Genomic DNA, 57,671 nt, shown 5'->3' on the forward strand with positions numbered 1-57,671 from the left:
ACACCGCTTACGACTACATTACTTTGCTCTGCAGTATTAATAACAGCGTCATCACCTGTTGCAACATCAATGCTGGTTACGGCTGTTTTATCGTGAATGGCGGTGTCTGTAGCGGTTGCTGTATTACCTGCTACATCACTTACTGTGGCTGTGGCGGTTAATGTGCCATCGTTAAGCTCTGATACGTCTGCGCCTGTGATTGTGTACGCTTCATCAGTAACGAGTGCGGTGAAAGTTTCACTATTTGTGCCATCACTAACTACTACGGTAACCGTTTGGCCATTTTCAACACCAACGGCGGTGCCGTTTATGGTTACGTTTGTGTTTTCGCCATTGCCGTTAATAACGTTATCGGCTGTATCTTGTATTTCAACGGTTACATTGGCGTTGGTGTCTTTAATTAGTGTTTCGGTATTTACCGCTTCATTGCCGGCGTTATCAAATACGCTAACACTTACTGTTACGTCGCCATCTGCAAGTGAGCTTATATCTTCGTCACTTACTTCCCATGTGCCATCGGCATTTATGGTTACATTATCAACGGTTACTTTTTTATCGTCTTTATCTGTAAAGGTTACGGTAATGCTGTTTGTTGATTCTACGTCATCAACTTTACCGCTTACACTTACCGCTTCGTCTTCTGCTGCGTTTATTACTGAGTCTTCAAGCACTAGCGTTGTACTGGCTTGGGTGTCTTTTGTAAAGTTGAGGGTGCTTGTTGCTGGATTACCCGCTATATCTTGCGTGCTTACATCTACTGTGTAATCGCCATCTGATAAAACCCGTAAAATAGAGCTATTAAGCTCCCAGTTACCCTGCGCATCTACGGTGGTTGTAGCGGTAAACAACTCATCACCGTTATTGTCTTTTAGTACAATATCAACTTCTTGTCCTGACTCTACATCACTAATTGTGCCACCAATTTTTGCTGTTGCTTGCTCTTGTTCATTAATAAATGCGTCATCACCTACATTTACGTTAATTGTGGCTTGGGTATCTTTAACTAATGTTGTGCTATTTACTGCTTCGTTACCTGCGTTATCAAACACGCTTACACTTGCTGTAATGTCGCCATCGGCTAATTCGCTAATATTTGCAGCGGTAACAGACCAATTACCATCACTGTCTAAAACAATGTTTTTAATTGTTTCTGTTTTACCGTTTTGATCGGTAAAGGTAACCGTTATATTGTTGGTTGACTCTACGTCATCTACTTTTCCGCTGAGTGCTACGGCTTCATCTTCGGCTGCATTAATAAGCGTATCTGCAAGCTCTATGGTGGTAGTTGCTTGGGTGTCTTTTATAAATTCTGCACTATTAACCGCTTCGTTACCTGCGTTATCAAATACGCTGACACTTGCGATTACTTCACCATCGGCTAGTTCGCTAATATTTGCAGCGGTAACAGACCAATTACCATCACTGTCTAAAACAATGTTTTCAATTGTCTCTGTTTTACCGTTTTGATCGGTAAAGGTAACCGTTACATTGTTGGTTGACTCTACGTCATCTACTTTTCCGCTAAGTGCTACGGCTTCGTCTTCTGCTGCATTAATTACGTTATCGGCAAGTTCTAACGATGTAGTTGCTTGTGTATCTTTATTAAATGTAGTGTTGTTTACAGCTTCGTTGCCTGCGTTATCAAATACGCTTACGCTTACTGCAATTTCGCCATCGGTAAGTGTACTTATGTCACTTGGGTTTATTTGCCAGTTGCCATCGCTATCTACATCAACTTTTGCAGTAACTGAGTTGGTGCCGTCACTAAATGTAACGGTTACTTCTCGTGTAGCTTCAACATCGGTAACTGTACCGCTTATAATTACATTGCTTTGCTCGACTGCATTCACTACATCATCGTTTTCAGCGACTTCTATTGTGGTACTGGCTAGCTTATCGTGCTCGGCAGTGTCGTTACTTGTAGCGGTATTACCTGCTACATCGGTTACAGTAGCTGTTGCGGTTAATGTACCATCATTTAAAGCTGATACATCAGCATCTGTAATTGTATAAGCGCCGTTAATTACTTCAGCAGTAAATGTTTCAGTATTTGTGCCATCACTCACAACTACTGAGACTGTTTGACCGTTTTCAATGTTAGTTACATCACCTGTAATGCTAACAACTGTATTTTCTGAGTTGCCATTAATTACATTATCGCCTGTATCGTTTATATCTACAGTTACACTGGCTAGCTGATCTAATAAAACAGTGTCGTTTGCTGTGGCTGTATTACCCGCTAAGTCTAAAACAACGGCAGTGGCTGTAATTGTGCCGTTATTTAAGCCCGATATATCTACATTTTCAAAACTGTATTGACCGTTAGTAACAGTGCCTATTAATTCAATGTCTGGGTTTTCACCGTCAGATACGGTTACTGTAATTGATTGACCATTTTCTATGTTTTCAACTGCGCCGGTTATGGTTATTTGCGAGTTTTCGTTACTGCCGTTAATAATACCGTCGTCTGTTTGTGCAATATTTAAAGTTACGCTGCTTAGCGTGTCTTTTGTAAAAGTAAGCTCTGAATTTGCAGGGTTCCCAGCTGAATCTGTGACTGCTACAACTGCGTTAATTTGACCTTCGGCTAAGTCAGCAATTTGATCAGTAGTAACTTCCCATGTGCCATTATCGCTAACGATAGCAGTTATTACTTTAGACACACTATTGCTGTCGGTAAGCGTTAATGTAACTTCTCGCCCTTGCTCTACATCTACAGTATTACCCGTTAACACAGCACTCGCTTGCTCTAAGCTATTAATTACTTGATCGTCATCAGACAGTGCAATATCAATTTCTGCTAGCTTGTCTAATTCAACTGAATCTTGCGCTGTTACAGGGTTGCCTGCTTTATCAGATACGCTAGTTGTAGCGGTTAATGTGCCATCGTTAAGATTGCTTGCATCAATCGGATCGGTCACGTATTCGCCGTTGGTCACTGTTGCAGTTGTAGTTACAGCTGGGTTAACGCCATCGCTAATGCTTACCGTAACCGTTTGGCCATCTTCAACGTCGGTAACCATACCGCGTACAATAATTGCCGCGCTTTCGCCGTTACCGTTAATTACTGAATCGGCTGTTTTATCAATACTGGTGGTGATGGCAGCCGTGTTATCAAGCTCGACTGAATCTTGTGCTGTTACCGGGTTGCCTGCTTTATCAGATGCAGTCGCAGTAGCGGTTAATGTGCCATCATTAAGGTTGCTTGCATCAATCGGATCGGTCACGTATTCACCGTTTTGAACGGTTGCTTGTACTTCAACTGGTGGGTTAACGCCATCGCTAATGCTTACCGTAACCGTTTGGCCATCTTCAATATCGGTAACTGTACCGCGCACAACGATTGCTTCACTTTCGCCGTTGCCGTTAATAACACCGTCGGCTGTTTTATCAATGTTTGTGGTTATTGCAGCGGTGTTATCAAGCTCGACGGTATCTTGTGCTGTTACAGGGTTACCTGCCTCATCCGATACGCTAGCTGTAGCGGTTAATGTGCCATCGTTTAGTGCACTAGCATCAATTGGATCTGTTACATATTCACCGTTTTGAACGGTTGCTTGTACTTCAACTGGTGGGTTAACGCCATCGCTAATGCTTACCGTAACCGTTTGACCATCTTCAACGTCGGTAACCGTACCGCGTACAACGATAGCTTCACTTTCGCCGTTACCGTTAATAACTGAGTCGGCTGTTTTATCAATACTGGTGGTGATGGCTGCCGTGTTATCAAGCTCGACCGTATCTAGCGCTGTTACCGGGTTGCCTGCTTTATCAGATACGCTAGCTGTAGCGGTTAATGTGCCGTCGTTTAGATTGCTAGCATCAATTGGATCTGTGACATATTCGCCGTTATTAACAATTGCTTGTACTTCAACTGGCGGGTTAACACCATCGCTAATAGTAACCGTAACTGTTTGGCCATCTTCAACATCGCTAACTGTTCCGCGCACAACAATGGCTGCACTTTCGCCGTTACCGTTAATAACGCCATCGGCTGTTTTATCAATGCTTGTGGTAATGGCGGCAGTGTTATCGAGCTCAACGCTATCTTGCGCACTAATAGGGTTACCAGCTAAATCAGACGCTGTAGCAGTGGCGGTTAATGTGCCGTCGTTTAAGCTGCTTGCATCAATAGGAGTTGTTACATATTCGCCATTTTCTACAATGGCTTGCACTTCAACCGGTGGGTTAACACCATCGCTAATAGTAACCGTAACTGTTTGACCATCTTCAACATCGCTAACTGTTCCGCGCACAACAATGGCTGCACTTTCGCCGTTACCGTTAATAACGCCATCGGCTGTTTTATCAATGCTTGTGGTAATGGCGGCAGTGTTATCAAGCTCAACGCTATCTTGTGCGCTTACAGGGTTGCCCGCGATATCAGATACACTTGCAGTGGCGGTTAATGTGCCGTCGTTTAAGCTACTTGCATCAATAGGAGTTGTTACATATTCACCATTGATCACGGTTGCAGTTGTAGTCACCGCAGGGTTAACGCCATCGCTTATTGTTACAGTAACTATTTGGCCATCTTCTACATCTTCTACAGTACCGCGTACAACAATGGCTGCACTTTCGCCGCTGCCGTTAATAACACCGTCGGCTGTTTTATCAATGTTGGTTGTAATGTCTGCTAATTTGTCTATTTCAACGGTGTCTCTTGCTGTGGCTTCATTGCCAGCTAAATCAGAGACGTCGGCTCTTGCCACAATATCGCCATCGTTTAAAGAGCTTGCATCTATAGGAGCTGTGACATATTCACCATTTTGTACAATTGCTTGCACAGCTATATCTGGGTTTACACCATCCCTTAGGGTGATAGTTACAACTTGGCCATCTTCAATGCCACTCACGGTGCCACGCACTACAATTTCTTGATTTTCGTTACTGCCATTAATAACCGAATCAGCTGTTTTATCAATGCTAGTTGTGATTGCTGCAGTTGTGTCTATTTCAACATTATCTTGGGCACTAATAGGGTTACCGGCTGCATCAGCAACCTCTGCTGTGGCGATCATAGTGCCATCATTTAAGCCTGTTGCGTCCATTGGCTCTGTAACATATTGACCATTTTGAACTACAGCCTGAGTAATTACCGGAGGGTTAATACCGTCGCTCAACGTTACAGTAACTATTTGGCCATCTTCAACATCTTCTACAGTACCGCGTACAACCACACCTGCATTTTCTGCTGTATTAACATTATCGCGAAGATCGTCGTCTTGCCCGTTAATCACTCCATCATCTGTTTTATCTATTGATGCAGTTATTAATGCGCTGTTATCTATTTCAAAAGAATCTTCTGCAACTGCGGTATTTCCAGCCGTATCAAGCACACTTGCTGATACCGAAATATCGCCATCATTAAGTGCAGAAATATCCACACCTGAAAGCGCGTAATTACCATTTTCAACAATTGCGGTAACAACCACTTCATTGCCTAATGAGTCTGTAAATATAATGGTAACTTCTTGGCCATCTTCAACACCATTTACTATGCCGCTAAGCGAAATATCGGTGTTTTCAGCGCTGCCATTTATAACGCCATCTTCAGTTTTATCAATATTAAGTGTTAGCGTGCTTTGTGTGTCTTTTGAAAAAGTAACCTCTTGAGTGGCCTCATTCCCAGCTGCATCAAAAATACTTATTTGCGCTGAGATTTCGCCATCAGCTAAAGATTCAATATCACCGCTAATTTGCCAATTCCCATCAGCATCAACTTCAGCTGTTACTACTACTTGCTGATTATTACTATCCGTAAAAGTAACGGTAACTAATTGGCCTGGCTCAATATCTGTAACCGAGCCACTAAGTTGTACATTATTTTGCTCGGCGCTATTAATAACCCCATCAATATCTTGTGCCACTATGCTTGTTGCAACAGAGCTGTCATATTGCGCTTCATCGCTCGCGCTTGCTGGGTTTCCTGAAATATCTTGAGCAGTTGCATTTGCACTAATAGTGCCATCATTTAACGATGAAATATCAACACCGGCTATTTCATAACTGCCATTAACTACGATTGCCGTTAATGTAATTGGAGGGTTAACGCCGTCACTCAATACAACAGTCACTGTTTGGCCGTCTTCAATACCAGTTACTACACCTCGTACAGTTACGTTACTCTCTTCTTCGCTATTGATAACGCCATCTTGTGTTGAGTCTATTTCGACGGTGAGCTGTGCTGTTTTATCATGTGAAATAACCTGAGACGCGGTGCTTTCGTTACCTAATAAATCTTGTGCTTGCGCGGTTGCTGTGATCTCTCCATCACTTAACGAAGAAATATCGACTTCTAATTGGTACTGGCCATTTTCAACAACAGCCTCAACACTCACTTCATTGCCATCTATGTCTGTTAGGGTTACTAAGACTGTTTGACCATCTTCAATACCTTCAACTGTTCCGCTTACTTGTACTACGTTTTCTGAGTTATTTATTACGCCATCTTCGGTTTCATTAACGTCTATTGTTATAATGGCCGTAGTATCTTTTGAGAATGATTTTTGAGTTTGCGTGTCATTACCCGCTTCATCAATGGTACTAACTTGTATGGTGTAATTTCCATCAGGTAAATCGGCAAAAGGTTCAGGGCCAACACTCCATTGACCATTAATGACTGTTGCCTCATACGTTGCTATAGGGTTACCTTGCGCATCAAAAATGGTCACTGTTACCAGCTGTCCATCTTGCACATCTTGCACTTCACCTTCAAAATCAATTGGTTGATTAGTGTTTAAGCCATCCTCAAAATCAATAAAAATATCTGCTTGAGTATCTTTTACTTTAGTTTCACTCGCTGCATCATCTTCGTTGCCCCCTACAAGAGAAACCGTTGCAGTCACTTCACCATCATTTAGAGCAGTAATATCAATATTTGTTACAGACCAAACACCATCTTGCACTTCGGTTGTAACAATTATTTCGTTGCCGTCGCTATCACTTAAAACTATTTGTACTAACGAGCCATCGGGTACATTTTCAACAGTACCGGAAAATTCCAAAGCCACAGCATCGTATTTATTAATAAACACACCATCGCCACCGAGCTGACCTACAGTAAAAATAGGGTCGGGTCTGAACTCAATAAAATTAGGATCTTCTTCTTCTGTTGTATCGGTAGGTGTTGTTTCATAGCCTGATTCAGGAACAAGCTCTTGCCCTTGGCGAGCAATAAGTTGATAAGCCACTTGAGCTTCATTAGCATCACTTGAGGATAAAGATGTAACGCTACTGGTATTGCTGCGGGCGTCAAAGGTACTATTTTGGCTTAAATCCGATACAAGCTGTGAAATAATATCTTGAGGTACAACAAGCTGTTCACTGGTTTCAGAAAAAACCAGCTCGTTCCCCTCTAATGCAATGTCGCTGCTATTTAACACAGGTAGGTCGGCAAGTTGCTCTGGTATAGAGTCTACCTTGACCCAATCTCCATTATCCATAACAACCCAGACATCACTTAGTAGTTCGACAATAACAACAGCTTTACTTATATTTTCCAAAGTGAATTTCCTAAATAGTTAATGAGAGTAAATAGCGGCTTAGCCAAAAGGTAGCTCTAATCGTTACAAAATCCAGTTAATGATACAAAAAAATAACATCTTACAGTACCTTTTTATTGGATTTTATAATGGTTAATTTTGAAATATAGTTATTATTTATAAGGTAATATCAAAATTGCAATACAAAACAATTAGAAAATGTAACTGCTATATGTATACAACGTATGAAGGGGTGATTTGGATTCAATAAACTTAGTTATTTGTAAATTTATATGTTAGCAATTTTATTGGGAATAAATTAACATCCCTAAAGGTAGTTTCATTTCCAAATTAGTCAAACAAATGCAAAGTGCACGTTTTATTCCCTTTAGAAAACAAGATATTGTTGATATGTGCAGCGCTGAGCTCACAAACAACTCAGAGCAAACATCGTTTAAACAATTTTGCGATTTATTAGCAAGCCTTATCCATTACGATTACCATTCAACACTTGAGTCGCTCAAAAATAACTACGCGCCCTTTGATCCTAATAGCGATACGCGATCTTTAGCGCCAGTATCAGCTGAGCAAAAAGCACAATGCCAACGTGAGTTTGCAAAAGATTTTGCTAAGGTTTTAAATGCCGCTAATTTTGAAGTGATCACCAATGAAGACTTACAAGATGCATTAAATGAAGAGTCACTATTTAAGGTGCGCCTTGAAGTTGAATTTGACGACTTTGAAGAAGTGGTATTTTATCGCCGTGGCGAGTCGCAACTCACTGAAACTATTACCAGCTTTTGGGGCCTTCGTAAAAAGCCGCTGCACTTTACTAATTACGACCGTGTTGCTGTGTTTATTCGCTTTAAAGATAGCGCTTATTTTAAAGCTAAAAATAAAACGCCAATGGGATTTGAGCCAAGTTCAACCATAGTAAAGCTGTTTCAAAATGTGCCAAAGGCCGATCTCGAAATGCTATTTCCTAATAGCGAGGTACGCATGCGCCCTATTGATAAAGCAATTATTGGCTCATCGGCTTTAATTGGCGGTGCGGTGGTACTTATCACTAAGCTTGGTGCATCAATTTTATTATTGCTTGCTCTGTTTGCTTTTTGGGGTGGCTTTAGAAGTGAAGCTGTAGAAATGACCCAACAACACTTTATTACCTTTGCTATTGGCATGGGAGTATTTGGCAGCTTTATTTTTAAAGAGTGGAGTAAGTTTAAAAACCGTAAAATTAAATTTATGAAAGCGCTTAGCGATAACCTCTACTTTAAAAACCTTGATAATAACGCCGGTGTTTTTCACACCCTTATAGACGCCGCCGAAGAAGAAGATATAAAAGAAGCGCTGCTTGCGTATACGTTTTTACTAAAATCAGAAAACGGCTTAACCGCACAAACACTTGATGAACAAATAGAGCATTGGTTTAAAAGCAAATACCAGTGCAATCTTGATTTTGAAATTAGCGACGCACTTGAAAAGCTGGTACGTATGCGTTTAGTAACGTGTAGTAACGAAATAGAAGGTAATGAAGTGTATAGCGCGCTAAGTTTAGACCATGCAAAAGCTATTCTTGATGAGCGTTGGGATAATCTGTTTCAATATAATTAATGTAGTATTTTTGCTAAATAATTACCCAAATAAAAAAGCAGCTGTAAGTACAGCTGCTTTTTTGATTACATTATTAATAGCTAATACTTAAGCTAATTCAGCTTCTGCTTTTTTAGTAAATTTAGAATGCACTAATTTATAAAGTGCAGGCAATATTAATAGCGTAAGTAGAGTTGATGAAATAATACCGCCAACTACAACCGTAGCCAGTGGTCTTTGTAGCTCAGCGCCTGTACCAGTATTTAGCGCCATAGGAATAAACCCTAAGCTTGCCACTAAAGCGGTCATTAATACTGGACGCAAGCGCGAAAGTGCACCGGTTTGTATCGCATCAATTAAACTAAGTCCATCGGCTCTTAATTGTTTAATAAACGACAGCATAACCACACCGTTTAATACGGCAACACCACTTAGCGCGATAAAGCCAACGCCTGCCGATATCGATAACGGCATATCGCGTAGCAATAACGCAAGCACACCACCGGTAAGTGCAAGTGGTACGCCGCTAAATATAATTAACGAATCACGAAGTGAATTAAACGCACTGTAAAGCAGGCCAAATATAAGCAATAAAGTAACTGGCACCACCAGCGATAACCGCTTACTTGCCGATTCTAATTGCTCAAATGTACCGCCGTATTCAATCCAATAACCACTTGGTAAATTAAGATCTGAAATTAAAGCGGCTTGTGCATCACTTACAAAGCTTGCTAAATCACGCCCTTCTACATTTGCAGTAACAACAACATTACGCTTACCGCTTTCACGGTTTATTTGATTAGGCCCTTTATCAATACTAATATTTGCAACTTCGCCAAGCGGTACAAATGCAAGGTCTGGGTTGGCACTTTTGGGCACGGCCACTGGCAAACGCGCAAGCTGTGATACATCGTTTGACCAGCGCTCATCTAAACGCACTAATAACGAAAAGCGTTTATCGCCTTCATAAATAAGCCCGGTTTGTACACCGCCTACCGCAGCACTTACACTTTGCTGTATATCGGTTACTGTTAAACCTAACAGCGCCAAATGATCGCGAAGCGGCGTTACCGAAAGTGTAGGCAAACCTTCCATTTGCTCAAGGCGTACATCAGTTGCGCCTGTAATGTTTTGCACCAAGGCTGTGGCTTTTTCGCCATACTGTTTTAATGTTGATAAATCATCGCCATAAATACGCACTGCCACGTCGGCGCGCACGCCTGCTATTAACTCGTTAAAACGCATTTCTATAGGTTGCGTAAACTCATAATTATTACCTGGTACTTCATTTACTAAATGGCGAATTTGCTTAACCAGCTCTTCTTTACTTAAAGCGGGATCAGGCCATTGTTCGCGCGGCTTTAACATTAAAAAGGTATCGGCAACGTTAGGTGGCATAGGATCGTTTGCTACATCTGGAGTGCCAATTTTTGAAAATACTTTTTCAACTTCAGGTATGTCTAAAATGGCTTGCTCTAGCTCTTTTTGCATTTTTACCGATTGTTCAATACCGGTGCCGGTAATGCGCAGTGCGTGCATGGCTATATCGCCTTCATCAAGCTGCGGTAAAAATTCAGCGCCCATATTTTTAACTTTAAAGCCAAGTGCAATTACAAGCACAGCAGCAATGCTTAACATTACCCACGGCAACTTAAGCGATAAACCAAGCAGTGGTTTGTAGCCTTTTTTAATAACCCGCATAACCGCATTTTCGCTCTCACTCACCTTGCCACGTACAAATACCGCAATAGCCGCAGGTACAAAGGTAACAGCAAAAATAAGTGCGCCAACTAGTGCGGCTACAACAGTAAATGCCATTGGCTGGAACATTTTTCCCTCAACACCACTAAGCGCAAACAGCGGCAAATACACCAGCATAATAATTAAAATGCCAAACACCGCTGGGCTAAATACTTCTTTAGTAGCGGCGGTTACAACACTTAAACGCTCATTTAATGTAAGTAGCCTGCCATGTTTGTGCTGCGCAAGGCCAAGTTGCCTCAAACAGTTTTCAACCACAATTACAGCGCCATCAACGATTAAACCAAAGTCGATTGCGCCTAGGCTCATTAGGTTACCCGACACACGATTACCTACCATACCGGTAATGGCAAATAACATGCTAAGCGGAATAACCATTGCCGTAATAAGCGCACCAGTTACATTACCTAATAACAGCAGCAAAATAACAATCACTAATACAGCGCCTTCAAACAGGTTAGTTTTTACAGTGTCTATGGTTTTATCAACAAGGGTTGTGCGGTCATAAACTGCTTCAACTACAACCCCTTCAGGTAGGCTAAGTTGTACATCTTTGAGTTTATCTGCCATGGCTTTTGCCACTACGCGGCTGTTTTCGCCAATGAGCATCATGGCGGTGCCAAGCACGGTTTCTTTACCGTTATAAGTAGCAGCGCCGGTTCTGAGTTCTTTACCTAGGCGCACATTTGCTACATCCTTAATGCGTACTGGTGCATCATCGCGCTTAGCAACTACGGTATTAGCTATATCATCAATGGTTTTTAATTGCCCTGGCGAGCGCACTAAATATTGCCCGTCAAAACGCTCTATAAATCCTGCGCCTTGGTTACTGTTATTTAATTTAAGTGCAGTAATTACATCGCTTAGCGTGAGCTTATAAGCGAGTAGTTTTTCTGGCATGGACGCTACTTGATATTGGCGCTCAAAGCCTCCTTGGCTGTTTATTTCGGTAACGCCTTTTACTTTTAATAACTGCGGGCGAATAACCCAATCTTGCAGGGTACGTAAATCTTCTGCATTAAATGGCGTACCATCATCTTTTAATGCACCGTTATTTGCATGCACAGAATAAGTAAAAATCTCCCCTAGCCCGCTGGCAATTGGCCCTAAGTTTGGTTCAATATTGGCTGGCAAGTCTGATCGAATACTTTGTATGCGCTCTGATATTTGCTGGCGCGCCCAGTAAATATCGGTCCCTTCATTAAAAATAACGGTAACTTGCGAAAGCCCATAACGCGAAATTGAGCGGGTGTAATCAAGCTTAGGAATACCCGCCATTGCAGTTTCAATCAAATATGTAATGCGCTGCTCGGCTTCAAGCGGGGTAAAGCCCGGCGCTTTGGTATTTATTTGAACTTGCACGTTAGTTATATCGGGTACGGCATCAACGGCTAAATTTTGTGTGTTGTATACGCCAAACCCAGCAAATAAAAGTGTGAGCGCAAGCACCATCATGCGGCGCTTAACCGCAAAAGAAACTATCCAGTTAATCATGCTGCCTCCTAGTGTGAGTGGCTTGCGCCGCTTTTTAATATATCGGCTTTAATTACATAACTGTTTTGCGTTACGTACTCACTATTTGGCGAAAGCCCCTCAAGTACCTCTACCCACTCGCTGTTTTTAGCACCAAGCTTTACAGGGCGTACTTCAAACACATTGCCGCTTTTAATAAAAACACTAGGTTTGCCGTTAAATTCCTGCACAGCTGTAGCCTTTACTCGCACTGCAGCATCTACTTTTGCAGTACTAATGTCGCTATTAACATGCATACCAGGACGCCAATGACCATCAGGGTTTGTAAGCTCGATTCGCGCACGCGCAATATGCCCGCCGCTCATCATCGGGGCTATGTAAAACACCTCACCTTGCGCATTTAAATGATGATGTAAATCGTACACTTTTGCGCTTTGTCCTATGGCGAGCTTTTCAATATTTTCAGGAAAAGCCGAGAGCTCGACCCATACGGTTTCAAGGTTTACTATTTGCATTAATGCGCTGTTGGCAAGCTCACCGCGCTTTAAATATTGCTCGGTAATAACGCCTGTAATTGGGCTTTTTATGGTGTAATTTTGTAGGGTCTCGCGGTTGGTAATACTGGCAAGTTTATCGCCTTTTTTAACGTTTTGACCAATGCTTACAAAGATATCGTTAACTAAGCCGGTATAAGGCGCCATTACTTCAACGGTGCCGTGCGCGGTGGGTGCTATAACACCAAATAAAGTATCTGTTAGTTCAACGCTACCTGCTTTTGCAATGTCGGTTTTAATTCCTGCGCGTTCAATTGCTTGGGAGCTTAGCGTTGTACGCCCTTCTTCTTGCTCATAATGATAATTTATTTCAACGCCTTTATAGCGTGCCATTACATCAAGCTTAAAAGAATGCGGCTCGTTTACGCTCACGGTACTTACTAAATAGTCATCTTCAGCTTTAAAACGAATAAGCTGTGGCTCTTCACTTAAACGCTGCACGTTTATGGTTACGTCTAACTGGTTTATATCAATGGCTTTATTGTTATTAAAGCCATATATTCGCAGCTCGGTATTACCTGCAAACTGGGTTAACTTAAGCTCTAAATCAAGCGCGTTATTGGTTAGTAAAAATCCGCCGTGTGGGCCTTTTTGTGTGTGTTCGTCTTTGTGGCCTTCTTCGTGACCTTTTTCGTGATGGCTATCAGATGCCATAGCCGTGCTACTTAATAATGGGAGTGCAAATAATTGCGTTATAAATAATGCGATAAGAGTGTTATTCATGATTGATGAGTCTCAATTAAAGGTTGGCCAGTTAAACGCTCAAGGGTAAGCAGTACTTGATATAGCTCGCTATGGATGTTGATAAGTGCGCGTTTAGAATCAAATAAAGCTTGCTGTGCGTCGAGTAATTGCAACACCGATATTTGCCCTTGTTGATAGCTTTTTAAACTTTGTTTTATAAGCGTTTGTGCTTGTGGAATAACTTGCTGTGTTAATAGCTGTGCCTGCGCAGTTTTACCTTGGTAATACGCATACAAAGTGCGTATTTGCTGGCGTAGCTGAACACGTAATTGCCCTTGTTGCTCATTAAGTAGCGTAAGTTGATGCTTTGCAGCCTCAATATTACCGCTATTAGAATTGCTTAATTGCAGTGGCATTGAAAAAGAAAACACCAACGAGCTGGCATCAGTTTGCTGGTTATATCGCACGCCACCACCCAGGGTTAAATCGCTTTGCCCGCTTGAGCGTTGCAGCGACAAATTAGCCGTTTGCTGCATATATTGCTGCTGCAGCAGTGCAAATTCAGGTGCTGTATTTACCGCATCAAGTAGCACTGCTTCACTTTTAACAGCAGCTATTTGTGATAAATCGCCAGCATAGTAATCACTCACTTGCGGCTCTTGCCAAAGCTCGGTTAGAGCTAAGCGCGCACGCTCAAATTCGCTATTTAGCATCAGCGTATTTAAATCTACTTGGCTTAATGCATAACGCATGCGGGTTACATCAGCACTTGAGGCTGCACCCGCTTTAGCGCGTTTTTCAATTGCGTTAAGTGCCTGCTTAACGGTGTTTTTACACTCACTATTTAAAGCAATTAACGCCTGAAATTTAAGTATTTGGTAATAGCGCTCAGCGGTGGTTGCTAAAAGTGCTAACCGAGTATTTTTATACTCAATTGTTTGCGCTTTTATATTGGCAGTGGCGTAATTAATACGGTTTTGCCGTTTATCGCCCAGCTCTATTAATTGACTTAAAGCCAGCGTGTACTGCGCCCCCGAAAACGCATGAGAGCCGTGAGTTCCTAAAAAGTTTTCAGCTTCAAAACTCAGCTCAGGATTAGGTGAAAGCGCAGCTTGGGTTTTAAGCGCCGTTAATATTTTTTGATGATACGGGTAGCGTTTAAGTTCAGCATTTTGCTGCTCGGTATTTTTAAGCGCTTGCTTTAGCGTTAATACGTATTGAGGCTCATTTTTTGCCAAAACGCTCATTGCAGGTAATGCGCACAGTAGCGCCACCAGCATAAGTGGTTTTTTGTTCATATAGCATGTCCGTTTTTTAACAAACAGAGTTGACTTAATCACTACGCCTATTTTAAAAACAAGCGCAATTAAGCAACCTAAATATGTACATAACTAGCCTTATAGCGCACAGGCGCAGGCAGTTATTTACAAAGTGTTTAAAATTAAAAACTAGCTATAAAAATTTGGTGGCGGAACATCTGGTGGATAGTTTAAACCGCTATAGCACGCAGGCAGTGTAGCTTGGCTTTGCTCAGGGCTTATAGAGTGATTTAGCGTACTGTAGTAACCACAGTGGCAATGCTGATGGGCATGTATTTCAGTAGGTGATTGCGCATCTTCATCGTTTGCATTTGTTTGAGAATGAACATGCGTAACGTGATCAACTTCTTCTTGCAGGTGATACGCCGCCGCATCACAGCTAATAAAGCTGTGCACAAGCACTAAAAGTATCACGACTAAAAAGTAGTTTGAGCGCATTACCTACCTAAAAACTCTAAAATGCAATTTAAGAAATCGCACAATACCTTAAATTTATTCAAATGTAGAGAGCCGCTTACGTTATTTTCTAAATTCACTTGGTGATATACCCACTGATTTTTTAAACCGTTTAGAAAAATTAAATATATTAGGATACCCCACGTAAGCGGCAATATGGGCAACAGGCCAGCGGGTATTTAGTAGTAAGCTTTTAGCTCGTTTAATGCGTAAATAAATAAGCTGCTGCATAGGGCTTTTACCAAATTGCGCTTGGCATAACCTATGTAAATGCGGTGCTGAGTAATGCACGTGCTCGCACATAACTTCTATTGTCCAATCAAACTGTAAGCGCTCTTCTACCTCTAAAAACAAGCTGGTTAATCTGTTTTGCCCACCTATTTGTGGCTCGCTTTGAAGCGTAGTGTTTAAATAGTGGCTTAAAATAGGCATAACACCTTCGCGCAAAGTAGCGTTACTTTCGCTATATAAAAGCTCCATAGCTAAATGTAATGGCGCTAATTGCTGATTAGTTAATACCTTAGCCTGTGCTAAATTTAAATGTTGCCAACGTTTAGTGTTTGCAAGGTTTAGCCAAATCACATCCCACTTTTCGCTTGCTATTTTAACCTCAAAACTTTGCCTTGCAGGCAATATAGCTAAGCTATTTTCAGTTAATGAGTATTGGTTATTAACTGTTTTAAGTGTGCCCTGACCAGCCAAAGTATAAAAAAGAGTGTGTTCGAGCGGGTTAGTACGTGCAACACAATAGTCACCCAATAAATTAGAGCAACCTGCCAGCTCTATTTCAAGGTTTGGCATTTGCGAAAGCGTGGTTAAATCAATAAACCGCTCTGTACACTCTGGGCCAATATCGAGTACATCTACAATAGTGTTGCGCATAATTTAAAATGATAGCTTTGGATAAATAAAAGAGAGCTTTAAGCATAACCTCAACGCATTATTTTAGCTATATTTAAGCCACTATAATTGCCACACATGCAATAGGACACTAATGAACTCACTACAACACATAATTAACCGCCGTGATTGGGAAAACCCAATTTCGGTGCAAGTTAATCAAGTAAAAGCGCACAGCCCACTCAATGGATTTAAAAGCGTTGACCATGCCCGTACTAACACACAATCACAAAAACAAAGTTTAAACGGCCAGTGGGATTTTAAATTATTCGATAAACCCGAAGCGGTTGATGAATCACTGCTAAGTGAAACACTAAACAGCGACTGGCAAAGCATTACAGTGCCTTCTAACTGGCAATTACACGGCTTTGATAAACCAATTTACTGTAATGTTAAATACCCATTTGCAGTTAACCCGCCATTTGTACCAAGCGATAACCCTACAGGCTGTTACCGCACTGAGTTTACTATTACAGCGGATCAATTAGCGCAGCGTAACCATATTATTTTTGAAGGCGTAAACTCGGCGTTTCATCTTTGGTGTAACGGTCAATGGGTGGGCTACTCGCAGGATAGCCGCTTACCGAGCGAGTTTGATTTAAGCGAACTGTTAGTAGTAGGCACCAACCGTATTGCGGTTATGGTTATTCGCTGGAGCGATGGCAGTTATTTAGAAGATCAAGACATGTGGTGGCTAAGTGGCATATTTCGCGATGTTAATTTACTTACTAAACCGCAGCACCAAATACGCGATGTATTTATAACCCCAGATTTAGACGCCTGCTATCGCGATGCCACTTTGCATATAAAAACCGCAATAGATGCACCAAATAACTACCAAGTCGCAGTACAGGTTTTTGATGGTGAACAGGCACTTCGTGAGCCACACATACAAAGCACTAACAATAAACGCGTTGATGAAAAAGGCGGCTGGAGCGATGTTGTATTTCAAACAATTGATATACAAAGCCCTAAAAAGTGGACCGCCGAAACCCCGACCTTATACCGCTGTGTTGTAAGCCTGCTAGATGAGCAAGGCAACACAGTAGATGTTGAAGCCTATAACATTGGTTTTAGAAAAGTGGAAATGCTTAACGGGCAGCTTTGCTTAAACGGCAAACCGCTACTAATTCGCGGTGTTAACCGCCACGAACACCACCCAGAAAACGGCCATACAGTTACTACCGCCGATATGATTGAAGATATTAAGCTGATGAAGCAAAATAACTTTAATGCTGTACGTACTGCTCACTATCCTAACCACCCGCGTTTTTACGAGCTGTGTGATGAGCTAGGTTTATACGTAGTGGACGAAGCAAACATAGAAACCCATGGCATGTTCCCAATGGGTAGGCTTGCCAACGATCCGCAGTGGGCTGGTGCATTTATGTCGCGCTATACACAAATGGTTGAGCGCGATAAAAACCATGCCTCTATTATTATTTGGTCACTGGGTAACGAATGCGGACACGGCGCCAACCACGATGCTATGTACGGATGGTCAAAAAGCTTTGACCCTTCTCGCCCAGTGCAATACGAAGGTGGCGGCTCAAATACCACAGCAACCGACATTATTTGCCCAATGTATGCCCGTGTAGATACACATGTTGCCGATGACGCCGTACCAAAATATTCAATAAAAAAATGGCTAAGCCTACCGGGTGAAACTCGCCCGCTTATTTTATGTGAGTACGCCCATGCAATGGGTAACAGCCTAGGTAGCTTTGACGATTACTGGCAAGCATTTAGAGAATACCCACGCCTGCAAGGTGGCTTTATTTGGGATTGGGTAGACCAAGGTTTATCTAAAACTGATGAAAATGGTGAGCATTATTGGGCTTACGGCGGCGATTTTGGTGATGAACTAAATGACCGCCAATTTTGTATTAACGGCTTATTATTCCCTGACCGCACGCCGCACCCTAGCCTGTTTGAAGCAAAATACAGCCAGCAGCATTTACAATTTACGCTGCGCGAGCAAACTAAAAATCAATACACCATTGATATATTTAGCGATTACGTATTTAGACACACAGATAACGAAAAGCTCGTTTGGCAGTTAATGCAAAATGGCATCTGTGTTGAACAAGGCGAGCATGTACTTAGTATTGCTCCGCAAAGTACGCACACGTTAACAATTAAAACTAAAATAGCGTTTGAGCAAGGTGCGCAATATCACCTTAATTTAGATGTAGCACTAATTAACGACTGTAGCTTTGCAAGTGCCGAGCATGTATTAAACACCGAGCAGTTTAAGCTTATAAATAGTAATAATTTAAACAGTGAATCATTTGCACCAACTACAGAGCAAAGCGCTACAAGTGTTAACGAAACCGACTCTCAACTAAGTATTGATAACGATAAGTTTAAACTTGTTTTTAGCAAGCAATCAGGGCTTATAGAGCAGTGGTTACAAAACGATACTCAGGTTATTAGTAGCCCACTGGTTGATAACTTTTATCGCGCCCCGCTTGATAACGACATAGGCGTAAGCGAAGTAGATAACCTAGACCCTAATGCATGGGAGGCTCGTTGGTTGCGTGCAGGTATAGGGCAATGGCAGCGCACATGCAGCTCAATTCACGCAGTGCAATCAAGTGTTGATATACGTATTACATGTGTATTTAATTATGAGTTTAATGGCGTGCTACAAGCAAAAACACAATGGCTATATACACTAAATAATACCGGCAATATTAGCTTAAATGTTGATGTGCACTTAAACGATACACTTCCGCCAATGCCGCGTATAGGGCTAAGTACAACGCTTAACAAGCAAAGCGATACAAAAGTAAACTGGCGTGGTTTAGGGCCTTTTGAAAACTACCCAGATCGCAAAGCCGCAGCACGTTTAGGTTATTACAGCTTAAGCTTTAATGAGCTACATACACCATATATATTCCCAACCGATAACGGCGTGCGTAGCGATTGCCAATTACTGCGTATTAATAATTTAACCGTAACCGGTGCGTTTTTATTTGCCGCCAGTGAGTATTCGCAAAGTATGTTAACGCAAGCGAAACACACTAACGAACTCATTGCTGATGACTGCGTACATGTACACATTGATCATCAACATATGGGTGTAGGTGGCGATGATTCATGGAGCCCAAGTACTCATAAAGAGTATTTACTTGAGCAAAAGCAGTACAGCTATTCTTTAACTTTTTCAGCTAAATAATTTAGTAGTTAACCTACAAAAATAGCGGCCAAATTGGCCGCTATTTTTTTAATTAACATACTCTATTTATTAGCGAGCTTTTTAGCTAATACGTTATCAAGAGAAAAGCTTCCCGCTCCTTGAATTGCTAAAACTACAGTTACTACAAGTAACGTTAATGCGTATTCATAGCCATTGTTTGCCATAAATAAGCCATTACTAATATGTACGCTAAAAATAGCAATCAGCATAGTAAAGCCGGCAACTACAGCCGCTGGGCGAGTTAACAAACCAATTGCTAATGCAATGCCACCAAAAAACTCAGCGCTACCTGCCATCATTGCTAACCAATAGCCAGGCTCTAAACCAATACTCGCCATCCATTGGCCTGTACCTTCAAGCCCGTAACCGCCAAACCAAGCAAATAGCTTTTGTGCACCATGCGCCGCTAAAATAAGGCCAACTGGCACTCGTAAAATTAATGCTGCTACGCCTGCTTTTGAGCTAAGTAATGTGTTTAGTAATTTCATGAGTTTTAGTCCTGTTTTAATTTATTTAATCGTTAGGTTTTTCCTAACCGTTGAACACAGTTTACTATCATCATTAAAAAACATTAATACGGAACTCATTGGTTAATTAGCAACGCAGTATTTATAATAACCCATAAAAAAACCGCCAACCCAAAGGTTGACGGTTTTTTATTAACGTATTACTTAGGGCGTGTTGATCTTTGTGGATTGAAATTTGTTCAATCTAGGGGCGATTAAATCGCGGCGCGAGGTTTGTAACCTAGTGGGCTAAGTAAAAACCGAGCAACAAAGAGTTAATCGTCCCTAGAAAGAACCCAAAGGGCAGCGCATGTTTGGTATTTATGCTGCGTTATCGCCTATTCATGGGGAATAACCACACTACATAGGCTCCGCCTTGCCTAAAAACCAAACATACTGCTGCAAATTCACCCACCAAAGATCAACACGCCCTAGTATATTTAAGTAAGCGCTTAGCTTTGAAAATTAAGCAACCGCTTGCTCTAAAATTTCGCGGCTTTCTTTAAGCGTAATAGCTTGGTTTTCACCAAGAGCAACCATGCCGTGAGCTTCAAGTTTGCCAATAATATTGTCAATAGCAGCGGCTTTATCATCGCCATGTTCAGTAAGCTGGGTCGCTACGTCGAGGCTGTGGTAAAACGCTTCAATTGCTGCAATTGTTTTCTCTGCTAAGTCTTCAGATTGCTCAAGACCAAATACGTTTTTACCCATTTGCTCAAGCTTTGCTTTTTTAACTGCAAATTGGTTACGTAATAAAGAAGGCTGAACAATAGCAAGTGAACGTGCATGATCAACACCGTAAGCCGCTGTAAGCTCGTGACCAATCATGTGTGTTGCCCAATCTTGCGATACACCAGAACCAATTAAACCATTAAGTGCTTGGTTAGCAGCCCACATAAGGTTTGCACGCCATGCGTCATCTTGGTTTTCAAAGTTATCACCTAAAGTTTTAAGCGTTCTTAAAAGTGCTTCAGCGTAACCTTCTTGAACTAATGCTGTTTCAGGGAATGTTAGGTACTGCTCACAGGTGTGAACCCATGCATCTACTAAGCCATTCACAAGTTGGCGCTGCGGTAATGTTTTCATTACATCAGGGTCCATAATCGCAAATTTAGGAAGTACTTCTGGTGATGCAAACGGTAGTTTTTGCTTCGTTGCTTCTTTGCTCACAACTGAGTTTTGGTTAGATTCAGAACCCGTTGCAGGCAATGTTAATATTGCACCGATTGGTAATGCACTAGTAATAGTATGCTTACCAGTAGGAATATCCCAACCTTCGCCATCATAAACGGCTGATGCGGCAATGTATTTAACGCCGTCGATCACTGAACCGCCGCCTACGCCTAATACGAAGTCAATATCTTGTTCTTTACAAATTTTTACTGCTTGGTCTAGCACTTCAATTGTTGGGTTAGCGCCAACGCCCGAAAACTCAACCCAGTCAAAGCCTTCAAGTGCTGCTGCAACTTGGTCGTACACGCCGTTCTTTTTAATTGAACCGCCGCCGTACACTACAAGTACTTTTTGATCTTTTGCGATCAAATCAGATAGTGCCGCAATTTGTTGCTGACCGAATTGGATAAGAGTTGGATTTACGTAGCTAAATTTCATTATTTTGCTCCTAGGTGACGGTTAAATACTAAATAGAATGCTTAGTTACTAGCTAAGCTAAATTCCAATGAGTGCATATTAGTAGCAAAACAAACATAAAAAAAGCCCAATAACTCGCAAAAGCTTGCCTAAAACTACCAACATTGTTATTTTACGCAAAATGCACTCAATTAAAGATGCCTTTTATGCCCACCATAGCCAATATGTTGCAACAATACGCCGAGCATAACCAATTACTCAGCTTTGAAGGCACCATGGAAACTGTTATTCCAGGCGTGTATTTTCATCGAGCAACTAAAAGCTCGCCGCGCCAGCCGCTTATATATAACTCAGGTATTATTATTGTTGGGCAAGGTCATAAAATAATTCACTTTCCTGAACATCAAATAAAATACGGCGCAGGCGACTACTTAGTCCTTGGCGTACCGGTGCCATTAGAGTGTGAAGCATTTACTGATAACGACTTACCCGTTATGGGCATTGCCATAGATATAAACCCTGCAATGCTACACAAACTCGTTAATCAAATAATGCAGCATAAGCCTCTTTCAGCGTCATCGTCGTCTGCACAAATTGGCGCAGTACAGTCGGCAACTTTAGATACAGCAATGGAGCTCGTTACTCATAGGTTATTAACTGTTTTAAATAACCCCATTGAGGCTGACATTTTTGGCGAGGATATAGTAAAAGAATTGGTATATCGCGTACTTTGTGGTCCACAAGGACATACTTTAATAGGGCTTGCTATGCATGATGGGCATTATGCACGTATCGCCCGCACGCTCTCAACTATGCATAGTAGTTATGCCAATCAAATTACGGTTGAAGGGTTAGCTGAAGATGTAAACATGAGCGTATCGTCGTTTCATCGTGCTTTTAGGCAAGTAACGTTTGAATCCCCTCTACAGTATTTAAAAAAAGTACGCTTAGCTAAGGCTAAAGAACTTATAACCACTAGTGGAAGTAAAGCCAACGAAGCTGCATTAAAGGTTGGCTATACCAGCCCATCGCAATTTAGCCGCGAATTTAAACGCCACTTTAATAAAACACCTAGCGAAGTATTAACTCAATTACACAGTTAATTTAACTAATTAACTAATAGCTAAATAGGTGGGCTCTGCTAGTATAAAAAAATGTAGTTGAGCTTGGAAGTGCTTATGGCTGACAAAAAACATCATAAAAATACAGTTCCTAATATTTTACACGGAGGTGCTAAATACGTATTTCTTTTTTTTATTTACTTAATAGCATTTAATAGCAATGCAGGCGATTTTTGCGATATTACCCCCTTAAATAGTCAGTCCCCTCCATCATCTTTACAACCTAATACAACTTCTGAACTTCAGGCAAAACGCGGTACAAACCAATTTCAGCTTAACTGCTTGTTAAAGCGTGGCGGCGTACTTTCGTTTTTGCGCCCAGGTCTTGATGATTTTACATGGCAGCAAAACGGTGTAATAAAGCAGCCATTAAAATCGGCACAAGTGGCATTTTTAATGGACTCAGGAAACTTTACAGCCATTATTACAGTTGAGTCAAAACTTAACTATACACCACGCTTTAAGTGGCAAAATACACAAGTTTTTTTTAAAGAAACACAGCAACATAATCTCATTATGGGTGCTTTTTATGGGCTGTGTATCACACTCATTTTTTACGTATTTATAATGGGCTACAGGCTTCACGACAAGATATTTAAGCTATACAGCGCTTATATTTTTTGTATTGGCAGCTTTATTTTGCTTCAAGAAGGCCAACTCTATTTATTTATAACTGACCACGTTTCATCACTCCTATTTGATTTATACTTACTCAGCATAGGTTTAACAGTACTCAGTGCTACATGGTTTATGTGCGCATTACTTGAACTAAACAATAGATGGCCAAAAACAAGTAAGATTTTAAAAATTATGGCCGGTATTGTTATGTGCTTTTCTTTAATAAAAATATTGTTCAGTAACACTTTGATTTGGCAAATAGCTGGCAACATCATGGCTTACGGCTCATTAATTATTGTGACTGTTATTTTTGTTTTAGCGGCACAACAGGCTCGCAAAGGAATACGCGAAGCAACGCTTGTTTTTGTAGCATTGAGCTTGGTGCTCGTAAGCATGATATTTAGAGTATTACTTATTAATCAAAGCCCATTTATGCAACGTTACGGATTTATTTTGGCTTTCGCTGTGGAGTCATTTTTACTAGCAGTAGCTGTTTCTAGGCGTATTAGCCGTATGCGAATCGCACAAAAACGTGCCGAAACCGAAGCCGATTACGATCACCTTTGTGGCATTTTAAACCGCCGTGGCTGGGGTAAAAAATCATCAGAGCTGATTGAGCTGCATGCAAAAAAAGGCGGAGTTTTATGTTTAATGTATATAGATTTAGATGACTTTAAACAGATAAACGACAATTATGGGCATGCCGTAGGCGATGAAGCTTTATGTAAAGTAGCCGCCAGTTTAAAAAGTATTGTACGCACCAGCGATGCAGTCGGCCGCTTAGGCGGCGATGAATTTGTAGTACTTGCCCACTTTTACAGCAAAGCGCAAGTAAGCCCAAAAACACACCATCTAAAAATAGAGTTAGATAAACTCGCCATCACGCATAACGACCAGCCTATTGCTATAAAGGCAAGCATTGGTAGCAGCGTATTTAGTGAGCCTCCTAAAAATATTGACGAAATTTTAAAAGCCGGTGACACCGCTATGTATCATGAAAAACTACAGCGTAAAGTAAAGCCACTCATTTTAGTTGATGGCTAACTTTAAGTATTTAAAACCGTAGCTGGCTTAGCAAACTGCTTACGGTTTATATAGTGGCTAAAAATAATAGTAAATAACGTTGAGCAAATGGCAGCTGTTGCGTACACCTGCCAAATCATAAAGTTATGTTTTAACATAAACGCAATCACCGCAAAAAATACACACCCACCTAATGAACCAATAATACCCCCATTAAGAATTTTAAACGTTGAGGCTTGTTTGTCACTAAAATGGGCAACACTGCCCATTACCGCTAAAATAACCGGAAAGGTAGAGATTAATCCACTCCACGCAGACCCTATATGCTGTGATATAAACGTAACAAGTACGATAAAGCTTGTCACTAATATCATTTTTACCGGAAGCTCCCAGCGGGCATTTAATGGTTTTGCATCAGCTGGTATATTTAGCTTTGTAGAGATAATAGTTAAACCGAGTAAAATACAAAGCGAAACCACACTCGCCACAATAATATTCACGGGTAAAAATAAAGTAATAACGCTAAATACACACCAAATACTTAACGCTGTAAAAAGCGATTTAAGCATTCCAAACCTTCGTGATACAACCAAGTAACTAAAACAAAATAAGCCTATACCGCTCATACCATAAAGAGAAGCCACCGCTGAGTTAGCTGCAAATAATTTACCTTGCTCTAATGCTATAAAATAAGAAATAGGCCCAGAGGTAATAGGCAAGCCAGGAATTATGCCGCTAACAAAACTACCAAAGCGTTTTTGGGCGAATGTTATTAGTAAAATAAGCAAAGGTGCAATTATGAGTTTAAGCAGCATAAATAACAATAAAGTATGAGAGTTGAAATTAAGTCTACGTGTCTATACCTACATTGTAGAGTGAATAAAAATCATGCATGTAGTGTAATTTTTTTCACCTGTAAATATTAAGTAATTTATCAAAACACTGATTAATAGTTATAAAAAAACCACTTATTAAAGTGGTTTTTTAGCTTAACTTAAACAACAGCATTTATACTTTTTTAAATAAAACCTCTGGGTTTACCATGGTTTTCATTTCAAGCACATTGCCATTTGGATCTTCAATAAAAAACGTTTCTTGCTCAAACTCATCACCAATAAAACGGCGGTATGGTTTATCTAGGTATTCAATACCCGCATCTTCAATACGTTTTTTTAATCCATTAAATTCATCTTCAGATAAGTGAATCCCAAAGTGAGGTACTGCTACAGCTCCCATATCAACATCATGGCGAACTGTTGGTAAGCGCTCAACACTTTGGTGCAAGGTAAGTTCATTACCCCAAAAGTCTATATCTACCCAGCGACCTTCTTCACTGTTACCGGTTTTACAGCCTAGTACGTCACAATAAAACGCTTTAGCCACTTTTAAATCGCCAGCCGGAATAGCCAGATGCAAACAGTTAGACATAAATAACCCTTGGTTAACACTTTAATACATTAAATTATCGCCATTATACATAATTTGTGATTTATAGAACATTAACAGCAACGCTATTAAGCATATTTAATACCTAAAAGTCGTTTAAAAAACATGCTTTTTAAATGTGTAATTACTTATAACATTTATTTGTTAGAGAGTATTAGAAAGCGCAAAAGGATTAGTTTAAAATGCGCCGCTATGATTAAATTCTTACTTTTAAAATTCATTACTTTCTTTTTAGGCTTTGTAGCTTGCTTTGCTATGCACACTACTTTTGCACTGCCTTTAGTAATTTCTGCTGCGCTAACGGGGCTTATTGGCTCGTTTATTCCCTTTCCTGCGCGTTATAAAAATCATCCTTATGCTGCAATTTATGCTGGTAGCTTTGCCGGTATGTGTTCAACCCATTTAATTACCAGTTACTGGGAAATTGCTATTATTTCGCTTATTGGCTCAAGTTTGTATGTGCTTACTATGAATATGTTTACGGGTTTTGGTGGCAAGCTTGGCAGTGTAGCTTTTGCAAGCGTGGCACTTTTTGTATTAGCTAAAGGAATTGTATTATGAGTATTGAATACCCGTTACTTGTACTGCTTGGGGCTTTTTTAACATTTTATTTAGCTAAGCATAGTCGCTTTGATGGTATAAGAGCATCCTCTTCACTTTCTATTATTGCTTACTTAATTTTTAGCGCATTGAATTTAAACCCCGATTTATACGCGATTATATTTTTTGGCGGTACATTTATTGGCATGAGCGCCCCGCATCGTTTTGGTATTTATACGGTAGCAAGCTCATCTGTTTTATTTTCAATATTATTTGAATTTCTTGTACCAAAACTTGACGGCTACGGTGGTGCACTAGGTATTAGTGCATTTTTATCTGTATGTATTTGCCATACCTGTATTTTGTTAGGTGCCCCAAGAAGTAAAAAACCACCACCAGTTCAATAAAAAATTATTGAACTGGTCTAGTTTCTCCCTGCATTCGCTTTAATATAGTAGAGAAATTAGAGTGTAAAATATTCATGTTTTAAGCTGTTCTTTTTCTCTGCAAGTCTGTTAGAATCTTTCGCGAACTTTATTTACCCTAAATAAAGACAATCATATATGGATTTATGAAAATGAAAAAACTAATCGCAGTAGCTGCACTATCTTTACTACCTTTCTCAAATGCAATGGCTGACCAAGATATTGGTTGTGGTCTTGGTTCTATGTTATTTGCAGGTCAGCAAGGTAAAGGCGTTAAAATTTTAGGCGCTACAACAAACGGTACTTCTGGTAACCAAACTTTTGGTATCACTTTTGGTACTTTAGGTTGTGATGGTACTGGTACAGTAACGTCTTCAGAAAAAATTGCTTTATTCATCGACGGTAACATGGAGCAACTTGCTCGTGATATGTCAAAAGGTGAAGGCGAAACTTTAGCTACTCTAGCTGAAGCTTGGGGTGTTGCAGATCAAGATAAAGCAGCATTCAACGCGCTTGCTCAAGCACAGTTTTCTTCAGTATTTACTTCTGAAAACGTAACTTCGCAAACAGTTTTAGAAAACCTAAACACTGTTCTTGCAAGTAACGCACAACTTGCTTCTTATACTCTTTCTTAATCAGCTAAATTAGCCGGTTTTATACGTATAAATAAAGCCGCTGGAGTATTTCTCTAGCGGCTTTTATTGTTTAGTGATTATGAAAAAAATATTCTTTGTTTTATCAATTGCGCTGTTTAGTACTTACGTAAACGCTCAAAGTTTTAAAAATGACACCTTAGCAACCGACCCTTACTGGCTCAAATTAGGTCATTACCGTGGGGCCACATTAGGTGGTTGGAAAAGTGAAGTAGATAGTGCTGAGTTTTTTTTATCTCCTATAGGTAAAACAAGTCCACTGGACGAACTTGAAGCCACTATAGCCGCATTTAGTGGTAAAAATACTGACCCAAAAACAACACAATCTCGCTGTCGGTTTCCAGCACGCTATAAATGGCTAAAAACAAAAATTAAAAATAACTGGCCCGCGCTTAATTGCCCAGAGCTTCAGGCGTGGCAAAAAATAATAAACCCAAAAGGGGTTACGTTAGTTTTTCCTACTGCATTTATGAATAGCCCATCATCAATGTTTGGTCACACCTTACTTCGTATTGATGCAAAAGATCAGACCCGCCATAAAGAGTTGCTCGCATTCGCAGTTAATTTTGCAGCAGAACCAAACGGCTCAGACAATGCAGCTATGTACGCACTAAAAGGCCTGATTGGCAGCTATCCTGGTAAATTTTCGCTTATGCCGTACTATAAAAAAGTACGCGAATATAATGATTTAGAATCTCGTGATATTTGGGAATACAAACTTAATTTATCTGAGCCACAAGTAGAGCTTATTTTATTGCACTTATGGGAGCTACAATCAGCTACATTTGATTACTTTTTTATTGATGAAAACTGCTCTTACCAATTACTTGCATTATTACAACTCGCACAAGAGGACCTTGATTTAACATCGTCATTTAATATGCAAGCTATTCCATCAGATACCGTTGCAGTACTAAGAAATAACAACTTACTACAAACTCCTAATTACCGCCCTGCTTTTGGCACTAAGCTTTACCATTACTCTACTCAAATGACTAACGAACAACTTGATGATGCAAGAGAGTTAATGCAAGGTGGCTCCCTCAATACTCGTAATTACTCACAGTCGCAATTAGTCGCAATATTAGAAATGGCGTATGAATGGTTAAATTTTGAATTTTACGATAAAGCATTAAAGCGTGAAGAAATTGCACCGCGACTAACTAAGCTACTACTAATGCGCAGCAAATATAAAGTAGCTTCGCCATTTACTAAGCCAAGTCGTCCTATTGCTTCTCCAGAGCAAGGTCATGGCTCTTCTAAAGTAACGCTTGGAAGAACTGAGTATGCCCATCAAAGTGACTTAACAAGCTTTGCGTATCGCCTTGCATACCATGATTTATTAGATAGCTCAGCTGGATTTATTCCTGGTGCTCAAATTAGCTTTTTTGATATTGAAGGAGCCATAAGCGATAAGGGTAACACGCGACTTGAGCATTTTTATTTATTAGATGCTATGTCACTTGCACCCGATAACCGCGTGTTTGATAGCTGGTCTTGGAACTTTAAAATGGGCTTTGATCGTCAGCCTAATAATAATATTCAACAAGGTCGTTGGTTTGCTAAAGGTGGATACGGAAAATCAATCGGTAACCCAAACACGTTACACGGCTATTTACTTGGCCAAGTTGAATTTAATAATGGTGACATAACAGACAACCTAACAACAGGCATTGGTAGTGAAGCTGGTGCAATATGGCAAATAAATAACAGTCATAAACTCGCTCTTACAGCAAACATAACATGGTTAATAGATGGCCAAGCAGATAAACACAGTGACTTTGCAATAAAGTGGAATTACTCCTTATCACGTAATTTATCTATACGTACTGAACTTAAAAACCAACATTGGTATACAAGTAGTACATCGGCTAAATTTGCAATTCAATACTACTTTTAATCATTGCATATACCCACAAGGGCTCAATTATTTTTACAGCGCTTGTGGGTATATAAAACTTTACTCAATACACGTTCAATTTTCACTTCTTTAATTATGCAATAGACTCTCTACATACCTATTCATTTACTTATTTTATACATTTGAGTATATATTTCAGACAAGACCCTTTAAACTCAAAGTATTGTAGTTAGAAAGATTCTCTTATGTATCTGCGTGTTGTAGTTTTCATTTTCGTTTTTATTTTTTGCAGTAATGTAAGGGCAGTAAGCTCTCTTACTTTTATTGCCGAAGATTTACACCCTTACCATTTTAAAAACAAAAGCGGTGAAGCTGACGGAGCTTCCGTTGATATTGCTAAGGCTGTTTTAAGAGAAGCAAAGCTACAAGCTAAATTTGAAATAATGCCAATGGCACGAGCCTTTCATCAGCTAGCAGCTAATCCAAACACAATTATGCTCTCTTTATTAAAAACTCCCGCTAGGCAAAGTCAGTTTAAATGGTTAGGAGCGGTATACTTTACTGATGCCTACCTAGTTAGTTTAAAAAGCCATAAAGACGAAGTAACTCATTTAAATCATGCAAAATTTTATAAAGTAGGCACTATTCGTGGATATTTGAGTGCCAAATATTTAATAAAGATGGGGTTTGAAGAAGATAAAAATTTAATACTAGCTAGTTATTATCAGCAGGCATGGCAAATGCTTTATAAGGGTAGAACTGACTTTGTCCTTATGAATACACTCACCTTAGATAATGAACTAAAAATGTCAGGGCTCGACCCAGACTTAATAACTAAACGACTTCATTTAGCTGATTTTCCTTCAATACTCTATTTTGCTGCTAATAATCAGCTTGACGATAAAACAGCAAACTTAATCTCGCAGGCATTAAAAACTATAAAAGTAAGTGGCGAATACCAAGCCATTTTAAAAAAGTGGCAACTCCCTCTTCCTCCTTCTATAAATTAAACCTATTTAAATAAGTATATTAGCAAACATCAAGCGCTACCAAATATGATGAAAAACACCTCTGTTTAACAATTTTAAATAACATAATAACGTTAACCAACCCTATTGGTTAACCAAAACACCGTCATTAAAATAACAATTAATTATAAAAAACTACAAATTGGTAAGTTTTAATTTTTAAATTGGTATGTTAGATTGAAGTTAAGCGACGCCTGTACCGCGCAATTTTTACTTCATCACACAGAGACAATAATGATAAAAAATACATCCACATTTAAACTTACGGCTTTAGCCGTTATCACACCTCTACTTTTTACGGCTTGTTCAAGTACCCAAAGCACTAATCAGCAAAGCGATGCGCCGGTACCTGCAACAAAGTTTGATTTATCACACTGGAAAATAAATGTACCAGTTGATTTAAACAACGACGGTAAAATTGATGAAATAGATGTAGAAGAAATTCAGACTTACGCACACCCTGATTTTTTCTATCTTGATGATAAAGGCTACATGGTATTTACCTCGCCTAATAAAGCGCTTACAAGTGCTAACTCTACTAATACCCGTAGTGAACTTAGACAAATGATCCGTGGATCAAATACTAAAATTAAAACTAAACACTCTAAAAACAACTTTGCTTTAGCTGTTCACCCGCTATCTGACCGATTTGGCTCTGTTGGTGGAAAAATGGAAGCAACGTTAAAAGTAGATCACGTTGCGCTACGTGCAACTGATCCTGATAAAAAAGCGGCTTACTCGGTTGTTGTAGGGCAAATTCACGCAGGTAAAGATCAGGCACTTATTGATACCAAGCTTGGTTATGGCTGGGGCAATGAGCCACTTAAAATATATTACAAAAAATGGCCAGGGCATAAAACAGGCTCAGTTTTTTGGAACTACGAACGTAACTTACCTAAAACCAATCCTGACCGTAAAGACATTACTTACCCAGTTTGGGGTAATACATGGGAAAACCCTAATGAGCCTGGCAGTGCCGGTATTGCACTAGGTGAAGAATTTAGCTACACGGTCAATGTGTATAAAAATGTTATGCACCTTACATTTAGCGCACAAGGCAAAGAAGACGTTAACTACTCTATTAACTTAGGTAATAACGTAGATGCTTATGGCAAAGTGGACGAAAAAGACCATCCACATGGTTACGCTGCAGATTGGCATTACTTTAAAGCCGGCGCTTATAACCAATGTAGCACTAAGAGCGCTAAAGGTATTTGGTACCCAGGTTGTTTAGGCACTGGCGATTGGACTACAGATAAACAAAATGGCGATTACGCTCAAGTAAGCTTTAGTAAACTAGAGTTAAGCCCAGCGACACCGCCAACAAAATAACTAGGCTAGTACAGCCTCAGATAAGTAATTTTTTAGTGATGTAAACAGTGGCGTTGGTAGATTATTAATATCGCACCAGCGCCACTTTAAACATTTATTAGGCTCTTTAAGCTCAGGCTCTCCGCCTTCAAAATCAGCTTTTACATACAACGTAATATAGTGTTTGTTCTCTGCTGTAAAAATATCATTGGTAAAATCAAGCTTAGTAACTTTACTTACCTTTAAACCTGTTTCTTCAAACACTTCTCGTATTGCACATTGTTCAACACTTTCACCAAACTCTAAATGTCCACCAGGTGTTGCCCATGTATTAGCACCATGCGCGCCAATGCGCTCACCTAGTAAAATTGTGTTTTGATGCTTTATGATAACCGCAACCCCTACTCTTACTACGTTACTCATATCGTATTTTCTCTTATTTTTACTGCCCGCCATGCTGAACCACACGCTTTGTGTTGTCAATTTTGTATTTTTAAAACCAGTGTATTGATTAACTTTTAGCCGACCAAGGTCGAATAGCTTGCTTGCTAAAAAAAGCCTACATTTTGTAAGGTCTCTCACACACAAATTTAGCTTTAGGAGCCTTACATGTCAGTCGAATATAAACAGCAATATAATGCCTTTAAGCAAAACCCAGCCCAATTTTGGCTCGAACAAAGTAAAAATATTCCATGGTACAACCCCCCCACAAAAGCATACACACAAGACGACGACGGGCTTTACCATTGGTTTAGCGACGGGCAATTAAACACCAGTTTTTTAGCGCTAGACCAACACGTTATTTCCGGATTTGGCGAGCAAACTGCACTGATTTACGACTCCCCAGTCACTAATACAAAGCAAACTTATAGCTACTCACAACTACAACAAGAAGTTGCTAGATTTGCAGGCGTAATACAATCGTTAGGTGTTACAAAAGGCGACCGCGTTGTTATTTATATGCCAATGATCCCACAAGCTGTTATTGGTATGTTGGCGTGCGCTCGTCTTGGTGCTATTCATTCGGTGGTATTTGGTGGGTTTGCTGCACACGAATTAGCTGTACGCATTGATGATGCCAAGCCCAAACTTATACTTAGCGCCTCATGCGGTGTTGAAGTAAACAGCGTTATTGAATACAAACCACTTATTGATAACGCAATAGACTTAGCTGCGCACAAAGTAGAACACTGCGTTATTTATCAGCGTCCACAAGTAACCGCCACTCTTAAGCCTAAACGAGACATAGATTGGACTCAGGCAATGCAAACGGCTGCAAGCGCAGATCCGGTGCCTGTAAATGGAGATGATCCGCTTTATATTTTATATACCTCAGGCACGACAGGCACACCCAAAGGCGTAGTACGCGAAAATGGCGGTCACGCAGTGGCAATGCAATACAGCATGGCAACCGTTTATGGTATGAAGCCCGGCGACGTATTTTGGGCAGCGTCTGACATTGGCTGGGTAGTTGGGCACTCTTATATAGTTTACGCACCGCTAATGTATCGCTGCGCGACCGTATTATATGAAGGTAAACCCGTTAAAACGCCCGATGCTAGTGCATTTTGGCGCGTGGTAGAAGAATATAAAGTAAATGCATTATTTAGTGCCCCCACCGCCTTTAGAGCAATCAAAAAAGAAGATCCAAATGCCGATGGTTTTAATCAATACGATACCTCAAGCTTAAAACGTTTATTTTTAGCTGGCGAGCGGTTGGACCCTCCTACTTACGAGTGGCTTAAAGAAAAAACCAAACTGCCAGTGCTCGATCATTGGTGGCAAACAGAAACCGGCTGGGCTATTGCTTGTAACCCTGTAGGGCTTGAGTACTTAGCAACAAAACCTGGCAGCTCTACCGTGCCTACTCCAGGTTTTGACGTGCGGATATTAGATATGGATGGCAATGAATGCGCAGCTAACGAGCAAGGCGCCGTGGTAATTAAACTGCCACTTCCACCGGGTTGCCTACCAACAATTTGGCAAGATACCCCGCGCTTTAAAGCAAGCTACCTAAATGAATACGAGGGTTATTATTTATCTGGCGATGGTGGTTATATTGATGAAGACGGCTACCTATTTATTATGGGCAGAACCGACGACGTTATAAATGTAGCAGGCCATAGGCTTTCTACCGGCGAAATGGAAGAGATAGTAGCCGCGCACCCTGCTGTTGCTGAATGCGCTGTTTTTGGTGTGAACGATCCTCTAAAGGGGCAACTTCCTATGGGAATGATCGTGCTTAAAAATGATTTTATGGGCTCAAGTACCGACGTGGAAGAAGCGCTTGTTTTAAGTGTTCGTAATCAGATTGGCGCTATTGCGTGCCTTAAAAATATAGTTAGCGTAGATAGGTTGCCTAAAACTCGCTCGGGTAAAATACTGCGTAAAAATTTGCGCCAACTAGTCGATGGCGAAGAGCTACAAATACCTTCAACCATAGACGATGCCAGTATCTTTGAAGAAATAAACCAACAACTAACGCAAAGATAAACCCAACCAAGCTATCTAAAGCCATTTTTATAATGGCTTTTTATTTCATCCTTATATTTGATCCTTTTACTTAAGCTTTAATTTAACCAACAGCTGAAATTTTTTATGGCTTAATGCTTTCTTCTTTTAATAGCGTTATTAATTTAATCAATTTAAAAAGGAATGGTGTATGCCCCGCTTGCTACAAAAACTATTAACCACAGCCCTATTGTTTATAGGCTTTGCCACACAAGCCTATGAAATAGAAGACTTAGGAGATGGCTTACACCGCTTTATAGACGACAGACACCGCTCAGTATTTTTAATCACTCCTGAGGGTGCAATTGTTACCGACCCGCTTAACAAAAAAGCCGCCATCTGGTTAAACGAGCAAATTAAAACTCGCTATAACGTACCGGTAAAGTATGTAATTTATAGCCATAATCACAGCGATCATATTTACGGCGCCGAAGTATTCAAAAGCCCGCACACCACTTTTGTGGCGCATAAACTCGCCGCGCAAGATATTAAAAACACACAAATGAAAACGGTAATGCCCAGCCTTACTTTTGATAACGAGCTACTACTTACCCTTGGTGATTCAACAGTAAAGCTTAACTACCATGGTCCAAACGATGGTCGTGGTTCGGTTAGTATATTATTCGAAAAGCAAAAAACCTTATTTGTGGTTGATTGGATTGTTATTGGCAGAATGCCGTGGCAAAAACTGTGGAGTTACGATATTCAAGGCATGATTAATTCAACTCAAGCGGTACTCAAATATGACTTTAATAATTTTGTAGGCGGACATGCCGATATTGGCAGTAAAGCAGATGTAGCGCGTTACTTAAGTTATTTAGAGCTTTTGTATAGCCAAGTAACCGCAGGCGTTTTAGCCGGTAATACGCTTGACGAAATTAAACAAAATGTAAAATTAGACCAATTTAGTGACTTTAAACAGTTTGATGCATGGTTACCACTTAACATAGAAGGCGTGTACGAGCGTTTAATGGAAGAGTCTGGTATGGGTTGGCGCAGCGATTTATAAGTTTGAACTCAGTGGACTAAGCTCTGAGCTCTAAACTCAATATTGTAAGCATTGGTATTGGCGTATTTAACGCAGTACCAATGTACTTATTAATTAGTTAAATAGACGTCAAAAGCCATATAAGTCACCTTTACAATATCCTTACGTTTGCTTACAGCACTATACAAAAAAAAGTTTATCCTAGGCTTTGTGTTAAGCTACATAGGACTAATAAACATGAACTTATCTTTAAAAATAGTTTTAGTAATGACGACCGCGCTTATTATGAGCGGCTGCACTGTATATCAACATGGTCCCAGTGCGCATAAACCACATAAAAAAGTATTTAAAGTAGTTACGCCTGTTTTAGTAACTGAGCACAACTCTCCCAACATTGTGATCGTAAAAGCCAAGCCCACAAAACAAGCTTGCACTAAACACGATGATCATTGGCATTGTAAGGCTCGATAAAAAACGCTTTGCTAAGTAAACTCGTTTAGGTAAAAGAAGTAAATTGCGCTTTTTATTAATATAGAGTTGAGTGATATTGGCAACGCTAACGTTTGATATACTTAGATATTTTAGCCTCATCAATGTGATAAGGAGGTATCCACTAAACAGAAGTAGAAACATTGTCATTGTTTAGCTTTTAGTTGAGCTCGTTAGTTAAATTGTGCTTGGGCTTTGTCTCGTGCAACTTTAAATGACGGTCTAAAATGTGGTACGTACTTAGTATCAAGGAGCATTGATATAGTGTCTAAATGAGAGCAAATATAACTATCTAAGCTTGTAAATATTCTTGCTTTTTGTGATTTATAACTGTCCATTTTCAATGTAATATCCAAATCATTTAATTTATGTAAATGGGCATTAAGGGCAATCCAAGAGCTAAATAAGCCTTCGTAGCATATTAAGAAATCGAATGAACGCCTACGATAGCCATCGATAATAAAATCAGGATTTTTTTCTCCTTGATAGTTCGTGTGTACTGAACAAAACTCAGCAGCATGATGACCAAGGATTTCATTTAAAACTTTATTATTCATAGTTGGTATTTCACGGGCTAATTCTGTTTTCACTGTCGCTATAAAGAATACAATATCAGACTCAATTTTTTGAAGTTTGAGTGCATCCAATGTGTACTGCTGCTGCTTTTGATGTGCTTTAAGTTGAACATACAAAAATCCAACCGAAATAACAGTTATTGCAGGGCCTAAAATACCACCAAAGAAACTTCCCATTTCAGCCCATTCGGCATGATCAGCCCAAAAACCAAAGCCAAACTGATATATGTATAGAAAGATTGGCATTAATATCAGCACAATCAATAAAGCACTAACGATTTTCATATATTTCCTTAAGAACATAGCACCTTGCTAAAAGCGGCTAGAAATGACTAGTTATAATAGCAAGAAATGAGTTTAGCCAATTACGTATTCTCGCGTCACGCTCTCCCCCATCTTTACCTGCAGTTTTAGCAAATTACTTAACACATTACTATCACTAAGTTTTTTATATTCTCAGCGTTAAATTAAATATTTTTGAATATAAAAAAACCGCGCTAAAGCTTTTTTAAAAGTGCCTTAGCGCGGTTTTTATATTTCAAATCCAAGTAACCTAAACTCTGGATAATAAATCTATCTCAAGCAGCTATTTTCAGCGCTAACCGCGTTGAATCTACTTGCAATAGACCAGCTATTGACGCGTAAATTCGCCTTGTTTTCACTGAAAATCTCTAGCTAGAGAAAATAAATTTAAATATCACTATGATTCAATATGTTAGTAAATCTCTTAACCAGAGTTCAGGTTAAGTATTAAAAAAGCGTATTAACTAAAATCGACCACCACTTCATAACGCCCAGGCATGTCTTTTACTTCGTATACCCAACCGTGTCGTTTTATTATTTTTTCGCTTAACTCTAATCCTAAACCGTAGCCAATATTAGCGGGCTTGTTTGTGTTATTAGCACTGTGTGGCGTATCTGTTTGTGCGCTGCTATTTACTATAATTACACGGCTACCCTGCTGAGTAATTCGCACTTGCCCTTGTTGTGTATGCTGATACGCATTACGTATTAAGTTAGTAAGTACAATGTGACATGCGGTAGCTTCGGTATTAATAGTCGTATTTTGGTTATCGGTATTTATAAGTACATCAACTTGTTTTGAATTGAGTAAATAATCGAGTTCGTTACTCAAGGTCGTTATTTTTTCGGCTAGGTTTACGGGCTCTGGTGCACTTTGCTGGTCGTCATTTCTGCTAAGCCACAATAACGTCTCGGTTAAATCGCTCATGGTTAAACCGGCGCGCTCTATTCGCTGCAGTGTAAGGTGTTGTTTATCGCTTAAAGGTGCTTTTTCGCTTAAGCGGTTAAGTAATTCAACGTTGCTACGAATAACCGAAATTGGTGTACGTAACTCGTGGCTCGCATAACTTAAAAAGCGCTGTTCTCGCTCAAGGCTGTCGTGAGCAGAAAGCAAGCTACTGCGTATTAACGTTGCCAAGGTATTTAGTTCGTTATAGGTAAAGTCGGGCGGCGTGTTTTGTAAATTCTTTTGATTTAACGACTTAGCCCAACCGCGTAGTGACTCTACTGGCTTAGCTATTTTTTTCATTACCATAAACAAAAAGAAGGTAAATAAAGCAATTGCCGTAACCCCTGTTAACGCTATCCATGCCAACTTTTTTATAGGTTTATCGGGTGAGCTTTGTTTTTTAAGGCGCTCTTTTTCAAGCATAATACGTGATACGTAACGGGGCTCCCCTGCAGGGTTTTGAAAATACGCTACAAAATAGAGGTCTTCCGGCATTGAAAAAAACGATGGTTTTACTTTGCTTTTTTGCAATACGCCAATCTCTGTAGGCTTTGTAAAGCGTTGCTGAATTTCGCTTGGCATGTCTTCCCAGCGACTCGCTATTTTAAAGCCAATCATTTCTGCAGGTTCACCGTTTTTAACCTCAGTAGATTGCGAAAGCGCATGCATTACGCCATTTAACCCTCGGTCTAAGCCATCAATAAAATAATTAACACTTAAAAACGAAAAACCAATTGCCATTAATGAACTTAAAAGCACCATGGTGGCAAAAAAATACAACCTCAGGCTGGGTCTAATTTTCATGCTTGTGTCCCATTTTTTAATTTTAGCGCAAACCCTACACTGGGTATTGTTTCTAGTACGGCTTGGCAATGCGCTTGCTCTAGCTGTTTACGCAAATGATGAATATGCACTTTTAAGCTATTGCTGTCTGGCTGATCGTCTCCCCATATTGCTTGCATAATTACCTGTCGGGTTACCGGTTTTTGCTGCTCTCGTACAAGCACTTCTAATAACTTAAAAGTAATGGGTGATAACTTTAAACTGTGCTCTGCCACTGTTGCTGTATGCGCAGTTAAATTAAGTGTTAAGTTAGCAAAGGTAAGTCGCTTAACCTCTCCACTTTTACGCTTTGCTAATACTTGAACCCGCGCTACTAGCTCTTTCATCGCAAATGGTTTTACTAAATAGTCGTCACTACCGGCGGCAAAGCCCTCAAGTTTATTGTCGAGGCTATCGCGCGCTGTCAGCATTAATACAGGTATATCAATGCCTTGCTCACGCAATGATTTACACATGGTTAAACCGTCCATTTTGGGCATGTTTACATCTAATATAATCATTTGATATTGATTACGTTCTATTAAATTTAAACCCATTACGCCATTGCTTGCATGGTCACACTCTATTGACTCAATTTCGAGATAATCAACAATGGTGGTTGCCAAGTCTATGTCGTCTTCAACCAGTAGTACGTTTATCATTAAGAGGCTACTTCCTGCGTTTTATTTTTAGCACCTAGCGATATTAGCACAGCATCAATACCGCGTTTAGCATCGGTTTGAATCATCAATAATGCCGGTATAAGTATTAAGGTAATAACCGTGGCAAACAAAATACCGTAGCCAAGTGATGCCGCAGCAGGGATTAAAAACTGTGCCTGCATTGAGGTTTCGCTAAGTAGCGGCACTAAGCCTGCGTACGTCGTAATTGAGGTAAGTAATACCGCACGTAATCGGCTCGTACACGACTCAACTATGGCATCGTGCGTGCTCATGCTCTCTTCTTTTACTAGTTCGTTAAAGCGTGAAACAAGTAATAAGCTGTCGTTTACAACTACCCCACTGAGCGCCAAAATACCATTTAATGACAATATACTAATGGTTAAGTCGTTCCACCAATGTCCTAAAATAGCGCCCACAATGCCAAACGGAATTGCTACCATAATCAACATAGGTTGAATGTACGATTTAAGCGGAATAGCCAGCAACACGTAAATAACTAATAAAGCGGCTACAAACATAGTGCTCATTGAGCTGGTGGTTTCGCTTTGTTGCTCTGCCTCTCCTGCAAAATACACACTTAAGTTAGGAAATTGCTGTGTTAACTCTGGAATTAAGTCGCGCTTTAAGTTAGAAACTAACTCGTTTGGAGCAATCACGTTTTTATCTACTTGGGCGCTTAAATAAATTGCACGAAGTCCATCAATGCGGGTTATTTCATCTTGCTGATATTCACTGCTTACTGTGGCTACGTTAACTAAAGGGACAACGGTGCCATCAGGCAGGCGAATACGCGACTGCATTATATCGGCAGGTGTTTTACGAGCATCTTCTGGGTAGCGTACACGTACTTTAACTTCGTCTTTATTACGTTGGTAGCGCTGTACAACTGCACCACCAAAGGCTTGCAGTACTTGCTTTGATAAACTAGCTGTATCCATGCCAAGCGCGCGCCCTTGTGCATTTAGGGTAAATTTAAGTTGTGGCTGACCTGGGTTTAAGTTGTCGTCTATTCCGTTAACGCCTGCGGTATTTTGTAAGCGCTCCTTAAATAGTGCGCCCGCCGCCATTACGGTTTCGTCGTCCCACGCTTTAAGCTCAACTTTAAAGTTATCAACCATTTTACGCGTGGCTAATATTTGTAATTTTTTACTGCCCTCAAGGCTACCTGCTACGCGCTGCCACTCTTGAGCAAATTCGCTTGCTGTAAAAGCGCCTTCGTTTAATAGCTCAACGCTTACTTCACCGCTGGTGTCGCTGCTACTAATGACTTGTAGGCTGGTTATTTCGCTTTTGTCAGAGTTCAACTTAGTTATTAAGTTTTGCTCAGCTTGTAATGCACTTTGCTCAAGCGTTAGTAAGTTTGTGTTTGTTTGCCCATAAGCGGCGTCGTTTTGCATAACCAAATCGGCTGTTACAGTGTCGCCTGCAATACTTGGGAAAAAACCAACTTTAACTGTGCCTGTCATCGGCATGCCAATAACTAATATAAAAAAGGCGATAAACGCAGCCACTACGGCGTATCTAAAGCGCAGTGAAAATTCAATAACCTTGCAGTAAATGCTTTTACTAAACCAGCTTAAGCCGCTATCAGCACCATGTTGTATTTTTGACCACAGACCTGCTAAGCCTTTTTTAACTTGGCGTTTAGTACTAATGTGGGCTAAATGCGAGGGTAAAATAAGTTTTGATTCAACAACTGAAAGTAGTAAACAAATGGTCACTACAGTGGCAAATTGAGAATAAATTTTACCTAAGTTGCCCGACACATTCGAAAGCGCTACAAACGCAGCCACCGTGGTTAACACCCCAAATATTGTTGGCACAGCAACCTTCATGGTACCTAAAACTGTATTATTTAATGTATCGCCATGCTTTTTACGTGTGGTGTAAATACTCTCGCCTACAACAACGGCATCGTCTACCACTATGCCCAGCGCCATAATAAAGCCAAAGGTAGTCATTTCGTTTATGGTTAGTGCGGTGTAGCCATCGGTCATAAAATAAAGCGTACCAAAAAATACAAACGGCAAGCCACCAGCAACCCACAGCGCTACGCGTACGTTTAAAAATATGGCAAGTATTACAAACACCATAATAATACCGGTCACGGCATTTTTAGTAAGTAGCGATAAACGCTCGGTGATCATGGTGCTTTTGTCGTGCCAGCTTTCAAGCTCTACGTTTTGAGGTAATAAACCGCTTTCGTGCCATTTATCTATTACGCTATTAGCTTGCTTAACAATGGTAGTTATATCGCTGTTATCGCCCATTAAAATTTCAACGCCTACGGCATTTTGTTGGTTATAACGGCTTAATGAGTTGCTATCTTCGGCAAATGAGTCGGTAACTGTGGCTACATCTCCTAACTTAATTTGTGTGCCTGATGCGGTTGTTAACAATACAATATTGGCAAAGTCGCGCTGCCAGTAAGCTTGGTCGGCGGCTTTTAAGCGTATAATTTTACTGCTATCGCGCAAACTAGTCGAAAGCGGGCTTGATGACTCATTATTAATGACCTCACTTACATCACTAATAGTTAAGCCATACGCTTGTAATTTACCTTCGTCGATTTCTATGGACATCATCGGGTCGAGCACACCCGATTGCTCTACGTCGCTAATGCCTGATTGCGCTAATAAATCGGCTTTAAGTTTTTCACCCAGGTTTTGTAATGTATGGCGATCTGCATCCCCAAAAAGTTGCAGCGTTAATGCATGATCTTGCCTACGGGCTTTATCAATAACAGGTTGCTCAGCATCTGCCGGAAAGTTATTAATAGCGTCAACTTGGTTTTTAACGTCAACAAGTAACTCATCGAGTGAGTAATCAGTACTTTTTTCAATGCTTACATGGCTACCGCTAGCATCGGATGTAGAGGTAATACGTTTAATACCCGATACGGTTTCGAGCGCTTCTTCTATTTTTAACGCTATTCCTTCTTCGGCTTGCAATGCATCGCCACTGTCGTAAACCACCGATACCGAAATAGTATCTGGCTCTAAACTCGGAAAAGCCTCTTTACGTAAAGTCGTAAGCGACATAATACCCATTACAATCACACTAACTAACAATAAGTTAGCGGCAACAGAGTTATTTGCAAACCAATTAATAATACCGTGCAGCGGGTTATTATTACTGGGTATTTGAGGTAGTTGATGAGGGCTCATTATTATATCTCCTCAACTATTGGATTTACTTTCATGTCGTTTAAGTAACTAACAAGTGGGCGCGCCACCACTTTTAGATTTTTAGCACCATCTACTGGCGTAATATATACGTAATTCCCACGCTCAAATACTTTATTAGCGTGTGTGCTTACTAAGCTATTTTGATCATTTACGTACCAAATTAAGCCATCTTGAGATACCGCCGAAGCAGGCAGTTTTATTACGTTAGTTAACTGCTTACCGGCAATTTCTACCGCTAAAAATGTGCCAGGCAGTAACGGCGTTGTTTGCTCAAACGGTTTATCTAAGGCAACAATTACGCTGCGTTGACGCGAGCTCTCATCAAGGTGTTGCTCAAAACGTGCAATATAACCGTTCCATTTAGTATTAGTGGTTACATCACTTAAAATAACATCGCCTGATTTATTATTTGCTAGGTTTTGCCACTGACTTAATGAAAGCGGCACCGTTATTTCTACTTTGTCAGTGCTGTTTAGCGTGGCAAGCGTATCGCCAATACTCACATAAGTACCTAAATCTATATCGCGCGATAAAATAACAGCGTCAAATGGTGCACTTAACTGGGTGTTATTTACATCACGCTGTGCGGTTTTAAGTGCATATTGTGCTTTATCGAGCGTAGCTTGCGCGGCTTCTAACTGCAGCGTTCTAAATACAAGCGGCGAGCTTGGCGCTTGCGTAACGCCTGAGCGATCCCATTCACGTTTTGCTTGATTACCTAAATCTTGTTCTTCTTGCAGTGCTAGTTTTGCATCAGCCAATGTTGCTTTTGCGCTAGCTAGAGCTTGTAAGTATTCGGTGTCATCAATTTGTGCAAACACCTGCCCTTTAGTTATTAAGTTACCGGTCGCAAATTGCTCGCTCATACTGGTTACTTCGCCTTTAACTTGTGCTTTTAAGCTAAGTGACCAATGCGCTTTAGCTTCACCGTGGCCGCTAACATAAGCCTGATAAGTGCTCGGAGCTGCATTAATTACCGATACATTTGGGGCAATAGCTTTAATAGCGGCAGGTTGTGGACTATTTGCTTTTTCAGCCATTTTTTGACCGTTATACATAATAGCAAGCCCTATACAAACAATAGCAACAAGCGTTACAACAACCGGTGTTGGCGAAATTTTCATGACGATACTCCAAGGCCCAAAGCGAGGCCTAAATCTATGCGGTTAGTTAAAAGGGTGTAGTCTATTTGGCTAAGCTGGGCTTGCAGGTCGTATACTTTTTGTTGCACTGTTAGCAAATCTAAAATATCAACCAAACCTTGTTGATACTTACTTTGATAGTTACTAAAGCTGCGTTTAGCGCTAGCAAGTGCATTGCTAATTTGCAGTTGCTGCTCGGTTAATGATTGCTCCTGCCCGAGTGCATTTTCAACTTCGTTTACCGCACTTAGCAGCGTATCTTGGTACTGCCAAAACGCTTGCTCGGCATTTAATTTTGCAATATCAACTTGCGCACGCAGTGCTCCACCTTCAAATAAAGGGGCACTTAAACTGCCTAATAAACTCCACACTGGGCTAGTTAATAATGCTTGGCTTGGCGTGCTTGCTAAATCACTCAGTGATGCCGAAAGCGAAATACTCGGTAGTAGCTCTTTGTACGATACATCAACCAAGTAATGCTTTGCCTGAATGTTGTAATAGGCACTTTGTAAGTCAGGTCGGCGCGCTAAATCTTGCTCTGGTAAGGTACTTAATGGCTCAATAACGCTTGGTAGAGTTAATGTACTTGGCAGGTTTTGAAGTTTATCAGTGCCTACAATTAGCATTAAAGCACGCTTTGCTTTTGCTATTTGTTCTTTGTAATCGGCAATGGTCGCGCGGGTAGATGCCGTGCTAGTACGGGCGGTATCAAGCGCTTCTAAATCACCTAACCCATATTGGTAGCGCTCTACAATACTTTGCTCATTATTTTGTAAAACAACTAAACGTTGCTGCTCTATATCGAGCAAATTTTGCTGCAAAATAATATTTAAATAAGTACGAATAACACTCGCTACTAATGTGTCTTTAGCACCTTGATAAGTAGCTTGGTTACTGGCAATAGTCATATCTTGCGCGGCTACATTGTCAGCAATTTTTTGCCATATATCAGCTTCCCAACTTATACCTACTGATGAGCTATATTGCGTGCCTTCGGTTTCACTGCGCTGCGCGTCAAATCCCGCATCTACACTAAACCACTGACTTGCAGCGGTTACATCACGCTGCGCATAAGCTAGTTTTAATGCAACATGCACTTGATTAAACGATGGATTATTAGTAACAGCTTGCTCAATAAGCGAATCAAGCCCTTCTATATTCACCAAATCGGTAATGTAATTTACGTGCTGTGCGTTACTTTGCGTGTACTGCCAGTTTGTATGTTGCTTTAGCGACTGCTCAGTACTATTACCTTGATAGCTTGGCTGACTACTACATGCAGCAAGTGTACAACTAAGTGCAAGTAAAAAACCAGTTGAGTGCTTTTTAAAATAAACCATTTAACTATGCCTAATTCGTACTATTACACATAGCTTATTAGGTCGAGGGTTAAGGAGGGGTTAAATGATTTAATCTAAATATTGGGTTGCTAATTTAACAGTAAAAAGTAGTCACTTTAGATGTTTTATATCGTTATAAGTTTTGTAATTGCTCTATCAACCATTTATGAATAGGGCTGTTATTAGTACGCGGATGCCATGCGGCTATTACTTTAAATGTAGGGGGCAGAGCTTCTATTTTTAGCTGTTTAACTTTGCTGTTTGGTAATAATCTTGATGGGTAAAACGCGAGCATATCGGTTGTATGTAAAATGTCGGGCACCGCAGAAAAACTTGGTACCGACATTACAATATTACGTTTTAGCCCTTGGCTTTCAAACCACTGATCGTGCGATCCGCGCAAATTTGCACGAGATGGCGACACCACTAGCTGTGGATGCTTTGCAAATTGCGCCAAACTCAAAGGTTCAGTGTAAGTCGTGTTACCTATACCGGTAATACACAAATGTTGTTCTTCAAACAAAGTGATATAAGAAAGGTTGTCGGGTATAAATTCTGGAAAGCTTATCAGCAAATCAAGCTCGCCTGCCGTTATAAGTTGATTAACGTTATCTGATGCAAAGTCGCGCACAATCAACTTTAAACCTGGCGCTTCGCGGCGGGTAATATTAAATAATTGTGGCAATAAGGCCTGCGTGGCGTAGTCGGTTGCGCTTATGGTAAACACACCTTTATAAGTTTGCGGGCTAAACTGCTCGGGCTCTAGTAACGACTCTAATTGCTTTAAAATATGATTAACAGGCGCCTTGAGTCCTTGCGCTTTAGGAGTAGCAACCATGTTATTGCCTTGGCGTATAAACAAGCGATCGTCAAATAAATCTCGTAGCTTTCGTAGTTGCTCACTAATGGCTTGTTGCGTTAACCCCATTTTTTTGGCTACTTGCGAAAGATTTTGCAGTTCTAATAAGCTACTGAGTACTCTTAACTGTTTTATATCGAGCCGACTAATACCATTCATAATTGTATGCTGCACAAAAAAGTGTTGTTTCAAATTGTATCCTTAAATCTCTATGCTGCCAATGTTGCTTAACCACTATTTAAGCCTTTGTTTGCTTTATAAGAGAATTTAAAATGAAATCAGAATTAGTTAATACCGCCCCTTTATTCTCATCAATTGAGCTTGGCCCTTTTACACTTAAAAACCGTATTGTGATGCCTCCTCTTACTCGCTCTCGCAGCACTCAGCCTGGCAATATTCCTAATGAATTAATGGCTGAGTATTACTCGCAGCGTGCATCGGCTGGTTTTATGGTTACCGAAGGCACACAAATAGAACCTCGTGGGCAAGGTTACGCTTGGACCCCAGGTATTCACTCGCAAGCACAAATTGAAGGCTGGAAAAAAGTAACACATGCAGTACACGCTAAAGGCGGCGTTATTTTTGCTCAGCTTTGGCATGTAGGGCGCGTATCGCACGCCACACTACAACCAAATTCAGGTAAACCGGTTGGCCCTTCAGATATTATTGCTGACAATGTAAAAGTATTTATTGAAACCGCACCTGGTGAAGGCGCATTGGCTGACCCAAGTAAGCCTCGTGCATTAAGTACTACTGAGGTTGGTGAACTGGTAAACATGTACGCTCAAGCTGCACGCAATGCTTTAGAAGCTGGCTTTGATGGTGTGGAGCTTCATTGTGCTAACGGGTATTTAGTTAATCAGTTTATTTCTGAGCATACTAATAACCGTGACGATCAATACGGTGGAACGCTTAGTAATCGCCTGCGCTTTTTAAAAGAGATAGTTGAAGCGGTAAGTGACGTTGTAGGCTCTGATCGTTTAGGTGTTCGCTTTGCTCCTTTATTTGAAAGCACAGATCAAACACGAGTGTATTTAGGACTTGTTGAATCAAACCCTCATCACACTTATATCCAGGCCGTTAAAGTGCTTGAGCAAGCAGGTATTGCTTACTTATCGATTGCGGAAGCTGATTGGGATAACGCTCCCGATTTACCACAAGAATTTTATAAAGCAGTCCGAGCTGAATTTTCAGGGCGCATTATTTATGCAGGTAAATACACAGTAGAAAAAGCAGTGCGTATTTTAGGTGAAGGTTACGGTGACTTATTTGCATTTGGTCGCCCATTTATAGCTAACCCTGATTTACCAGAGCGTATAGCAAATAATTGGACGTTTAACGAAGCTGATGCAGCCACTATGTATGGCGGTACTGAAGTAGGTTATAGCGATTATCCTTTTTATCAAAAGTAATTAACCAGCAAAGCCAAGGAAGGCTTAATTACTAATTTAATAGCCATTTTTTATGACACGACTAATCATTTTGGTATATTAAAACGTTCCTATAATCGTCAAAAACTAGAGATTATGTCAAGAACCGTCAGTAAAATGTAAAAAGCTGTAAGCATAACTCCGTTTGCTGTTGTATGTCAGTTAACATTCAGTTTGAGCCGCTAGTATTAAACCCAGTTATGTAAAAACATAAACGAGGCAATACTATGAAACTTACTTTTTTACTACCTGCCCTGCTCGCCATTGGCGCAGTATCAGGCTCTGCGCTTGGAGCACAAAACGAGCGAGAGAATGATAAAAGCTTTAAACGCGATCACGACAAACGTGTTGAATATAAACGCGATGAACGCCGCCATGAAAAAAAGCAGCGTATTGAGCATAAAAAAGAAAAACGAGAAGACCGTAAGCAAGAAAAACGTAAACTTGCTAAGTACAAACAGGAAAAGCGTGAACAATACCGCTCCAACCAGCGAAAATATAACTACTTAACAAGCCATCACAATTCAGTCGCTTACAGACAAAATCGATTTATAAACCATTTACCACGCAATAGCGCATCAATCAGATTTAATGGTATTTCGTTTACGTTTAACGACGGCCTTTATTACCGTAAAGCTAAAAGAGGCTACCATGTTGTTAAACCACCTAGAGGCCTGCGTATAAATACGCTACCAAGAAATTACAGGCATTTTAAACACCATAATACGACTTACTACACTTATCAAAATGTGTACTACATTGCAGATAATAATGGTTATACGGTTGTTGATGAGCCATCAACTCGCCTTAATCAGGCAATAAAAGTGGGTAATGTGAATGACTATAGCTTGGGCCAAACTTACGATTCATTGCCTCAGACAGCACAGGCCGTAATAATTAACTCACAGCAGTATTTTAAATACGGCGATATTTATTTTTTACCGCAAATAAGTGGTGACGACATAAAATACCTTGCCATTAAGCTAGGTTAAACTCGCTATAAATTAAAAGGCCTTACTGTAAATAGTAGGGTCTTTTTCATTCCCCTCCGTAGGTAGTAATTTACAGCAATAAAATCAATTCTCTCTAAACATTAACATGTCTTAGTATTTGTAAGCTTTTTTGTTAAACTAGCTCGCATATTAATAGTGAGAGTGTATTTATGTCGGGTGAGTTTCCACGTGCTGGTTTTTGGCGCCGTTTTGCGTCGTTGGTCTACGATACGTTAGCCATTATTGCGTTTGCGATGTTAACTGTAGTGCTGTATTTATTTGCAGTACAGGGGCTTATTTCTCTCGATGTAATTAGTTTAAATGGCGCAGAGGATGTATCTGCATTTATTCAAAATTCAAATCTTCTTTCGGGTATTCGTACCGCTCTTTTAATTATTGTTAGCTTAGTATTTTTTGGCTACTTTTGGACTAAAAGCGGGCAAACCATTGGCATGCGTGCATGGCGTTTAAAAGTACAAACTCTTGAAGGTAATTTAATTAGCTGGCCGCAATCAATTATCCGCAGCGTTAGCGCTTTACTCGGTCTAGGTAATTTGGTGGTGTTAGTCGATTTTAAAAACAAAAAAGCACTGCAAGATTACATCTCTAAAACAGAAGTTATTGCACTTACTAAAGAAGAAAACAGACGTATTTATAGTGAGCTTGATTAATACCAGCTTTCCAAAACTGGAAATTAAAAAGCAAAAAGGGTGACCACTGGTCACCCTTTTTAATGCTTTGAATAGGTACTCTATACCCGTTTATTCATCAAATATGTCGCAAAACCTATAAATATAATACTGGGTAATACCGCCCCTATAATGGCAGGTATTTGGTAAACCATAACTACAGGGCCAAATATTTCATTAGTTAAGTGAAACACAATCCCCGTTACAACACCCATAATAATACGTGCGCCCATAGTAACGGTACGCAGTGGGCCAAATATAAACGAGAGCGCCACCAGCAGCATTACCGCTACAGATACAGGCTGCATAAGCTTACGCCACAGAGCAAGCTCGTAGGTACTGGTGTCTTGTTCGTTTTGCTCTAAGTAAGTTAAATACGACCAAAGCCCAGTAAATGAAAGTGACTCTGGTTTTACCGAAACAACCCCTAATTTTTCAGCGGTCAATTGTGAAGGGTAAAACTCTTCTGGTAGTTGCTCTGTTGTGGTTTTTTCGCTCGTAATAATAACCTTATTTACATCACGAAGTAGCCAGCCTTCTTTTCGGCTCAGTGCATCTTTTGCTTTAGTGATTTGGGTAAGCTCTAACGATTTGTCAAAGTGGTACATGTGTACCCCATTGAGCCTGCCGTTTTCGTCAACATCTTCAATATTAATAAAATTGCTGCCGTCTTTAGCCCATACACCTTTTTGTGTGTTAAATACATCGCCGCCATGTATTGCTTGGTTACGCATTTCTTTGGCGTGTAATTGCGCTTCAGGTGCACCCCATTCGCCAAGTGCCATCATGCATACAGCCATAAATATGGCCGTTTTCATCACAGAGCCAATTATTTGTAAGCGCGACATACCAGCCGCTTGCATCACTACCAGCTCACTGTTTGAGGCAAGTGCCCCCAAACCCGTTAAGCCACCAATTAGCGCAGCCATCGGAAAAAACACCACTAAATCGCCAGGTATTGTGTAAAGCGTGTAAAGCATTGCGGTCATTAAATCGTAACTGCCACGCCCTACCGACTTTAGCTGGTCGATAAACTTAATTAAGGTGCTAATACCAACAAGTACCAACAATGCAAAGCCGGTAGTTTGTAAAATACTGCGCCCTAAATACCAATCAAGCGTTTTCATCATGAGCCTAACTCCCGCTTAGTTACAACGGCTTTAAGCCAAGCGCCCAACGGTCGCCCTTTTATAATTAATAACCCACCTATAAATAAGGCACTTAGATGAATCCACCACAAGCCAATTGAAGGCGGAATTTTGCCATCTTCAACTGCAAATTTAGCGGCATTTAGTAAAATAAAATAGCCTAAGTACAAGCTTATAGCAGGCACTAGTTTTGCAAATTTACCTTGGCGAGGATTAACCACACTTAGCGGTACTGCCAGTAAGGTAAGTAACGGAATTGATAATGGAATAGCGAGTCGCCACTGCCATTGAGCAATAGATTCAGGAGTATTAATGGCGAGTAATTGATTAGTAGGCACAGCCTCTAATTTACGGCGTTGATGCTCTATTTCTTGTTCTCGTATTTGTACGCTGTAACCATCAAATTCTGTTAAGTTAAGTGCAGGCGTTGTGCCATCTGTTTCGTAACGTTTACCGTCTGTTAGCACGAGCTGTTGCTCACCATTTAGGGCTTCAACCACAACACCTTGCTCTGCATATACTAAGCGCGCTAGGTTGCCTTTTTCGCTATCGGGTAACTGTGCAACAAATACCTTATTGAGCTCTTTGCCACCCTTTTCAATATTATGAATAAACACCACGGCTTTTTCGTTACCGGTTTCTTGGAACCGCCCAGCTCTGAGTGCAGATAACCCCGCATCGGCTTTGGCTTGCTCTTTTAATTGATACTCTTGCTCGCTTGCCCACGGCGCTATATACATAGTCAGTGCTGCGGCTAATATAGCAAGCCCTACACTTGATATAAGTGTTACGCGCACAACATACCATTCACTTACGCCACAGGCTTTAAGTACGGTCATTTCGCTATCGGCGTAAATACGGCTGTAGGCTAAAATAATGCCTAAAAATATACTCAGCGGAAGTATTAGCGAGGCTAGTTGTGGAAGTTTTAGTGCAATCATCGATAGCACTAATTTAGCAGGAATGCTGCCCTCAGAGGCATCACCTAAAATACCAACTAACTTTTGTGACAAAAATATTGTCATCAAAGTTAAAAATACGGCGACCTGCGATTTTAAAACCTCAGCGGTCAAATAACGGAAAATTAGCAATGCTCGCCCCTGTTAAACATGGAATTTCACTACGATAGTGAGAATTGAATAGTTAAATAGCTATTTTACCCAATTAATACCGGCAAATAGGCTATTATTATAAGCCATCAAAATTAATTATCCTACCTAAGTGCACGATATAATGTTGCATTAGTAGCCCTTAAGCATATAAAGTTCAATTACACAGTAAGAGTCTAACAAAATCAGCTAAAATAAGAATTATCCTTACATAAGTTACGTAGATAAGACTAGAAAATACTTTTTTAGCCCCAACTTAGTAACTTAAACGACTCAAAACCAGGAGTAACAATGGAATTTAACGTAAAAAGTGGTAGCCCAGAAAAACAGCGCAGCGCATGTATTGTGGTTGGCGTTTACGAGCCACGTAGGTTATCCCCCATTGGTGAACAACTCGATAAAATTAGTGATGGTTATATCTCTAATTTACTTCGCCGTGGCGATTTAGAAGGTAAGCCAGGCCAAGTTTTATTATTGCATCATGTACCTAATGTATTAAGCGAGCGCATATTGCTTGTTGGTTGTGGTAAAGAGCGTGAGCTTGATGATAAGCAATATAAACAAATCATTTCTAAAACTATTAATACCTTAAACGAAACGGGCTCTATGGAAGCAGTCTGCTTTTTAACAGAGCAACACGTTAAAGGTCGCGACACCTACTGGAAAGTACGTCAGGCAGTTGAGACAACGCAAGACTGCTTATATACGTTCAACCAACTGAAAAGTAAAAAAGTAGACCCTCGCCGTCCACTGCGTAAAATGGTGTTTAACGTACCAACACGACGCGAACTAACTATTGGCGAAAGCGCTATTGAGCATGGTTTAGCCATTGCAGCAGGTAGTAAGCTATGTAAAGACGTAGCTAATATGCCACCAAATATTTGTAATCCTGTGTACTTAGGTGAACAAGCACAAGAGCTGGCAACTGATTTTGACAACATCACTGTTGATCTTATTGACGAAAAGCAAATGGCAGAACTTGGTATGAATTCTTACCTAGCTGTTGGCCGAGGTAGTGATAACGAATCGATTATGTCGATTATTAACTACAAAGGCGCCGCTGATGACCAAGCCCCTATTGTACTTGTTGGTAAAGGTCTAACGTTTGATTCAGGCGGTATTTCATTAAAACCAGGCGAAGGCATGGACGAAATGAAATACGACATGGGCGGAGCAGCAGGCGTTATTGGCGCAATGCGTGCACTTGCACAAATGCAATTGCCGATTAACGTTATTGGTGTTTTAGCGGGTTGTGAAAACATGCCTGGCTCAAATGCGTATCGTCCAGGTGATATTTTAACAACAATGTCAGGGCAAACAGTTGAAGTATTAAACACCGACGCTGAAGGCCGCTTAGTATTATGTGACGCACTAACATATGTTGAACGCTTTAATCCAGATACGGTTATTGACGTAGCAACGCTAACTGGCGCGTGTATTGTAGCCCTTGGCGCGCATGCTACTGGTTTACTATCAAACCATAACCCACTTGCGCACGATTTATTAAAAGCGTCTGAGCAAAGTGGCGACCGTGCATGGCAGTTACCGTTATGGGATGACTATCAAGATCAACTAGAAAGCCCATTTGCTGACTTTACGAACTTAGGTGGACGCTCTGCGGGTACTATTACTGCGGCATGTTTCTTATCTAAATTTACTAAAAAGTATAATTGGGCACATTTAGATGTTGCCGGTACAGCGTGGCGCAGTGGCGCTAAAAAAGGCGCAACGGGCCGTCCTGTTCCTATGCTTACTCAGTATTTATTAAATCGAGCGGGTGTAAGCGAAGCTACGCACGATTAATAATCTATTTAGCTATTTATAAGGCGCCATTTGGCGCCTTATTTATTTGTGTATTAATTGAAGCAAACCCCGTTATATGGCAAAATCTGCCTCTTAATTTGTGTATATCAATTTGGTATACATTCAATGTCATGGGAAACCCCGATACAATGAACATGAACGCTAAATTTTTCGTTCTAAAGCAACAAGATGAGTCTAAAGCGAAGGCTGACGATCATTTTGCATTGGCAGCTCAAATTGCAGCCGATCAGTATCGAAATGGGCAGCGTGTGTTTATTTGTGTTAACGATAACGAAGCAGCCTGTGCCATTGATGAAATAATTTGGACATTCGATCCAGATAGTTTTGTGCCACATAATTTACAAGGTGAAGGCCCTAAAGGCGGCGCACCTGTAGAAATTGGTATTACGCCACCTGTTGGCAATCGTAAAGTTTTAATTAACTTGGCTACTCAGTTACCGGATTACATTCGTCGGTTTAACCAAGTTTTTGATTTTGTACCCGTAGAACCAGCTGCTAAGCAAGCAGCCCGCGAGCGTTTTAAAAAGCTACGCCAACTCGGTGCCAATCTCACCACGCAAGATATTAATAGCTAGCCAATCAGGCAAACTAACCAACTAATTTAAGTACTTATTTAAGGTTCTGTGTAATGGATAAAACCTACAATCCGCAAGATATTGAACAGTCTCTATATCAAGACTGGGAACAAAAAGGCTACTTTAAGCCATCTGGCCAAGGCGTACCATATTCAATTATGATCCCGCCGCCAAATGTCACTGGTAGCTTACACATGGGCCACGCCTTCCAAGATACAATAATGGATACCCTAACGCGTTTTAAACGTATGCAAGGTAACAACACATTATGGCAAGTAGGTACTGACCACGCAGGTATTGCAACGCAAATGTTGGTTGAGCGTAAACTGCATGCCGAAGAAGGCAAAACACGCCACGATTTAGGCCGCGAAGATTTTATTAATAAAATCTGGGAATGGAAAAAAGAATCTGGCGGTACTATCACTAAGCAGCTTCGTCGCCTTGGCGCATCGGTTGATTGGGATCGTGAACGCTTTACCATGGATGATGGTTTATCTGAAGCTGTTAAAGAAGTGTTTGTACGCCTCCATAAAGAAAACCTAATTTACCGAGGCAAGCGCCTAGTAAACTGGGATCCAAAATTACACACGGCTATTTCTGATCTTGAAGTTGAAAACAAAGACAAGCAAGGCCACATGTGGAACTTACGTTACCCATTAGCTGATGGCGTTACAACACAAGACGGAAAAGACTACATAGTAGTAGCAACAACACGTCCTGAAACCATGTTGGGTGACTCAGGTGTTGCAGTAAATCCTGATGATGAGCGCTACACAGATTTAATCGGTAAAGAGATTTTATTACCCATCGTTAATCGTCGTATTAAAATTGTTGCTGACGAACACGCCGATAAAGATAAAGGCACGGGCTGTGTAAAAATAACCCCAGCGCACGACTTTAACGATAACGAAGTGGGCAAGCGTCATCAAATGCCGATGATCAACATTTTCGATAAAGACGCCGCTATTCTTACCCAAGGTGAGACATACACCTTTGACGGCAAAGAGCTTGAGTTTGATGCGCCAATTCCAGAGCGCTTGCACGGCCTTGATCGCTTTGCTGCTCGTAAAGCAATTGTGGCTGAATTTGAAGAACTAGGCCTACTTGAAAAAATTGAAGACCATGGTTTAACGGTTCCTTACGGCGATCGCTCTGGTGTGGTAATTGAGCCACTACTTACCGACCAATGGTATGTACGTGTTGCCCCACTTGCTGAACCTGCAAAAGACGCTGTTAAAAACGGCGACATTCAATTTGTACCTAAGCAATACGAAAACATGTACTTCTCGTGGATGAACGACGTACAAGATTGGTGTATTTCACGCCAGCTTTGGTGGGGTCACCGTATCCCAGCTTGGTACGACAGTGAAGGCAATGTATTTGTTGGTCGCGACGAAGCCGAAGTTCGCCGTGAAAACAACATTGCAGATAACGTAACACTAAGCCAAGACGAAGACGTACTTGATACGTGGTTCTCGTCAGCACTTTGGACGTTCTCTACACAAGGTTGGCCAGAAAATACCGATGATTTAAAAACCTTCCACCCGTCTGATGTGCTGGTAACTGGTTTTGATATTATTTTCTTCTGGGTTGCGCGTATGATTATGATGACGCTGCACTTTATAAAAGACGAAAATGGCAAACCACAAGTTCCGTTTAAAACCGTGTATGTAACGGGCTTAATACGTGATGACAATGGCGATAAAATGTCTAAGTCAAAAGGTAACGTACTTGACCCACTAGACATGATTGACGGCATTGAACTTGAAGACCTAGTACAAAAACGTACTGGTAACATGATGCAGCCAAAACTTGCCGCTAAAATCGAAAAAGATACGCGTAAAGTATTTGCAGGCGGTATTGAGGCACACGGCACCGACGCCCTTCGCTTTACACTTGCTGCAATGGCATCTACCGGTCGTGATATTAACTGGGACATGAACCGCCTTGAAGGTTACCGTAACTTCTGTAATAAATTATGGAACGCGAGCCGTTACGTATTAATGAATACAGAAGAGCAAGACTGTGGTTTTGCAAACGATGCACAAAAAGAGCTTTCATTAGCTGACCGCTGGATTTTAGGTCAATTTGAGTCAACAGTTAAAACATACACTGAACACCTTGATAACTATCGTTTTGACTTAGCTGCTAACACGCTTTACGAATTCACTTGGAACCAGTTCTGTGATTGGTACTTAGAGCTAACTAAGCCGGTATTGTTTAAAGGTAATGAAGCACAGCAACGTGGTACACGTAATACACTTATTACCGTACTTGAAAGCTTACTGCGTTTAATGCACCCAATGATGCCGTACATCACTGAAACTATTTGGCAACGTGTTGCACCTCTTGCAGGCCTTGAAACAACAAACACCAGCATTATGGTTCAGCCGTTCCCTGTATATAATGAAGCAAGCGTTGATGCTAAAGCGATGGACGACTTAGAGTGGGTTAAACAATTCATTTTAGCTATTCGTAATATTCGTGGTGAAATGGATATTAGCCCAAGTAAACCGCTTAGCGTATTACTTGCTAATGCATCAAGCGACGACGTGCGCCGCATTGAAGAAAACAAATCATTTTTAGCATCACTTGCAAAAATTGAAGAGTTTACAATGCTTGAAAACAAAGACGACGCACCTGCATGTGCAACGTCTTATGTTGGCAACCTTGAGATCATGATCCCAATGGCGGGCTTAATTGATGTAGAAGCCGAGCTTTCACGTATTAATAAGCAACTCGAAAAAGCAGAAAAAGGCCTAGCACAAGTGCAAAACAAACTCGCTAACGAAAAGTTTGTTAATAACGCACCTGAAGCCGTACTTGCAAAAGAAAATGCAAAACTGGCTGAGTTTAGCGATGCTAAAACTAAGCTACTTGAGCAAAAAACTAAAATAGAAAGCTTATAAGCTTTCATAAAATGCCTATTAACACTATTTAATAGGCATTAAAAAAGCCGCTCACTTTAATTAAAGTGAGCGGCTTTTTTGTGCCCTGTGATTAACCACGAGACACTTCTACATTAAAACTTGTAGTTATACTGAGCGCCAAGTAATACCGCGTGGCCTTTAGATTCGAAGCCCCACTGGCTGCCCGAGTCATCAGCTTCTGTGAACGTTTGTGTTTTACCACGGATGATACTTACACCAAGGTCAACGTTAGAGTTTTGATCAATTGTGTAGTTACCGCCAAACGAGAACCAAAAGCGATCGGTATCAGGAATAGAGATTGATAGGTGCGTTTGTGATACTGGAGACTCATCAAATGCAACACCGGCACGAAGTAGTAAATCTTCGTTGTATTGGTAATCAGCACCTACAGAGTATCTGAAAGAGTCATCAAACTGCTCTTGCTTTTCAAACGCAACAAACTTATCACCAGTTGGTAACGTTACTTGTGCTTCTAGTGATTCAAAGCTGCTCCAACCTGTCCATAATACACTGTAATGTAGGCCTAACTTATCATCTAACTGATGTGAGCCAGAAAACTCAGCAATAGCTGGTAGTGTTAGATCAACAGCTCCTGGTAGCTTAGCGCCGCCTGTACCACCAATAGCTGCTGGTAGATCGTTTGAGAAGTCACCATCAAATGTGATGTCTGTTTCGCTACGATAGTTAAAACCAAAACGGCTGTTATCATCTAGCTGGTACATTAAACCAACGTTTAAACCAAAACCAGTATCATCACCTTGAAGGTTTACAGCATCAGCACCAAAATCAATACCGCTTGCATTAGCACCCACTTTACGAATAACAGTTGCATCAGCATAAATAGCGTTTAAACCAATACCAAAGCTGAATTGCTCAGTTACTTTATAAGCAACGCTTGCATTAAGGTTAACAGTAAAGATTTCTGTTTCGCCAGCAATTTGGCCAGCAACGTATTCGTCGTTAAACTCTGTAGATAAACCAAAGTTAGAAAATGCGCCAAAACCAATCGATACTTTATCGTTGTAAGGCATAGTAAAGTAAACAGCAGGTACTACAGCACTTGGTGCAATGCTGTCGTCATCTAATGCACTTGGGTCAATACCGTTATTAGTACTTTCGCCTTCAATACTTACATCTGGAATTACACCAATAGCAGCAACACTTAGTTGTTTATCTTTAAATAAAGTCATTAGTGCTGGGTTACGTGCAACTACAGACGCATCGTCTGCGATAGAAGCTTCACCAGCGTATGCACGGCCTAAACCCGATGCATTTTGCTCTGATAATTGAAACGCAGCTGCAAAGCTATCAGCTGAAACAAATGCAAGCGAAGCTGCAATAAGAGTTTTAGAAAATTTCATTGTTGAGTCCTTAACCAAACTGACTGTCTGGGTACTATGTGTGTTGTTATTAGGATTTGAAACTTTGCTACACTACCTTAATTTTTTGTAAAAAACTCTATGAATGCGTCAAAAAACAGCAAAAAACATGTTATTTAACGACATTTTAACAACTATTTAAAACTCATCGGATGAGAAATGTGTTATTAGAGCTAAAGCTCTAATTGTAATTAATTA

General features: G+C 40.5%; 39 protein-coding genes. 18 read left to right on the forward strand and 21 right to left on the reverse strand.

The genetic code is table 11. The annotated features are described in order from the left end of the window. A partial coding sequence (locus tag H5159_RS10720; RefSeq protein WP_182780266.1) for an Ig-like domain-containing protein occupies positions 1-7,505 on the reverse strand: 7,505 nt, incomplete at its 3' end. A 342-nt stretch (positions 7,506-7,847) separates the two neighbouring features. Here H5159_RS10720 and H5159_RS10725 point away from each other — a divergent pair. After that, positions 7,848-9,098, forward strand: coding sequence for a TMEM143 family protein (locus H5159_RS10725; RefSeq protein WP_182780267.1), 1,251 nt, complete (start codon positions 7,848-7,850; stop codon positions 9,096-9,098). 87 nt (positions 9,099-9,185) lie between these two features. On the opposite strand, the gene H5159_RS10730 is transcribed toward H5159_RS10725, so the two are convergent. From H5159_RS10730 to H5159_RS10750, 5 genes are all read right to left on the reverse strand, one after another. Continuing rightward, complete coding sequence (locus tag H5159_RS10730; protein WP_182780268.1) at positions 9,186-12,332, reverse strand: efflux RND transporter permease subunit; 3,147 nt, start codon at positions 12,330-12,332, stop codon at positions 9,186-9,188. Between the two features lie 8 nt (positions 12,333-12,340). After that, positions 12,341-13,588: an efflux RND transporter periplasmic adaptor subunit gene (locus H5159_RS10735; RefSeq protein ID WP_182715582.1), complete on the reverse strand. Its 1,248-nt coding sequence runs from the start codon at positions 13,586-13,588 to the stop codon at positions 12,341-12,343. Further along, complete coding sequence (locus H5159_RS10740) at positions 13,585-14,847, reverse strand: TolC family protein (protein WP_182780269.1); 1,263 nt, start codon at positions 14,845-14,847, stop codon at positions 13,585-13,587. The genes H5159_RS10735 and H5159_RS10740 overlap by 4 nt, the downstream gene beginning before the upstream one ends. 150 nt (positions 14,848-14,997) lie before the next feature. Then, positions 14,998-15,306 carry a hypothetical protein gene (locus H5159_RS10745; RefSeq protein WP_039490315.1) on the reverse strand — a complete coding sequence of 103 codons (309 nt, stop codon included), beginning with the start codon at positions 15,304-15,306 and terminating at the stop codon, positions 14,998-15,000. Between the two features lie 81 nt (positions 15,307-15,387). Next, positions 15,388-16,206: an AraC family transcriptional regulator gene (locus H5159_RS10750; RefSeq protein ID WP_024595140.1), complete on the reverse strand. Its 819-nt coding sequence runs from the start codon at positions 16,204-16,206 to the stop codon at positions 15,388-15,390. A 112-nt stretch (positions 16,207-16,318) separates the two neighbouring features. Here H5159_RS10750 and H5159_RS10755 point away from each other — a divergent pair, with 112 nt between their 5' ends. Then, positions 16,319-19,405, forward strand: coding sequence for a beta-galactosidase (locus H5159_RS10755; RefSeq protein WP_182780270.1), 3,087 nt, complete (start codon positions 16,319-16,321; stop codon positions 19,403-19,405). A gap of 62 nt (positions 19,406-19,467) precedes the next feature. Here H5159_RS10755 and H5159_RS10760 read toward each other — a convergent pair whose 3' ends face one another. Then, entirely contained in the window at positions 19,468-19,914 is a 447-nt protein-coding gene (locus H5159_RS10760; protein WP_039490309.1) for a DoxX family protein, read from the reverse strand. 483 nt (positions 19,915-20,397) lie between these two features. Further along, entirely contained in the window at positions 20,398-21,543 is a 1,146-nt protein-coding gene (locus tag H5159_RS10765) for an iron-containing alcohol dehydrogenase (RefSeq protein ID WP_002962851.1), read from the reverse strand. 185 nt (positions 21,544-21,728) lie between these two features. Here H5159_RS10765 and H5159_RS10770 point away from each other — a divergent pair, with 185 nt between their 5' ends. Together H5159_RS10770 and H5159_RS10775 are read left to right on the forward strand one after the other, a co-directional pair. Continuing rightward, positions 21,729-22,625 (forward strand): AraC family transcriptional regulator, encoded by an 897-nt coding sequence (locus H5159_RS10770; RefSeq protein ID WP_182711860.1) that lies wholly within the window; start codon positions 21,729-21,731, stop codon positions 22,623-22,625. Between the two features lie 75 nt (positions 22,626-22,700). Beyond that, positions 22,701-24,305 (forward strand): diguanylate cyclase, encoded by a 1,605-nt coding sequence (locus H5159_RS10775; protein WP_182780271.1) that lies wholly within the window; start codon positions 22,701-22,703, stop codon positions 24,303-24,305. 2 nt (positions 24,306-24,307) lie between these two features. Here the strand turns inward: H5159_RS10775 and H5159_RS10780 are convergent, their stop codons facing one another. Continuing rightward, positions 24,308-25,099: a hypothetical protein gene (locus tag H5159_RS10780; protein ID WP_182780272.1), complete on the reverse strand. Its 792-nt coding sequence runs from the start codon at positions 25,097-25,099 to the stop codon at positions 24,308-24,310. Positions 25,100-25,292: 193 nt separating this feature from the next. Next, positions 25,293-25,712 carry a VOC family protein gene (locus tag H5159_RS10785; protein ID WP_002962853.1) on the reverse strand — a complete coding sequence of 140 codons (420 nt, stop codon included), beginning with the start codon at positions 25,710-25,712 and terminating at the stop codon, positions 25,293-25,295. A 273-nt stretch (positions 25,713-25,985) separates the two neighbouring features. Here H5159_RS10785 and H5159_RS10790 point away from each other — a divergent pair, with 273 nt between their 5' ends. The 6 genes from H5159_RS10790 to H5159_RS10815 all read left to right on the forward strand — a co-directional run bounded on the left by H5159_RS10790 (position 25,986) and on the right by H5159_RS10815 (position 31,569). Then, entirely contained in the window at positions 25,986-26,291 is a 306-nt protein-coding gene (locus H5159_RS10790) for a hypothetical protein (RefSeq protein ID WP_002962854.1), read from the forward strand. After that, on the forward strand, positions 26,288-26,677 hold the full coding sequence (locus H5159_RS10795; protein WP_002962855.1) for a hypothetical protein: 390 nt from the start codon (positions 26,288-26,290) through the stop codon (positions 26,675-26,677). The genes H5159_RS10790 and H5159_RS10795 overlap by 4 nt, the downstream gene beginning before the upstream one ends. A 170-nt stretch (positions 26,678-26,847) precedes the next feature. After that, positions 26,848-27,330: a DUF3015 domain-containing protein gene (locus H5159_RS10800; RefSeq protein ID WP_002962856.1), complete on the forward strand. Its 483-nt coding sequence runs from the start codon at positions 26,848-26,850 to the stop codon at positions 27,328-27,330. A gap of 79 nt (positions 27,331-27,409) precedes the next feature. Then, a complete protein-coding gene (locus H5159_RS10805; RefSeq protein ID WP_024596683.1) occupies positions 27,410-29,248 on the forward strand; it encodes a DUF4105 domain-containing protein in 1,839 nt (612 codons plus the stop codon). Positions 29,249-29,454: 206 nt separating this feature from the next. Then, a complete protein-coding gene (locus H5159_RS10810; protein ID WP_024596684.1) occupies positions 29,455-30,219 on the forward strand; it encodes an ABC transporter substrate-binding protein in 765 nt (254 codons plus the stop codon). A 252-nt stretch (positions 30,220-30,471) separates the two neighbouring features. Continuing rightward, positions 30,472-31,569 (forward strand): polysaccharide lyase family 7 protein, encoded by a 1,098-nt coding sequence (locus H5159_RS10815; RefSeq protein WP_182696150.1) that lies wholly within the window; start codon positions 30,472-30,474, stop codon positions 31,567-31,569. On the opposite strand, the gene H5159_RS10820 is transcribed toward H5159_RS10815, so the two are convergent. Then, positions 31,570-31,971 carry an NUDIX hydrolase gene (locus H5159_RS10820; protein ID WP_024596686.1) on the reverse strand — a complete coding sequence of 134 codons (402 nt, stop codon included), beginning with the start codon at positions 31,969-31,971 and terminating at the stop codon, positions 31,570-31,572. It lies immediately after the preceding gene. Between the two features lie 186 nt (positions 31,972-32,157). Here H5159_RS10820 and H5159_RS10825 point away from each other — a divergent pair, with 186 nt between their 5' ends. Continuing rightward, the gene (locus H5159_RS10825) at positions 32,158-34,041 is read left to right on the forward strand and encodes a propionyl-CoA synthetase (protein WP_182780273.1); all 1,884 of its coding nucleotides are present in this window, start codon (positions 32,158-32,160) and stop codon (positions 34,039-34,041) included. Positions 34,042-34,210: 169 nt separating this feature from the next. Further along, the gene (locus H5159_RS10830; RefSeq protein WP_024596687.1) at positions 34,211-35,068 is read left to right on the forward strand and encodes an MBL fold metallo-hydrolase; all 858 of its coding nucleotides are present in this window, start codon (positions 34,211-34,213) and stop codon (positions 35,066-35,068) included. Positions 35,069-35,709: 641 nt separating this feature from the next. Here the strand turns inward: H5159_RS10830 and H5159_RS10835 are convergent. The 7 genes from H5159_RS10835 to H5159_RS10865 form a co-directional block, all read right to left on the reverse strand. Then, complete coding sequence (locus H5159_RS10835) at positions 35,710-36,396, reverse strand: hypothetical protein (protein ID WP_182780274.1); 687 nt, start codon at positions 36,394-36,396, stop codon at positions 35,710-35,712. 478 nt (positions 36,397-36,874) lie between these two features. Beyond that, positions 36,875-38,167, reverse strand: a complete 1,293-nt coding sequence (locus tag H5159_RS10840; RefSeq protein ID WP_182780275.1) for a HAMP domain-containing sensor histidine kinase — start codon at positions 38,165-38,167, stop codon at positions 36,875-36,877. Next, positions 38,164-38,847: a response regulator transcription factor gene (locus H5159_RS10845; RefSeq protein WP_182780276.1), complete on the reverse strand. Its 684-nt coding sequence runs from the start codon at positions 38,845-38,847 to the stop codon at positions 38,164-38,166. The genes H5159_RS10840 and H5159_RS10845 overlap by 4 nt, the downstream gene beginning before the upstream one ends. Continuing rightward, positions 38,847-42,035: an efflux RND transporter permease subunit gene (locus tag H5159_RS10850; RefSeq protein WP_182780277.1), complete on the reverse strand. Its 3,189-nt coding sequence runs from the start codon at positions 42,033-42,035 to the stop codon at positions 38,847-38,849. The genes H5159_RS10845 and H5159_RS10850 overlap by 1 nt, the downstream gene beginning before the upstream one ends. A 2-nt stretch (positions 42,036-42,037) precedes the next feature. Continuing rightward, on the reverse strand, positions 42,038-43,180 hold the full coding sequence (locus H5159_RS10855; RefSeq protein ID WP_182780278.1) for an efflux RND transporter periplasmic adaptor subunit: 1,143 nt from the start codon (positions 43,178-43,180) through the stop codon (positions 42,038-42,040). Then, complete coding sequence (locus tag H5159_RS10860; RefSeq protein ID WP_182780279.1) at positions 43,177-44,538, reverse strand: TolC family protein; 1,362 nt, start codon at positions 44,536-44,538, stop codon at positions 43,177-43,179. Before H5159_RS10860 ends, H5159_RS10855 begins: the two co-directional genes overlap by 4 nt. A 133-nt stretch (positions 44,539-44,671) precedes the next feature. Beyond that, positions 44,672-45,589, reverse strand: a complete 918-nt coding sequence (locus H5159_RS10865) for a LysR family transcriptional regulator (RefSeq protein ID WP_220488585.1) — start codon at positions 45,587-45,589, stop codon at positions 44,672-44,674. 80 nt (positions 45,590-45,669) lie between these two features. On the opposite strand from H5159_RS10865, the gene H5159_RS10870 reads away from it, so the two are divergent. The 3 genes from H5159_RS10870 to H5159_RS10880 all read left to right on the forward strand — a co-directional run bounded on the left by H5159_RS10870 (position 45,670) and on the right by H5159_RS10880 (position 48,490). Next, entirely contained in the window at positions 45,670-46,809 is a 1,140-nt protein-coding gene (locus H5159_RS10870; RefSeq protein ID WP_182780280.1) for an alkene reductase, read from the forward strand. Positions 46,810-47,054: 245 nt separating this feature from the next. After that, complete coding sequence (locus H5159_RS10875) at positions 47,055-47,819, forward strand: DUF6515 family protein (protein WP_182780281.1); 765 nt, start codon at positions 47,055-47,057, stop codon at positions 47,817-47,819. Between the two features lie 170 nt (positions 47,820-47,989). Further along, a complete protein-coding gene (locus tag H5159_RS10880; RefSeq protein ID WP_002962012.1) occupies positions 47,990-48,490 on the forward strand; it encodes an RDD family protein in 501 nt (166 codons plus the stop codon). Positions 48,491-48,570: 80 nt separating this feature from the next. Here the strand turns inward: H5159_RS10880 and lptG are convergent, their stop codons facing one another. Together lptG and lptF are read right to left on the reverse strand one after the other, a co-directional pair. Continuing rightward, on the reverse strand, positions 48,571-49,638 hold the full coding sequence (lptG, locus tag H5159_RS10885) for an LPS export ABC transporter permease LptG (RefSeq protein WP_024603537.1): 1,068 nt from the start codon (positions 49,636-49,638) through the stop codon (positions 48,571-48,573). Beyond that, complete coding sequence (gene lptF / locus H5159_RS10890) at positions 49,635-50,747, reverse strand: LPS export ABC transporter permease LptF (protein ID WP_182780282.1); 1,113 nt, start codon at positions 50,745-50,747, stop codon at positions 49,635-49,637. Before lptF ends, lptG begins: the two co-directional genes overlap by 4 nt. Before the next feature lie 309 nt (positions 50,748-51,056). On the opposite strand from lptF, the gene pepA reads away from it, so the two are divergent. The 3 genes from pepA to H5159_RS10905 all read left to right on the forward strand — a co-directional run bounded on the left by pepA (position 51,057) and on the right by H5159_RS10905 (position 56,073). Further along, positions 51,057-52,568: a leucyl aminopeptidase gene (pepA, locus tag H5159_RS10895; protein WP_024595639.1), complete on the forward strand. Its 1,512-nt coding sequence runs from the start codon at positions 51,057-51,059 to the stop codon at positions 52,566-52,568. Between the two features lie 149 nt (positions 52,569-52,717). Continuing rightward, the gene (locus H5159_RS10900) at positions 52,718-53,164 is read left to right on the forward strand and encodes a DNA polymerase III subunit chi (RefSeq protein ID WP_182780283.1); all 447 of its coding nucleotides are present in this window, start codon (positions 52,718-52,720) and stop codon (positions 53,162-53,164) included. A 53-nt stretch (positions 53,165-53,217) separates the two neighbouring features. Next, positions 53,218-56,073: a valine--tRNA ligase gene (locus H5159_RS10905; RefSeq protein WP_182720498.1), complete on the forward strand. Its 2,856-nt coding sequence runs from the start codon at positions 53,218-53,220 to the stop codon at positions 56,071-56,073. Positions 56,074-56,186: 113 nt separating this feature from the next. On the opposite strand, the gene H5159_RS10910 is transcribed toward H5159_RS10905, so the two are convergent. Then, the gene (locus H5159_RS10910) at positions 56,187-57,455 is read right to left on the reverse strand and encodes an outer membrane protein transport protein (protein WP_154903642.1); all 1,269 of its coding nucleotides are present in this window, start codon (positions 57,453-57,455) and stop codon (positions 56,187-56,189) included. Between the last annotated feature and the right edge of the window lie 216 nt (positions 57,456-57,671).

The sequence above is a fragment of the Pseudoalteromonas sp. SG43-1 genome (genome assembly GCF_014164415.1).
Taxonomy (GTDB): domain Bacteria; phylum Pseudomonadota; class Gammaproteobacteria; order Enterobacterales; family Alteromonadaceae; genus Pseudoalteromonas; species Pseudoalteromonas distincta.

What these genes read in the sequence shown, in the direction of transcription:
- H5159_RS10815 (WP_182696150.1), top strand. Translation starts at nt 30,472, where the DNA reads ATGATAAAAAATACATCCACATTTAAACTTACGGCTTTAGCCGTTATC.
- H5159_RS10780 (WP_182780272.1), bottom strand. Translation starts at nt 25,099, where the DNA reads ATGCTGCTTAAACTCATAATTGCACCTTTGCTTATTTTACTAATAACA.
- H5159_RS10910 (WP_154903642.1), bottom strand. Translation starts at nt 57,455, where the DNA reads ATGAAATTTTCTAAAACTCTTATTGCAGCTTCGCTTGCATTTGTTTCA.
- H5159_RS10905 (WP_182720498.1), top strand. Translation starts at nt 53,218, where the DNA reads ATGGATAAAACCTACAATCCGCAAGATATTGAACAGTCTCTATATCAA.
- lptG (WP_024603537.1), bottom strand. Translation starts at nt 49,638, where the DNA reads ATGATGAAAACGCTTGATTGGTATTTAGGGCGCAGTATTTTACAAACT.
- H5159_RS10770 (WP_182711860.1), top strand. Translation starts at nt 21,729, where the DNA reads ATGCCCACCATAGCCAATATGTTGCAACAATACGCCGAGCATAACCAA.
- H5159_RS10795 (WP_002962855.1), top strand. Translation starts at nt 26,288, where the DNA reads ATGAGTATTGAATACCCGTTACTTGTACTGCTTGGGGCTTTTTTAACA.
- H5159_RS10730 (WP_182780268.1), bottom strand. Translation starts at nt 12,332, where the DNA reads ATGATTAACTGGATAGTTTCTTTTGCGGTTAAGCGCCGCATGATGGTG.
- H5159_RS10850 (WP_182780277.1), bottom strand. Translation starts at nt 42,035, where the DNA reads ATGAGCCCTCATCAACTACCTCAAATACCCAGTAATAATAACCCGCTG.
- H5159_RS10830 (WP_024596687.1), top strand. Translation starts at nt 34,211, where the DNA reads ATGCCCCGCTTGCTACAAAAACTATTAACCACAGCCCTATTGTTTATA.
- H5159_RS10765 (WP_002962851.1), bottom strand. Translation starts at nt 21,543, where the DNA reads ATGAAATTTAGCTACGTAAATCCAACTCTTATCCAATTCGGTCAGCAA.
- H5159_RS10825 (WP_182780273.1), top strand. Translation starts at nt 32,158, where the DNA reads ATGTCAGTCGAATATAAACAGCAATATAATGCCTTTAAGCAAAACCCA.
- H5159_RS10775 (WP_182780271.1), top strand. Translation starts at nt 22,701, where the DNA reads ATGGCTGACAAAAAACATCATAAAAATACAGTTCCTAATATTTTACAC.
- H5159_RS10805 (WP_024596683.1), top strand. Translation starts at nt 27,410, where the DNA reads ATGAAAAAAATATTCTTTGTTTTATCAATTGCGCTGTTTAGTACTTAC.
- H5159_RS10800 (WP_002962856.1), top strand. Translation starts at nt 26,848, where the DNA reads ATGAAAAAACTAATCGCAGTAGCTGCACTATCTTTACTACCTTTCTCA.
- H5159_RS10755 (WP_182780270.1), top strand. Translation starts at nt 16,319, where the DNA reads ATGAACTCACTACAACACATAATTAACCGCCGTGATTGGGAAAACCCA.
- H5159_RS10845 (WP_182780276.1), bottom strand. Translation starts at nt 38,847, where the DNA reads ATGATAAACGTACTACTGGTTGAAGACGACATAGACTTGGCAACCACC.
- H5159_RS10855 (WP_182780278.1), bottom strand. Translation starts at nt 43,180, where the DNA reads ATGAAAATTTCGCCAACACCGGTTGTTGTAACGCTTGTTGCTATTGTT.
- H5159_RS10745 (WP_039490315.1), bottom strand. Translation starts at nt 15,306, where the DNA reads ATGCGCTCAAACTACTTTTTAGTCGTGATACTTTTAGTGCTTGTGCAC.
- H5159_RS10785 (WP_002962853.1), bottom strand. Translation starts at nt 25,712, where the DNA reads ATGTCTAACTGTTTGCATCTGGCTATTCCGGCTGGCGATTTAAAAGTG.
- H5159_RS10810 (WP_024596684.1), top strand. Translation starts at nt 29,455, where the DNA reads ATGTATCTGCGTGTTGTAGTTTTCATTTTCGTTTTTATTTTTTGCAGT.
- pepA (WP_024595639.1), top strand. Translation starts at nt 51,057, where the DNA reads ATGGAATTTAACGTAAAAAGTGGTAGCCCAGAAAAACAGCGCAGCGCA.
- H5159_RS10835 (WP_182780274.1), bottom strand. Translation starts at nt 36,396, where the DNA reads ATGAAAATCGTTAGTGCTTTATTGATTGTGCTGATATTAATGCCAATC.
- H5159_RS10870 (WP_182780280.1), top strand. Translation starts at nt 45,670, where the DNA reads ATGAAATCAGAATTAGTTAATACCGCCCCTTTATTCTCATCAATTGAG.
- H5159_RS10750 (WP_024595140.1), bottom strand. Translation starts at nt 16,206, where the DNA reads ATGCGCAACACTATTGTAGATGTACTCGATATTGGCCCAGAGTGTACA.
- H5159_RS10860 (WP_182780279.1), bottom strand. Translation starts at nt 44,538, where the DNA reads ATGGTTTATTTTAAAAAGCACTCAACTGGTTTTTTACTTGCACTTAGT.
- H5159_RS10900 (WP_182780283.1), top strand. Translation starts at nt 52,718, where the DNA reads ATGAACATGAACGCTAAATTTTTCGTTCTAAAGCAACAAGATGAGTCT.
- H5159_RS10840 (WP_182780275.1), bottom strand. Translation starts at nt 38,167, where the DNA reads ATGAAAATTAGACCCAGCCTGAGGTTGTATTTTTTTGCCACCATGGTG.
- H5159_RS10880 (WP_002962012.1), top strand. Translation starts at nt 47,990, where the DNA reads ATGTCGGGTGAGTTTCCACGTGCTGGTTTTTGGCGCCGTTTTGCGTCG.
- H5159_RS10735 (WP_182715582.1), bottom strand. Translation starts at nt 13,588, where the DNA reads ATGAATAACACTCTTATCGCATTATTTATAACGCAATTATTTGCACTC.
- H5159_RS10760 (WP_039490309.1), bottom strand. Translation starts at nt 19,914, where the DNA reads ATGAAATTACTAAACACATTACTTAGCTCAAAAGCAGGCGTAGCAGCA.
- H5159_RS10790 (WP_002962854.1), top strand. Translation starts at nt 25,986, where the DNA reads ATGCACACTACTTTTGCACTGCCTTTAGTAATTTCTGCTGCGCTAACG.
- H5159_RS10820 (WP_024596686.1), bottom strand. Translation starts at nt 31,971, where the DNA reads ATGAGTAACGTAGTAAGAGTAGGGGTTGCGGTTATCATAAAGCATCAA.
- H5159_RS10740 (WP_182780269.1), bottom strand. Translation starts at nt 14,847, where the DNA reads ATGAACAAAAAACCACTTATGCTGGTGGCGCTACTGTGCGCATTACCT.
- H5159_RS10875 (WP_182780281.1), top strand. Translation starts at nt 47,055, where the DNA reads ATGAAACTTACTTTTTTACTACCTGCCCTGCTCGCCATTGGCGCAGTA.
- H5159_RS10725 (WP_182780267.1), top strand. Translation starts at nt 7,848, where the DNA reads ATGCAAAGTGCACGTTTTATTCCCTTTAGAAAACAAGATATTGTTGAT.